The sequence below is a fragment of the Oricola indica genome, from assembly GCF_019966595.1.
GTDB classification, from domain to species: Bacteria; Pseudomonadota; Alphaproteobacteria; order Rhizobiales; family Rhizobiaceae; genus Oricola; species Oricola indica.
The window spans coordinates 115034-169375 of sequence record NZ_JAINFJ010000004.1; the positions used below are offsets into that span (position 1 = coordinate 115034).

Below are 54342 nucleotides of genomic sequence, written 5' to 3' on the forward strand. Positions count from 1 at the left end.
CACCATCTCCCCTTCTCGATTCAAGGCAACGAAACGATGATCCAGCCAGCACAGCAGCTTTACGGTCCCGATCTTCCGGACCTGAGCTACGACACGCCCGTTCTCGTGACGACGCGTCTCGTGCTGCGACCGCCGCACCGTGACGACGTCGAGGACTTGGCCGCCATCGCCAACAATCGGCAGATCGCGGAAATGACGTCGCGCATGCCCTATCCCTATCGCGAGAGCGATGCGGAAGTGTTCCTGGAGGGCTGCCTCACCGGGGAGCATGAAGGCTATATCTACGCCATCACGCTGGCCGATACCGGCCATCTCATCGGCTTTGCCGGCCTCGAGATTCGCGATCGCAGCGGCGGCTTCGAAGTCGGCTTCTGGCTTGGCGAGGCCTATTGGGGCCATGGTTACGCGACCGAGGCGGCAAATGCCCTCGTCGATCAGGCGTTCCGCTCGACCGACGCCGAACGCATCCATGCGGTGTGTCGCACGGTCAATCCGGGTTCGCGCAACGTGATCGCCAAATGCGGCTTTTCCTTCGTCGGGCTCGACGAGATCGACAGTCTCACTGCCGGCCGCGTACCGGTCGAACGCTACACGCTCGATCGCGCCGACTGGCTGGCCCGCAAACAGGCATAGGCCGGCCTTTACGCGCCGAGATGAATCCAGACGGGCATGTGGTCGGAGCCTTCCGCGCTCTGATCCACATGCGCCTTCGTCACCAAGTCGGCGAAGCCCTGGGTGGCGAAGCCGTAATCGAGGCGCTTGACCCGCTCGCGATCGTCGGGATCGACCCAGCTCCAGCCGGAATCGGTCGCCGTCACATCGACGAGTGGCCCCGTTTCGGAGAGCATGTCGCGGTATTCCGCGAGATCGGGCTCCAGGTTGAAATCGCCGAGCAGGATGAAATCCTCGGCATGCGGCAGTTCCGGAAAACCGTATTCGCCGAGCCCGGTGACGGCCATGCCGGTATGGGGAACGGCAAAGGCGATTTCCTTCAGGGCGGCGATCTGGTTCAGCCTTTCCTGCGGATCGATGTGATCGAGATGAACGGAATAGAAACGGAAGGGACCGGAAGGCGTCGCGATCAGCGCTTCCAGCGCCCCGCGCTGCAAGTTCAAGGAGGCAGTGCGCATCGAGCGCGGCAGAAGGTGGCCGCGCGCAGACAGGATCGGCCAGCGTGACAGGATCATGTTTCCGAACTGGAACCGCCGGTTCACCGCCACGCCGTCCTTTACCGCGCTGCCGAAATCGACATCGGCCGGCATGTGGTGGACGGCGAACCGGTCGGGCATGAGCGCCTCGATCTCGGCGACCATGTCGCGGCCCTCATTGCGCATGAAGCCGCGCGTCACTTCCTGCAGCGCAATGATGTCGGCGTCCTTCACGGCCTCGACGATCCGCTCCAGATCGTAGGCGCCGTCCAGTCCGATGCCGAACTGTATGTTGTAGGTGACTACCGTGAAGGCCATGCAGGAATCCCCGAATTCATTGTCGCGCGGAGCGCGTCTATGCGATAGAGCATCGCAAACTTGTACCAGGCAGATAACAAAACCATGAAATTCCTCGATCAGGCGAAAGTTTACATCCGGTCGGGCGACGGCGGCGCCGGCTCGGTCTCGTTTCGCCGCGAAAAATATATCGAGTTCGGCGGTCCCGACGGCGGCGACGGCGGACGTGGCGGCGACGTCTGGGCCGAGGCGGTCGAGGGTCTGAACACGCTGATCGACTACCGCTACCAGCAGCATTTCAAGGCGAAGACCGGCGTGCACGGCATGGGCCGCAACCGCACCGGCGCGAAAGGCGCGGATGTGACGCTGAAAGTGCCCGTCGGCACCCAGATCTACGAGGAAGACAACGAAACCCTGATCTGCGACCTGACCGAGGAGGGCCAGCGCTTCCTGCTCGCAAAGGGAGGCAATGGCGGCTTCGGCAACGCCCATTTCAAATCCTCGACCAACCAGGCGCCGCGCCGCGCCAACCCCGGTCTCGAAGGACAGGAACGCACCATCTGGCTGCGCCTGAAGCTGATCGCCGACGCCGGCCTCGTCGGGCTGCCCAATGCCGGCAAGTCCACGCTGCTGGCGAGCGTCACGGCCGCCAAGCCGAAGATCGCCGATTACCCGTTCACGACGCTGCATCCCAATCTCGGCGTTGTGCGCATCGATGCGCGCGAATTCGTGCTCGCCGATATCCCCGGCCTGATCGAGGGCGCGCATGAGGGCGTCGGTATCGGCGACCGTTTCCTCGGCCATGTCGAGCGCACCAATGTCATGCTGCATCTCGTTTCCGCGCTGGAGGAAGATCCGGCGGCGGCCTACAGGACGGTCCGCAAGGAACTCGAGGCCTATGGCCACGGATTGACGGAAAAGCCGGAAATACTCGCGCTGTCGCAGATCGACACGGTCGACGCGGCGACGATCGCCGACAAGACGAAACAGCTGAAAAAGGCCGCGAAGAAGGAGCCCCTGCCCTTCTCCTCCGTCAGCCGCGACGGCCTCGACGAGGTCCTGCGCGCCCTGATGACCCATATCGAGGAAGAGCGGAAACCCGAGGAGCCGTCGGAGCCCGATCCGCGCTGGCAGGCGTGATGCGATGCAGGGTCGTCTCGCTTCCTACCGGCGCATCGTCGTCAAGATCGGGTCCGCGCTTCTCGTCGACCGCAAGGCCGGCCTGAAACGCGCCTGGCTGAACAGCCTCGCCCGCGACATCGCGGCGCTGCGCCGTGACGGTCACGAGATTCTCGTCGTCTCCTCCGGTGCGGTCGCCATGGGCCGCACGGTTCTCGACATGCGCTCCGGTTCCCTGAAACTGGAGGAAAACCAGGCGGCGGCCGCGGTCGGGCAGATCGCGCTTGCGCGCGCATGGGACGAGGCGCTCGACAAAGAAGGCATCACGACCGGACAGGTTCTCGTCACCATCGACGACACGGAATCGCGCCGCCGCTACCTCAACGCCCGCGCCACCATCGGCGCGCTTCTGCGCATGGGCGCGGTCCCGGTCATCAACGAGAACGACACCGTCGCAACCAACGAGATCCGCTACGGCGACAATGACCGCCTCGCCGCGCGCGTCGCGACCATGATGAATGCCGATCTCCTGATCATCCTGTCCGATGTCGACGGGCTCTACACCGCTTCGCCCGCTCTCGATCCCGATGCCCGCCACCTCGCCGAGATCGAGGCGATCACGCCGGAGATCGAGGCCATGGCCGGCGAGGCCGCGTCCGAATTGTCGCGCGGCGGCATGCGCACCAAGGTCGAGGCCGGAAAGATCGCCACCCAGGCCGGGACCGCGATGATCATCACGAAAGGCGCGGTGGACAACCCGCTATCGGCGCTCGACGGCGGCGCGCCATGTTCCCTCTTCCACGCATCGACCGCACCCGTCTCCGCATGGAAAAGCTGGATCGCCGGCCAGTTGGAGCCGCAGGGCAGGCTCATCGTCGATGAAGGCGCGGCGCGCGCGCTACGCTCGGGCAAGAGCCTGCTTCCGGCCGGAGTGCGCGGTGTCGAGGGCGCGTTCCAGCGCGGCGACACGCTCGCCGTTGTGCTGGAGGGTTCCCGAGAGGAAGTCGCGCGCGGCCTCGCGGGTTACGATGCCGACGAGGCCGGCCTGATCGCTGGCCACAAGACGCCGGAAATCGAGGCCATTCTCGGCCATGCTCCCCGCGCCGCCATGATCCACCGCGACGACATGGTGGTTAAGGCCTGACCGCGGCGAACATCGCCGCGATCCACCCTCATTGCCCTTCGCTGCATTGAGCGCTAAACAATCCGCTCGCAATAACAGGAACAGGACCGATGCTCACCAGGGCCGAAATCAACTCGCAGGACATTCCCGCCCTCATGGCGGACATGGGCGCGCGCGCCCGTGCTGCGAGCCGGCCACTGGCGATTGCCAGCACCGCGCAAAAGGACGCCGCACTGGCGGCAATGGCCGACGCGATCGAGGCCGGCTGCGACGACATTCTCGCCGCCAACGCCATCGACATGGAGCGCGCGGAAACGTCCGACCTGACCGACGCGTTCCGGGATCGCCTGAAGCTGACGAAAGATCGCGTGCAGGCCATGGCCGACGGGATACGCGCCATTGCCGGCCTGGCCGATCCGGTCGGCGCGATCATCGCGGCCTGGGACCGTCCCAACGGGCTGCAGATCGAGCGCGTGCGCACGCCGCTCGGCGTCATCGGCGTCATCTATGAGAGCCGTCCCAATGTGACGGCCGATGCCGGCGCGCTGTGCCTCAAGGCCGGCAACGCCGTCATCCTGCGCGGCGGCTCCGATTCCGCCAACTCCTCGCGCGCCATCCATGCCTGCCTGGCCGAGGGGCTGGAAACGGCCGGCCTGCCCGCCGATGCCATCCAGCTCGTTCCGGTCACCGACCGCGCCGCCGTCGGCGAGTTGCTGACCGGGCTGGACGGCACGATCGACGTGATCGTCCCCCGCGGCGGCCGCAGCCTGGTCGAACGCGTCCAGTCGGATGCCCGTGTCCCGGTCTTCGCCCATCTCGAGGGGCTTTGTCACATCTATGTCGACAAATCGGCCGATCTCGACATGGCGCGCGCCATCGCCGTCAACGCCAAGATGCGCCGCACCGGCATCTGCGGCGCCGCCGAGACCCTTCTGGTCGATCGCGCGGTGGCCGAAACCCATCTCGCACCGATCCTCGACGCCCTCGATGGCGCAGGCTGCGCCATTCGCGGCGACGCGGATGTCTGTGCCATGTGGCCGAAGGCGGAGCGTGCGACGGAAGCCGACTGGCTGACCGAGTATCTCGGCCCGCTGATCTCGGTCGCGCTGGTCGACGGCATCGAGGGTGCGATCGAGCATATAGCCACCTATTCGTCGAACCATACCGAGGCGGTGATCGCCGAGGACGCCGCTGTCGTCGAGAAGTTCTTCAACGAGATCGACAGCGCCATCCTCCTGCACAACGCATCGACGCAATTTGCCGATGGCGGGGAATTCGGCATGGGCGCGGAAATCGGCATCGCGACGGGCAAGATGCATGCGCGCGGGCCCGTCGGCGTCGAGCAGTTGACATCCTTCAAATACCGGGTGCGCGGCACCGGCCAGATCCGCCCCTGAGCAGAACCATGAGCGACACCGCGGAACTTTTTCCGGGCGTCGCCCGACACCATCTGCGCATGCCGCATGTCGAACCCGGCATGACGGTCGGCCTGTTCGGCGGATCCTTCAATCCGCCGCATGAAGGTCACCTGCTCGTCACCGAAACGGCCATCCGTCGCCTCAGGCTCGATCAGCTCTGGTGGATCGTGACGCCCGGCAATCCGCTGAAGGACACGACCGAATTGCCGCCGCTCGCCGAGCGCATCGCCTGGTCCGAGAAAATCAATGGCGACCCGAGGGTCAAGGTCACCGCGTTCGAGGCGAGCCACCAGGTGCGGTTCACCGCCGACACGCTGGCGCTCGTCCGGCGGTACAATCCGCGCGTCCGTTTCATCTGGGTGATGGGCGCCGACAATCTCGCGAGCTTCCATCGCTGGCAGAACTGGCAGGACATCGCGCTCACCTTCCCGATCGCGGTGGTCGACAGGCCCGGCTCGACCCTGTCCTACCTCTCCTCGAAAATGGCGAAATCCTTCGCCTATGCCCGCATCGACGAATCCGACGCCGCGCTGCTTTCGACCCTCCCCGCGCCCGCATGGACTTTCCTGCACGGCCCGCGTTCTCCGGTGTCTTCGACCGCGATTCGCAACGGCGAGGTATCGGCCCGCAAGAAGGCTTGAACGCATCTGTCTTGAATCTGTTACCGCCTCGTGCCTATCTTTGGAGTGGGAAAGGCGAATCATCTTTCCCCTCGTTTGTTCCGAATTGAAAGGAAGCACTTGAGAACAACGACGTTGAAGAAGGCCGACCTCGCGCCTTCTACCCCCGATATCGGCGAAACCGACGCTGCGAATCGGGTTCTTGAACTGGTCATGGAAAGTCTCGACGACTCCAAGGCCGAGGACATCGTTTCCATCAACATACAGGGCAAATCCGCGATGGCCGATTACATGGTAATCGCGTCGGGCCGTTCCCATCGCCATGTCGGCGCGGTGGCGGACCATTTGCTGCGTGCATTGAAGGAAGCGGGTCATGGAACCGCGAAGGTCGAGGGCCTGTCCGCTGCGGACTGGGTTCTGATCGACGCCGGCGACGTGATCGTGCATGTCTTCCGTCCGGAAGTCCGCGACTTCTATGCGCTTGAGAAGATGTGGCAGGAGCCTGAGGAAGCGGCCGACACCCTTCATTAGGGAACCGGGCATTTCCAACAGCACCTGAGGCGCGATGCGATTGACGATTTTTGCGGTGGGCCGCATAAAACCCGGCCCCGACGCTGAGCTTGTGTCGCGTTACACCGACCGGCTTGCAAAGGCCGGAAAGGCGCTGGGCCTCGATTTTGACGGCTTGACGGAGATCCCCGAAAGCCGTGCCCGAACGGACGCGCTGCGAAAATCCGAAGAAAGCGCCAAATGCGCCGCCATGGCGCGCGAACCCTCGACAGTCCTGATCCTTCTCGACGAGCGCGGCAAATCGCTCGCGTCGCGGAAATTCGCCGACCGGCTGGCGGATTATCGCGACACCGGCATATCGCGCGCGATCTTCGCCATCGGCGGCCCCGACGGCCATGACCCCTCGCTGCGCGATCGGGCCGATCTCGTCCTCTCCTTCGGCAACCAGACCTGGCCGCACCAGCTCGCCCGCATCATGCTGGCCGAACAGCTCTATCGCGCCGTGACCATCCTGTCCGGACATCCCTATCATCGCGATTGACGCCTGCCGCCATGTTCTGGCCGAACTTGCCGGTTCCATTGCCGACGTCCCGCGATAGACTCGTGTTCACACCGCCAATGATTCGTCGAAACGACGCCTGATGCGCCTTCCGCCCCGCCTTGTTTGCCTGCTGGTCGCCGGTCTCGCCGGAACGCCGGCGGTCGCGCAGCAGCAGGATCCGGACGCCCTGGCGATGAGCCTGGAGCAAAACGCCGGCGAACTCGCCGACATTCTCCGCGAACACGCCGTCTCCGCAAAGCGTAGCGAGGAACTGGAGCAGGAGGTCGCGCGCATCCGCAAGGACCGCGCCTCGCTCAACACCGCCATCATCCAGGCGGCGAAAACAGAGAAGAAACTCGCGGCGGACGTCTTCGATCTCGAGGAACGGCTGGTCGCCACCGGACGCGAGGCCGACGCCGTCCGCGCCAGCCTGCGCGAGCGCAAGGCACTTCTCGCCGAGGTGCTCGGCGCGCTTCAGCGCATGGGGCTCAACCCGCCCCCGGCCATTCTCGTAACGCCGGAAGATGCATTGTCCTCGGTGCGCAGTTCGATCCTGCTGAGCGCGGTCGTCCCCGACATGCGCGACGAGACCCTCGTCCTCATCGCCGACCTGAAGGAACTCGGCCGCCTGACCGCGACCTTCAATGCCGAGCGCGAAGAACTGCGCAGCACCCTCGTCGAACAGAAAGAAGAGCAGGCCAGGCTTTCACTTTTGCTTGAGGAAAAGAAGGCGATCGAGGACCGCCGGGCCGAGGATCTGGCGGCGGAACGCAAGCGAGCCGCCGAACTCGCGGCGCAGGCCTCCACGCTGCAGGATCTGATCGCGTCGATCGAAAAGGAAATCCAGTCGGCCCGCGAGGCCGCCGACGCGGCGCGACAGGAGGCGCAGCGCCGCCTTGAGGAAGGCCGCGAACGCGCTGAAAACCAAGACCTTTCTGCGGCCCGAATCGCGCCCGCCTACGCATTTTCGGAACTGCGCGGCAAGCTGGCGCAGCCGGTCGGAGGCCGCACAATTACCGCATTTGGCGATAATGACGGACTTGGCGGCAAGGCGCAGGGCGACACGATCGAAGCCGAACCGGGTGCCTGGGTGACCGCTCCGTCGGACGGATGGGTCCTGTATGCGGGACCGTTTCGCTCTTACGGTCAACTCTTGATCCTGAATGTCGGAGACGACTATCATGTGGTGCTGGCCGGGATGGAGCGCATCGATGTGGATCAGGGACAATTTGTCCTCGCCGGGGAACCGGTAGGCACGATGGGCAGGGTTCATCTCGCAAGTGTTTCGGCGGCGGCTGCTGAAAACGAGAACCCGACGCTCTATGTTGAGTTCAGAAGAAAAGGCAAACCCGTCGATCCCGACCCGTGGTGGGAATCGATCGGTTCTGGAAGGACCTGAAAATGATGCGCAAGTTATCGCTGCTGTTCGCCGGAGGCCTGATGGGCGCCGCCTCGATGCTGGTCCTGTCCGGCAACGGCCTCATGATGCCCGCGAATGCGGCCGGCACAGACACCTACAAGCAGCTTTCGATCTTCGGCGACATCTTCGAGCGCGTGCGCGCCAATTATGTCGAGGAACCCGAAGACAAGGAACTGATCGAGAACGCGATCAACGGCATGCTGGCCTCGCTCGATCCGCACTCCTCCTTCATGAACGCCGAGGATGCGGCGGACATGCGCACCCAGACAAAGGGTGAATATGGCGGCCTCGGCATCGAGGTCACGATGGAGGACGAACTCGTCAAGGTGATCACGCCGATGTTCGACACGCCCGCCGAAAAGGCCGGCGTTCTGGCAGGCGACCTGATCGCCAAGATCGACGGCGAGGAAGTCCGCGGTCTGACGCTGGAACAGGCCGTCGACAAGATGCGCGGCCCGGTCAACGCCCCGATCGAGCTGACGATCCTGCGCGAAGGCGCCGACAAGCCGCTCGAAATCACGGTCATCCGCGATGTCATCAAGGTGCAGGCGGTGCGCTACCGCGCCGAGGACGACATCGGCTACCTGCGGGTGATGTCCTTCACGGAGCAGACCTTCGACAATCTCCAGAACGGCATCGAGAAGCTGACCGAGGAGATCGGCGAAGACAAGCTGAAGGGCTTCGTGCTCGATCTGCGCCTCAATCCCGGCGGCCTGCTCGACCAGGCGATCAACGTGTCCGACGCCTTCCTCGACAAGGGCCTGATCGTATCGACGCGCGGCCGCGACGACCGCGACACGCGGCGCTATTCGGCCCGGCCGGGCGACCTGACCGGCGGAAAGCCGCTCGTCGTCCTTATCAATGGCGGCTCGGCCAGCGCCTCCGAAATCGTGGCCGGCGCGCTGCAGGATCATCGCCGTGCCACCGTTCTGGGCTCGCGCTCCTTCGGCAAGGGCTCGGTGCAGACGATCATCCCGCTCGGCGAGAGCGGCGCGCTGCGCTTGACGACCGCGCTCTACTACACGCCGGCCGGCGTCTCGATCCAGGGCAAGGGCATCACGCCGGACATCTCCGTCGACCAGACGATCCCCGAGGAACTGCTCGGTCGGGACCTGTCGCGCGGCGAGTCCGATCTGCGCGGCCATATCACAGGTGACGAGGAGGACGAGGAAGGCTCGGGCTCCATCGCCTATGTCCCGCAGGATCCGGAGGAGGACGACCAGCTCGCCTTCGCCCTGTCGCTGATCCGGGGCGAAAAGACCGACCCGGCCTTCCCGCCGGATCCGGCAAAGGCCCTGCCGAACTGAGGCAGGCCGTTGCCAAAGAGACAAACAGCCATGTTACAAGAGGCCACCGTTTCCGGTGGCCTTTTGATTCGCGGCGGCAATCGATAATGAACGACCTGAACGCACCTCTCGGACAGACCGGCAGAAGAGCTGCCACGGCCAAGCGCCGGGCTGCGCGAAGCCCGAAAGCGCGCCCGGGATTTCCCCTCGTCACGGCTCTCGTCATCACCGGCGTGGCAGGCCTGAACGTCTTTTCCTTCCTGCAGCGCGACACGCTGCCGGACAGCGCGCCGATCGTCATTGCCGCGGCCGCTCCAGATGTCGCCGACGCACGCACCACCGGCTCGGTTGCGTCCGCCGACACGGCGTCGGCTAACGATACGGGCGTCGAAGTCGTTTACGGTGAACCCCGCGAAATGCCGGCCAGCGGAGGCGATACGGCCACCGCCATCCCGGAACCGCGCCCCGATATTCCCGAAGGCCGGCTGTCCGAGGGCGGCCCGAAGGTCATCGTCATCCGCGATCCCGGCGACGCGGCTGTGGGACAGCCGGTCCAGGTCGCCCACCTTCCCGATGACGGGGCGGTCGAAGACAGTGAATGGGGCGCGCTTCCCGTCCGCACGTCCGACGGCAGGCGTCCGATGGACATCTATGCGCGGCCCTGGTCTCAGGCCGGCGGCAAGCGGATCGCGATCGTCATCGGCGGGCTTGGCCTGTCGCAGACGGGCACGCTGCACGCGCTCGAAAAGCTGCCGCCGGAAATCACGCTTGCGTTTTCCCCGCAGGGCAACAGCCTCGGACGGTGGATGCGCGAAGCGCGCAGGCAGGGCCACGAGCTTCTCGTCCAGGTGCCGATGGAGCCCTTCGGATATCCGGACACCGACCCCGGTCCGCACACGCTGACCGTCAACGCCGACAGGCAGGACAACCTCGACAATCTACGCTGGGCGCTCGGACAGATCACCAACTATACCGGCATCGTGAATTATCTCGGCGGGCGGCTCGCCACGGCCGACGCGGCGATGACGCCCGTTCTGCGCGAAGTGGGCGAGCGGGGCCTTCTCTATTTCAATGATGGGACCGGCGGGGGCGAGAAACTCGGCATGCTCGCAGCCGCGCTCGACGTGCCCTATGTCGCGGCAAACGCGACGCTTGACGCCACACGCGATCCGGCGGCGATCAAGGCAAAACTGGCGGAACTCGAAAAGATCGCCGAAGTCACCGGCTACGCGATCGGCAGCGGATCGGCGCTCGAGGTTACCGTCGATACCGTGGCCAGCTGGGCCAATGCGGCGAAGAAGCGCGGCTTCGAGATCGTCGGCGTTTCCGCTCTGGCGCGATAGGCAAAGAGATGACCAGGAAAAAGATTAAAGCGGAAGACCTGCCCTACCGCCCATGCGTCGGCATCATGGTCTTGAATGCCGACGGGCTCGTCTGGGCCGGCAAGCGCGCCAAGGAAGGCAACACCGAATATTCCGGCCACGCAAAGCTCTGGCAGATGCCCCAGGGCGGGATCGACAAGAACGAGGATCCCCAATCAGCAGCATGGCGCGAACTCTACGAGGAAACCGGAATCCGGTCGGCCGAACTGATCGAGGAAGCCCCGGAATGGATCAATTACGATCTGCCCGAAGACATGATCGGAATCGGACTGAAGGGCAAATTTCGCGGCCAGACGCAGAAATGGTTCGCTTTCCGCTTCACCGGCGACGAAAGCGAAATCCAGATCGACCCGCCGCCGGACGGTCATGAGCGCGAATTCGAGGCATGGGACTGGCTGCCGATGGCCGACCTGCCCGAGCTGATCGTGCCGTTCAAGCGCGGTGTCTACGATGAGGTCGTGCGCGCCTTCGGCCATCTGGCGGGAAAGAAGGCGTCATGATGCTGATCGGCCTGCTCGGCGGGATGAGCTGGGAATCGACGGCGATCTACTACCGGGAGATGAACCTCGCCGCGAATCGCGCGCTCGGCGGGCTGCATTCGGCGCGGATCCTGATGCACTCGGTCGACTTCGAGCACATCCAGCGCCTACAGCACGAGGGGAAATGGGGGGAATCTGCCCGCATTCTCGTCGAAGCGGCGCGCTCGCTGAAGGCGGGCGGCGCGTCTTTCCTCGTCATCGCCACCAACACCATGCACAAGCTCGCCGACGAGATCGAGGAAGGCTCGGGCCTGCCGGTGTTGCATATCGCCGATCCGACGGGGGAGGCCGTGGTCAATGCGGGCCACAAGAAGGTCGGCTTGCTGGCGACCCGTTTCACCATGGAAGAGCGCTTCTATCGCTACCGGCTGGAAAACCGCTTCCATCTGGACGTCGTGATCCCCGACGACGATGAACGCGCGGACATCCATCGCATAATCTACGAGGAACTGTGCCACGGTACGGTGAACGAAGCATCCGCCGCGCGCTTTCGGCAGGTCATCGACCATATGAAGTGGGCGGGATGCGAAGCCGTCATTCTCGGCTGCACCGAGATCACCATGCTCGTGTCGGCCGCAAATACCGCGCTGCCGGTCTTCGACACGACAGCGTTGCATGCCCGCTCCGCGGTATCGCTGGCGCTGCAGGGCGAACTGATCGGATTGAAGGACTGACGACCTGAAAGCGGACAACGCAAAGCCGAAGGAGCGGACGCGCGATGATACTGCAGAAGACGAAGTTCCGAACCGGCGCGCCGGAAGACCGGATCGCCATCCTCGCGCTCCAGCGCCGCGCTTTCGGCCGGGAAGCCGAGGCCGAACTTGTGGACCAGCTTATCGAAGGGCCTGTCGAGACAATATCTATGGTGGCCGAACTCGATGGAATGATCGTCGGCCATGTCCTGCTGAGCCGTCTGAGCGGCCCCGACATGGCGCTTGCCCTTGCGCCGCTCTGCGTCGACCCGCAATGGCGGGATTTCCTGATCGGGACCGAACTGACCAATCGCGCCATCGACAGGGCGCGACAGGACGGCTGGCACGCCGTCTTCGTTCTCGGCGATCCGGTCTATTACGGACGCTTCGGCTTCAAGTCGGAACTCGCGACGCATGTGGACGCGCCATTCTCAGGCCCGGCCTTCCAGGCGCTGGAACTGGTCCCTGACGCGGTCGCGAAATATCGCGGCGCTGTCCGATACCCGCAAGAGTTCGAGGCCGTCTGAAATGAAAACGGCCCGCGATTGGCGGGCCGGTGTCAGTATTCTGAAATCAGCAACCGGATATCAGGCCGGCAGGATCGCGCCTTGCAGCGTGGTCAGCTGATCGAGATACATCATCGCCTTGGAGCGGCTGTCGTCGTCCTTGGCATCCTCGACATCTTCACGGGCATTGGAAATGCGCTGTTCGATATCAGCGGGGTCGATGTCGTTTACGTTGACGGCGGATTCGGCGAGCAGCGTGCAGGCTTCCGGCATGATATCGACAAAGCCGCCGAACACGCAGTAACGCTCCGTCTGGCCGGCCGCGGTTTTCACCTCGATGACGCCCGGCTGAAGCGTGGCCATCACCGGCGCGTGCTTCGCGAGAACCGTGAAATAGCCTTCCTGGCCGGGAACGACGACTTCCTCGACGTCCTCGGACACCATAAGCCGCTCGGGCGAGACCAGTTCAAATTTGAAAGCTTCGGCCATGGGTCAGTTCACTCGGACTGTGTTTGCGATACGGTCATGATCAGGCCGAGAACCGCGCCGATCGCGGTTCCCGTGAGTATGTTGAACGCGACGCCGTTGCGAAACGTCATGCCGAAAAACTGTTCGAGCGACTCCGGCCCGATCATGTAACCGACCAAGGCACCTGCCAGGGCGGTTTCGGCTATGGGGACCCAACGGCTCATGGCGTCCTATCAGGCCGCCTCGGCGGCCAGCTTCTGTGCCTTCTCGACGGCTTCCTCGATGGAGCCGACCATGTAGAAGGCGGCTTCCGGGAGATGGTCGTATTCGCCTTCGACGAGGCCCTTGAAGCCCTTAATCGTGTCGGCGAGATCGACCAGCTTGCCCGGCGAACCGGTGAAGACCTCGGCCACGAAGAACGGCTGCGACAGGAAGCGCTCGACCTTGCGCGCGCGCGCCACGGTCAGCTTGTCCTCTTCGGAGAGCTCGTCCATGCCCAGGATGGCGATGATGTCCTGAAGCGACTTGTAGCGCTGCAGCGTCTGCTGCACCTGACGGGCCACTTCATAGTGCTCTTCACCAACCACCTGCGGGTCGAGCATGCGCGACGAGGAATCGAGTGGATCGACGGCCGGGTAGATGCCCTTCTCGGCGATCGAGCGGTTGAGAACCGTCGTCGCATCAAGGTGGGCGAACGAGGTCGCCGGCGCCGGGTCGGTCAGGTCGTCGGCCGGCACGTAAATGGCCTGCACCGAGGTGATCGAACCCTTGGTCGTGGTGGTGATGCGTTCCTGCAGCGCGCCCATGTCGGTCGCGAGCGTCGGCTGATAACCCACGGCCGAAGGAATACGGCCGAGAAGCGCCGACACTTCCGAACCCGCCTGGGTGAAGCGGAAGATGTTATCGACGAAGAACAGAACGTCCTGGCCCTGGTCGCGGAAATACTCGGCAATGGTCAGGCCGGTCAGGCCGACGCGGGCACGCGCACCGGGCGGCTCGTTCATCTGGCCGTAGACAAGCGCGGCCTTCGAGCCCTCGCCGCCGCCTTCCTTGTTCACACCGGATTCGACGAACTCGTGGTAGAGGTCGTTGCCCTCACGGGTACGCTCGCCGACGCCAGCGAAAACCGAGTAGCCGCCGTGCGCCTTCGCGATGTTGTTGATCAGTTCCTGGATGAGAACGGTCTTGCCGACGCCCGCGCCGCCGAACAGGCCGATCTTGCCGCCCTTGGCGTAGGGAGCGAGGAGATCGAGGACCTTGATGCCCGTGACGAGAATTTCGGCTTCCGTCGACTGGTCGACATATTCCGGCGCCGGCTGGTGAATGCCGCGCATCTCTTCGCCCTCGACCGGGCCGGCTTCGTCCACCGGCTCGCCGATGACGTTGATGATGCGGCCCAGCATTTGCGGGCCGACCGGAACCTGGATCGGAGCGCCCGTATCGACAACCGTCTGTCCGCGCACGAGACCCTCGGTGGAGTCCATCGCGATGCAACGCACCGTGTGCTCGCCGAGGTGCTGCGCGACCTCGAGAACGAGGCGCATGCCATTGTTGTCGGTCTCAAGCGCGTTGAGGATCTGCGGCAGATGGTCGGTGAACTGAACGTCCACGACGGCGCCGATGACCTGTGCGACCTTGCCTTCGGGGCCCTTGGCCAACTTCACGGCGGCCGGTTTTTTCGCTGCTGCTTTTGCCATCGTGTTACCTTTCCTTAGAGCGCTTCCGCGCCAGAAATAATTTCAATCAGTTCCTTGGTGATCTGGGCCTGGCGCTGGCGGTTGTAGTCCAGCGTCAGCTTGTCGATCATTTCGCCGGCATTGCGCGTCGCGTTGTCCATGGCGGACATGCGCGCGCCCTGCTCGGACGCGGAATTCTCGAGCAACGCCCGAAACACCTGTACCGAGATGTTGCGCGGGATCAGATCCGAAAGGATCGCGGCGGCATCCGGCTCGTATTCATAGGCTGCATCGCCGCCCGTTTCGGCGTCGCTGTCGCCGTCGGCGGAGGCCGGGATCAGCTGCTGCGCGGTCGGCAATTGCGAGATCACCGACTTGAACTCGGAATAGAACAGCGTGCAGACGTCGAATTCGCCCTTTTCGAACAGGTCGATCACCTGCTTGCCGATCGCGTCCGCATCGGAGAAGCCAAGCCTCTTGACGTCGCGCAGATCGACACGGTCGATGATGTGGCTGCCGAGGTCGCGGCGAAGGATGTCGTAGCCCTTCTTGCCGACGGTGATGATCTTGACCGTCTTGCCCTGGCCGAGAAGCTTGCGGGCATGGTCACGGGCAAGCCGCGCAATCGACGAGTTGAAACCGCCGCACAGGCCGCGCTCGGCCGTGCAGACAACCAGAAGATGCGTATCGCTCGCGCCGGTACCGACCATCAGCTTCGGCGCATCGTCGGCGTCGCCAAGCGTCTGGGCGATGTTCGCGAGAACCGCGCCCATGCGCTGCGAATAGGGACGCGCCGCTTCGGCGGCTTCCTGCGCGCGCCGCAGCTTCGCCGCGGCCACCATCTGCATCGCCTGCGTGATCTTCTGGGTCGACTTGACCGAAGAAATGCGGCTTCGAAGGTCCTTGAGTGAAGGCATGCCGGATCGTTCCGTTTGCTAGTTTCGGTCCGCCCTTACGCGAAGGTCTTCGCGTATGCGTCGATCTGAGCCTTCAGCTTTTCCTCGATCTCGTCGGAGAGCTTCTGCTCGGTGCGGATCGCTTCAAGCACATCCCTGCCTTCCGAACGCATATGCGCAAGCAGGCCCTGCTCGAACTTGCCGACATCGGAAACCGCGAGGGTGTCGAGATATCCCTTCACGCCCGCATAGATCACCGCGACCTGCTCTTCCGTCTTCAGCGGCGAGAACTGCGGCTGCTTCAGAAGTTCGGTCAGGCGCGCGCCGCGGTTGAGCAGGCGCTGCGTGGCGGCGTCGAGGTCGGAGCCGAACTGCGCGAAGGCCGCCATCTCGCGGTACTGCGCGAGCTCGCCCTTGATGGAGCCGGCAACCTGCTTCATCGCCTTGATCTGCGCGGCGGAGCCGACGCGAGACACCGACAGGCCGACGTTAACGGCCGGGCGGATGCCCTGGAAGAAGAGGTCGGTCTCGAGGAAGATCTGACCGTCGGTGATCGAGATCACGTTGGTCGGAATGAACGCCGAGACGTCATTGCCCTGGGTTTCGATGATCGGCAGAGCCGTCAGCGAGCCGGCGCCATGATCCTCGTTCAGCTTCGCGGCGCGTTCCAGCAGGCGCGAGTGCAGGTAGAACACGTCGCCCGGATATGCTTCGCGGCCCGGCGGACGGCGCAGCAGCAGGGACATCTGACGGTAGGCCACGGCCTGCTTCGACAGATCGTCATAGCCGATCAGGGCGTGCATGCCGTTGTCGCGGAAATATTCGCCGATGGTGCAGCCGGCGAACGGCGCGAGATACTGCATCGGAGCCGGATCGGATGCCGTCGCGGCGATGACGACGGAATATTCCATCGCGCCGCGCTCTTCGAGCACCTTCACGAACTGGGCGACGGTGGAGCGCTTCTGGCCGACGGCGACGTAGACGCAGAAAAGCTTCTCTTTTTCCGGGCCGTTGTCGTGGATCGGCTTCTGGTTGAGGAAGGTATCGAGGATGATCGCGGTCTTGCCGGTCTGGCGGTCGCCGATGACGAGCTCGCGCTGGCCACGACCGACCGGGATCAGGGCGTCGATGGCTTTCAGGCCAGTCGACATCGGCTCGTGCACCGACTTGCGCGGCATGATGCCGGGCGCCTTGACGTCGACGCGCTTGCGCTCTTTCGACTTGATCGGACCCTTGCCGTCGATCGGGTTGCCGAGTGCATCGACGACGCGGCCGAGCAGTTCCTTGCCAACCGGCACGTCAACGATGGCGCCGGTCCGCTTGACCGTGTCGCCTTCCTTGATGTCACGGTCGGAACCGAAGATCACGACGCCGACATTGTCGGCTTCGAGGTTCAGGGCCATGCCGCGAATGCCGCCGGGGAATTCGACCATCTCACCGGCCTGGACATTGTCGAGACCGTAGACGCGGGCGATGCCGTCACCGACGGACAGCACGGACCCGACTTCGGAAACTTCAGCTTCCTGTCCGAAATTCTTGATCTGGTCCTTAAGGATTGCGGAAATTTCCGCGGCGCGAATATCCATCAGCCGACCTCTTTAAGCGCGAGCTTCATTGAAGACAATTTGGTGCGAAGCGACGTGTCGATCTGGCGCGAGCCGATCTTGACGATCAGTCCACCCAGAAGCGAAGGATCGACGGTCAGGTCGATCTCCACGTCTTTGCCGGCGACGTCCTTCAACGTCGCCTTCAGATCCTTTTCCTGCGCGGCGGTCAGCTTGAAGGCGCTGGTGACCTGCGCAGTAACGATACCCTTGTGATCGTCGACGATCGCCCGGAACGCCTTGATCATGCCCGGCAGGGCGAAGAGGCGACGGTTCGACGCGACGACTTTCAGGAAGTTTCCAAAAACCCCGTCAAGGCCGGCCTTGTCGGCGATCGCGGTGATCGCCCGGAGCTGCTCGCCGGTCGAAAAGACCGGGCTGCCGATCAGGCGCCGCAGGTCTTCGCTTTCCGCGAACAGGGATTCAAGAGCGCCCAGCTGCTCCTCGACCTTGCCCAGCGAACCAGAGTCCAAAGCGATATCGAAAAGGGATTGAGCGTATCGTGAGGCAACACCGGAAGTGAGAGATGATTTGGCCACTGGCGATCGCTTCTCTGTCTAACCTCGATGCGCACGCAAAACGGAGCCGATGGGCTGTGCGCAACGCATTGATCTTGTTGATATTTCAGAATCGCAACATGGTACGGCAGTCGCACCCCGCCTGCGAATTGCGAGCCGTCTAGCACATGCTTTTAGCGGGTGCAACACGACGGCACCCGCCTTTTGTCGCAGGAACCGCCGATTTTGGCGCGCAAGGAAGCGCCTAGCGCACGATTCCGAAGGCGTAAAGAAGCGGCGCGACGGCCAGCGCCGCCTCGATGGAAATGGAAATCCAGTTGAACGACGAGTTGCCCCGATCGAACACGATCGAGACCAGCCGTCCGAGCGCGGTGAAGGCCCAGCCCGCGCCCAGCACCATCCAAACGAAGGGCTGATTGAACGCGATCGCGACAAGCGACGTGCCGAGATAAAAGCCCGCTATCGTCGCCCGGCTCTCGGATACCGCCTCCGGAATCCCTTCCTCCGTCCTCAGCCGCATGATGCGGAAGGAAAGACGCGGCGCGAAGAAGCACAGCAGTCCGAAAAACAGCGTGACGAGGGCCGAGGCCCAGGCCAGCCACTCGCCAGGCGATTGAGGGGGGATGATGGAGATCATGACGCGATATCGGCTTTCCGGTTTCTGCCTGCGCAATATGTATCGGGGATACGCGGGGTAAAGGCCACCCGTCAGAGATAGGACAGGATTTCTTCGGGAACAGATCGCGCATCAATGTCCGATTCGCGCACGAGCTGGTCGAAATGCTGTGTCAGGGCGCGCACCTGGCGGGTCTCGCGGAACACCATGTAGAACTGCCCGACATAGACGACGGCGAGCAAGGGGCCAAAGACCGTGACAGGCGCCGAGAAAACGCGCTTGCTGTCGTAGAGATAAACCCTCAGCGACGGGTAGAGCCGAGCGCAGGTCTCCGCCATGGCCTCGATCTGCCGCCGCGCCACATCGCGCGACAGGCCCTTCCAGTAGCCCTCGCAGCGCGCCAGCGATTCCACCATGTCGCGCGCGACACAGATCTCGTAGTCGCAGCCCGGCGCGCGCAGCCACTCTACCGTGTCGCGCAAAGACTGCATCGCCTGTTCCGGCGTCTTGGCGATAAAGGCGGCGTACTCCCAGCCCAGCACCTCCTCCGTCTTCAGCATATCGGGCAGCGTCGCCGATACGTGACGGATCTTGTGTCCGGCGGCTTCCCGGTGCCAGGCGATGATCTGGTCGTCCGCCGGCGTCCGATTGGCGTCGGCGATGCGAAAGCTGGCCGACAACAGGTCGGCGGCGGTTTCGCTGCGCTCGGTCAGGCCGAGCAGCCAGTCGGCGCTGACGCCGAGCGCCGAAGCGAACTCCGCGGCAAGATGCGCGTTCGGAAGGCGCGGATCGTCACCATTCAGCAGCTGCGCGACGGTTGACCGATCGACTCCACATTCCCGCGCCAGCCCGCTGCGCGATAATCCGCTCGCCGCCATGCGTTCGCTAACGCGTTTCCGAAAAAGGTCTGCCCGTTCTTCCTTACGCATGCCAGATAATTACCGCTCATGGTGATTATTATCAACATTCAAGAAAAAAGTTTCGAAAATACCAAATTGCCGTCACTACCCCGGACGCCTAGGTCGCTGTTGCAACCCCGAACCGAAAGCAACAGCAAATGGACTCGAAAATCCGGACCATCGCCAAGGCAATCACCTGGCAAATCCTCGGCCTCATCTCGATGTGCGCACTCGGATTCTGGCAGACCGGCTCGGTCGGCGGAGCGCTCACGCTCGCCTTTTCCGCCAGCCTGATGAGCATCGGAGTCTATTTCCTGCACGAACGCGCCTGGGGCCGCATCCGGTGGGGACGCGACGCGCGGGCGTGAAGGCAAGGCGACCCGACGCGCCATCCATAACGACATCATCGCTCCGCTTTTACCGTAAGCGCCGCCGCCACCGAGTGCTCGGTCCGGCTGCTCGTTACATTACTTAGCCAATCATCGAAGTTTTCCTTGCGCGCTCGTCCGCCGGATGATAGTTAGTGATATGGCTAAGCATGATATCGATCTTTCGCCGCTCTTCCACGCACTTGCCGACCCGACCCGTCGGGCGATGCTCACCCGGCTCGCCGAAGCGCCCGCACGGGTAACGGAACTGGCAGAGCCGACGGGCCTGAAGTTGCCGACCGTGATGCGGCACCTCTCGGTGCTCGAGGAGGCGGGTCTGATCGCCACGTCCAAGGACGGCCGGGTGCGCACCTGCGCCATCGTGCCCGAGGCATTTCAACCCGTCCGCAGCTGGCTCGACGAACAGCGGGCCATCTGGGAGGCGCGGCTCGACCGCCTCGATGCCTATGTGATGACTCTGATGAAGGAACGCGAAACGTGAAACCGGACTTCGACCCAAATACCGACCTGAGCTTTACCCGCACCCTGGCGGCGCCACGGCGGCTGATCTGGGAATGCTGGACGAAGCCGGAGCATATTCCCCACTTCTTCGTCCCTCTCCCGCACAAGGTGACTGCGGTTGACATCGATCTGCGGGTCGGCGGGAAGTTCGACACGACATTCGATGTCGAAGGCCAAGTGATGGAGAACCGGGGCGTCTATCTGGAAATCGTGGACGGCGAGAAGCTCGTTTTCACCGATGCCTACACGGAGGGCTGGAAGCCCGCGCCCGATCCTTTCATGACCGCGATCCTGCTGCTGGCGGATGCGCCGAACGGCGGCACGACCTACACGGCGATCGCCCGGCATCGCAATCCCGACAGCTGCAAGACGCATGAGGACATGGGCTTTTACGACGGCTGGGGCACCGTTGCGACACAGCTCGAAGCCTACGCGAAGGAATTGATGTGACGACCCGCGACTTTGCCACCCTGACATTCGAGCGCGACATCGCCGCACCACCGACCGCTGTGTGGGAAGCATGGACGGCCCCTGCCGCGAGGGCGATCTGGGCACCGCCGTCGCCGACGGTCACCGTGGAATTCCTTGAAGCCGATACCAGAGTAGGCGGCCGGGAGATATCGCTCTGCAAGGTCGCGGGACAGCCCGATTTCCGCTGCGAAATCGGCTGGCTCGCATTGGAACCGATGGCTTTCAGCGTGAATTACGAGGTGATCTCGTGCGAAGGAGCGAAGCAGTCGGCCGCGCTGGTGACGGCCGATTTCGCCGGCGACGGCGACCGCACCCGGCTCGTCGTAACGGTCCAGCTTTCCTCGCTGGCCGGGGATATGGAAGCCGGCTACCGCGAGGGCTTCAGAGCCGGGCTGGACAATCTTGCCGGCGTGGCCGAGCGAACCATGGTGCTGCAGCGGGTCATTCAAGCGCCCCGGTCCGTGGTCTGGGGCGCATGGATGAACCCCGAAACGCTGCCGCAATGGTGGGGACCGGACGGCTTTTCCTGCCGAACGCAGCGGATCGATCTGCGCGAGGGCGGCGAATGGGTATTCGACATGATCGGCCCCGACGGCACGGTATTTCCGAACCACCACCTCTATAATGAGGTCCGGCCCGAGGAACGGTTCGGCTACGCCCTGCTGTGGGGCGAAAACGGACCGAAACATGCCGATGCCTGGGCCTCGTTCGAGGATCAGGACGGGGCGACGAAAGTCACGCTTGGCATGGTGTTCAGCTCCACGGCCGAATTCCAGCAGGCCAAGGGCTTCGGCGCCGTGGAACTGGGTTACCAGACGCTCGGCAAGCTGGAGCGCTTCGCGACATCCTGAAAAGCACACTCAAAGGAATGACTGCGGATCGATATCCACGCTGACGCGCACCGAGCCGCGCGGACGCGGAGCGCTGGCGATCAAGGCCCGCAGGAAAGCCTGCATGTTTGCGCGTTCGGGTCCGTGCACCAAGATGCGGAAACGATGCCTGCCCCGGATCAGCGCCAGCGGCGCTTCGGCCGGCCCGAGCACCATGATTTCGCCGGACGGCGCGGCGGCGCGCAGGGCCCGGCCATGATTTTCCGCCTCGGCGCGGCTGTTGGCCGAGATGATGATCGAGGCAAGCCGGCCGAACGGCGGCAGTTGACCGCGCTCCCGTTCGGCGATCTGGTTGGCGTAGAAGGCGTCGGCATCGCCCGACACGATGGCGCGCATCGCCGGATGCTCGGGCTGGAAGGTCTGGATCAGACCGAGGCTCTTCTTGCCGGTTCGCCCCGCGCGGCCGGTCACCTGGCTCAACAGTTGGAACGTCCGCTCGGCGGCACGCGGATCGCCATTCGCCAAGCCAAGGTCCGCATCGACCACGCCGACCAGCGTCATGTTCGGAAAATTGTGTCCCTTGGCGACCAATTGCGTGCCGATCACGATATCGACCTCGCCCTTCTCGATCGCCTCGAGCTCGAGCCGCAGCCGCTTCACGCCGCCCAGCATGTCCGACGAGAGGACGATGGCGCGCGCATCCGGAAAGGCTTCGACGACTTCCTCGGCGATGCGCTCGATACCCGGCCCGCAGGCGACGAGATGGTCGAGCGTGCCGCATTCCGGACACGCCTCGGGAACCGGCTCGTGATGGCCGCAATGATGGCACAGAAGCTGGCCGCGGAACCGGTGCTCGACGAGCCAGCTCGAACAGTCGGGACATTCGAAGCGATGCCCGCAAACCCGGCAAAGCGTCAGCGGCGCATAGCCGCGGCGGTTCAGGAACAGGATCGCCTGCTCGCCGCGCTCCACCGCCGCGCCGACCGCCTTCACGAGTGGCGGCGACAGGAACTTGCCGCGCGCCGGCGGCGTGCGGCGCATGTCGATGGTGGCGAGTTCCGGCAGAGCGGCCTCGGCGAATCGCCGTGACAGCTTCACGTGGCGATACCGCCCTGTCTCGGCATTGTACCGGGTTTCCACCGACGGCGTGGCGCTCGACAGGATGACGGGGAAACCACCGATATGGCCGCGCACCACGGCCATGTCGCGCGCATGATAGACGACGCGTTCCTCCTGCTTGTAGGCGGGATCGTGTTCCTCGTCGACGACGATCAGTCCGAGATCGGAGAACGGCAGGAACAATGCCGAGCGCGCACCGGCGACGACACGGACACGCCCGTCCGCCACCTGCCGCCACACCCTTTCTCGCGTCTTCGGCGCAAGATCGGAATGCCATTCGGCCGGCGGCGCGCCGAACCGGTCGTGGAAGCGCTCCAGGAAGGAATGCGTCAACGAGATTTCCGGCAGGAGAACGAGAACCTGCCTGCCCTTCTCCAGCGCAGCCGCGATTGCCTCGAAATAGACCTCCGTCTTGCCGGAGCCGGTCACGCCGTCAAGCAGCGACGCCGAGAAACCGCCTTCGCGGACGGGGGCGGCGATCGTTTCAGCCGCCGCCTGCTGATCACCGGATAGCTGCGCCGCGCCGAATGTCGGGTCCGGCCGCGCTACGACCGGCACCGGCGGCAAATCGATCTCCTCGAAGGAGCCCGCCTTGAGAAGCCCGTCGACGACGGACAGCGACACGCCGGCCGCATGCGCCAGCCCGGATCGCGTCCAGCCGAAACCGTCCGATGCGGTTTCCATCACCCGCTCTCGCGCCGTCGTCATGCGCTCGGGCAATATATTCGTGCGTCGCAGTCCCGGCGTCAGCGGCTCGGGATCAAAAGCGGCGGGAACCCGCAGCACCATGCGCGCCACCATGCCGGGCGCGGCCAACGTGTACCGCGCGAGCCAGTCCACGAACCGGCGCGTCTCCTCGCTCAGCGGCGGGCAATCGAAGACATGTTCGACCGCGCGCAGTTTCTTCGCATCGACGTCGTCCTTGTGGTCCGCGTCCCAGACGACACCCGGCACCAGCCGCGGACCAAGAGGCACCGCGACGATCGAACCCGGCTCGACGTGCATCCCCTGCGGAACCGCATAGGTATAGGGTCGCTCCGACGGGGTCGGGACGAGTACGGGAACGGTATCGGGAGCGAGCAGCGAATCTTGCTTCATTTGCCCGTGACCTTGCCCACTCTTTGGTCTAAACGGAAGCCCGATCGCAAAACCCTCAAGACGGGATCATAAAAGGGCGCAATCCATGAAATTTTTTGTCGACACCGCCGATGTGAAGGAAATCCGCGAGCTGAACGAGATCGGACTGCTCGACGGCGTGACCACCAATCCGTCCCTGATCATGAAATCGGGACGCAGCATCAAGGAGGTCACGAAAGAAATCTGCGATATCGTCGAAGGACCGGTCTCTGCCGAGGTCACGGCGCTCGATTTCGAAGGCATGATGAAGGAAGCCGACATCCTGTCGAAGATCGCCGACAATATCTGCATCAAGGTTCCGTTGACCTTCGACGGCCTTAAGGCCTGCAAGGCGATCACGGGCGACGGCCGCAAGGTCAATGTGACGCTGTGCTTCTCGGCCAACCAGGCGCTTCTCGCCGCCAAGGCCGGCGCGACCTTCATTTCGCCCTTCATCGGGCGTCTCGACGACCTCGCCATCGACGGCATGGAACTGATCGCCGATATCCGCACGATCTACAACAATTACGGGTTCCAGACCGAGATCCTCGCAGCGTCGATCCGCACCGTGAACCATGTCAGGGAAGCGGCCCTGATCGGCGCGGATGTGGCGACGGTTCCGCCCGCGACGCTGAAGGCGCTGGTCAAGCACACCCTGACGGACAAGGGCATCGAAGCCTTCATGGCCGACTGGGCCAAGACCGGCCAGTCCATCGCCTGACCCGCGGAGGCTTCGGCCTCCGCCTTTCCTCAGACCTCGAGACGCGCGACCAGCGTTCGCAACAGCTGCTCGCGATGCGCCGACGTGCCCGTCGCCGGGTCGATGACCGTCTCAGCGATCGCCAGAAGCTGTCCGCGTTCGGCGGGCGTCAGCGTTTGCCTGAGATAGGGCGCTACGTGACGCAATGCGGTGCTGGCTTCGGCGCATTGGCCGGCCGCCCACTTGCCATAGATCACCGCCTCTTCGACCAGGGCGGGACTGCCGGCGACCGGCAACAGCGCCTCGCGCAATCGATGCTCGGCCTTGTCGTCAAACACGCCCTGGTCCTGCGCCATCGCGATAATCACGGTCGCCGCGCCCACAACGGGATCGTCAATGGCCGCGAAAGGGCTTTCCGCGGCGCGATTGCGGAATCTGCGTCTCTTCGCCGCGCCATGGGCGCGACCCGCCGCGTCGGCGATATTGCGAACAGCAACCCCCGCCGCCCTGAGGCGATACCACCAGAAAAGGCCTGCGCCGAGCAGACCGAGAAGTGTAATGACGACGTGCATCCGGTTTTCCTCCGGCTGAGAACGGGATTTGCGCCCAGCCTTGCGTGGAAAACGGGAACGGGTCTGTGCGCGAGCGCACATGCGGACCCGGCGGCTATCGGTCTGAAATGATGGAAGCGCCCGCCGAGACGGACGGTATCAGCCGGCGAATTCCGCGTCGGCGTCGTCGCGCAGAACGAACTCGCAATGGTTTTGCATGCGAACGGTCAGGTCCTGAACGTCGCCTTCCAGCATGTCGGGTTCGATCGGCTTGCCGATCGTCATGCGGAAGTTCTGGCCCTTCTTGTTGAGCAGCTCGTGGAACACCGTCATGTCCCGCAATTCGGGCGTGCGATGCGACAGCAGGTAGAAGAGCTTCGAATTGCGCGAACTCATATGCATCGGGATCACCGGCACATTGTAGCGCTTGGCCATGTGCACGCCGGTCGCCTGCCACGGGCGCTCATGCAGCCCGCCCTTCGCCCAATAGGCGATGCGGCCCGAGGGAAACAGGATGATCGCCCGGCCGTCCGAGAAGGCCCGGCTGGTGCGCACGAGCGTCTCGCGGCTTTTCGCATGCGATTTCTCGGTGGTCCGCCATTCGACCGGGATGATGATTTCCGACAGACGCTGGTTGACCCGGATCGCGTCGCGATTGGCGAAGAAGACGAGATCGGGACGCGTGTCCTTGATCATGTCGTAAACGGCGACGCCGTCGGCAATGCCTGTCGGATGGTTCGAGACAAGGATGAACGCGCCTTCGGAGGGAAGGTTTTCCTTGCCCTCGACGGTGACATCGAGCTCCAGCATTCGGCTGACATATTCGAAACACTCGATGCCGCTGAGCTCCGCAACCTCGTCGGCCATGCGAACGGCCTGATCGTAATAGAGGACCTTGTAGAGCGCCGGCCGGATCAGCGGCCACATCGGATGCTTGATTAGCGTCTGGCCACGCTCCTCGATCAGCTGATCGACGACGTGGCGGTCTTTCAGCGCGCGGGAATCCGCCCGACCCGTCACGATGTCGGAGAAAGTCGAAGATGCGCTCTGGAATTCCATGGCCATGTGTCCGGTGGGCGTCGTCGCCGTCCTCTCACCGATTTGTATATCGATAGTATGACACATCCGCCAATACAGTGAAGCGTCACGCTGCGACATATTATGCCACAGCGTGAATTTCAAAGAAATAATAGTGCGTTAACGACGGTAACGTCAGCTGCCGACTTTTTCGACCCCGCGAAAGGCCTGCGCGCCCCACAGCTCTCTCACTCGCGCATCACGGCCACATCCCTTGCGGTAACCCTTGTAGGCCTTGGCGCGGGTGACGATTCCGAATCGGCTCAGCACCCTCTCCTGGCTGAGATAATAGTCCTGATGGTAATCCTCGGCCTTCCAGAAGGTCGCTGGCCCCTCGACCGGCGTCACGACCGGCTTCCCAAGCGTCTCCTGCGCGTCGGCGATCGCTTCGCGGGCCGCTTCCGCCTCCTCGCTGGTGCCCGCATGGATCGCGGTCGTGTAGCTGTGGCCGCGGTCGCAGAACTGCCCGCCGGCATCGGTCGGGTCGATGGTGCGAAGGAAATTCGTCACCAGCGTGCGATAATCCGTTCTGGTGTCGTCGTAATCGACCTTGACGACCTCGCGATGTTTGCCGTGATCGCGGTAGGTCGGATTGTCCATCTCGCCGCCCGCATAGCCCGACGTCGTCGCGACGACACCCTCCATGTGATCGAAATCGCTTTCAACGCACCAGAAGCAGCCTCCGGCGACAACCAGGGATTTGGTTTCGGCGGAAGCAGGCATGGCGGTCAGGGCCGTTGCAGCCAGCGACAGCGCAGCAATCGTCTTTTTGAGCAAGGTCATCGGATGTCCTCCGTTCGTGTTCCTGCATCCTCACATGGAACACCCATTTCACAATGCCGACCCCGCGCCCAATCAGATTTGAACACGCTTGCGTGAGCAATATTTTTGATCGCGACTTGAACCGAAGGCCGGGTACAGCAGTTAGACTCCCGAATTCACAAAAGGAGACCAACATGAAACGCCATGCTTCAGCCGTCTGGGAAGGCAATCTTCAGGAGGGCAAAGGTCGCCTGACGACGCAGAGCGGCGCGCTCAACGACAAGCGCTACGACTTCCGCACCCGTTTCGAGGACGAGGACGGCACAGCCGGCACCAATCCGGAAGAACTGATCGCCGCGGCACATGCCGGCTGCTTCGCCATGCAGCTTTCGCATTTCCTTGCGGAAAACGGTACGCCGGCAGACAAGCTCGAGGCGAAGGCAACCGTGGAAGTGGTGCCCGGCGAGGGTATCAAGGGCAGCGCGCTGGTGCTCGAAGCCTCCGTCCCGGGGATAGAGGACGAGACCTTCCAGGAACTTGCGACCAAGGCCAAGGAAGGCTGCCCCGTTTCCGGTGCGCTGGCGGCGATCACCATCACGCTGGACGCGAAGCTGGTCTGAGCGTTACTCACCCATGGCGTCGAAGGCGGACAACGCCTCGGCGCCATAAATCATCGACGGGCCACCGCCCATATAGAGCGCCACGGCGATCGTCTCGATCACCTCTTCGCGGGACGCGCCGTGTTTTTTCGCGGCCTTGGCGTGGAACGCGAGACAGCCGTCGCAACGCGCCGTGATGCCGATGGCGAGCGCGATGAGCTCCTTGGTTTTCGAATCGAGTGCGCCCGGCTTGATCGCCGCCTGCGCCAGAGCGCTGAAGCCCTTCGCGGGCTCCGGCATCGCCTTGCGCAGTTCCGCCATGCGCTGGTTGGTCTGATCGGTGAATGCAACCCAGTCTGTCTCGGCCATATGCCATTCCTTTCATTTTTCCGGACGTCCTATCGCGGAAAAGGCGATGACGAGTTGATGCGGGTCAAGGAGATGAGTCGCACCATCCTCGTCCCCTGTCGCTAGCCAGAGCTGTTCGGGAGCGGCGACTCCAGAGTAGTGCCAAAGCCGGTCAGCCGGCGCATCGACCAATTCTGAAATCCTCAGACCAGTCGACGGCCAGGCGCGTAGGGCGGGACGGCGGCGAGGATGTCAGCAGCAGCGGCGCGGGCGCGCGCTTCCTGCAACCCGGACGGCGCCGCATGACCGCCCAGCAGGGAAACGAGCATGTCGGATCCGACGAGCCGGTCGAGGAAGGCGGTGGCGAGGCGGCTTCGCTTCTCCGCGCCAAGGCTCCGCGTCTCCTCCCGAAATGCGAGGAAGGCGGCCACCGCATCGCGATGCGTGCCGATCAGGGCGTGCCATGTCCTGTCCGCGAGATCGGGAAAGCGGTCCGCCTCGACTGTGACGGCGCGAAGAAGAGCGACAGTCTCCCTGTCGCCCAGCAGCGCCTGGAACCGCATGGCGCGGGCCTGCAGCGCCTCGCCGAGCGGCTGCGTCAACCCGGCGCCCGGGTCGATCCACCCCGCCTCGACGGCTCGATCGCAGGCCTGCACAACGACCGCGCGGAACAAATCGTCCTTGTCGTCGGCGTGACGATAGAGCGTCATGATCGACACTTTTGCATCCGCCGCGACGGCCTCCATCGTGGTCCCGTCGAAGCCATGCGCCATGAATTGCCGATGCGCAGCGTCAAGAATCGCGGCGCGCTTTCGCGCCATCAGCTTCGCCTTCGGGTGACCCTCAAGCCACTGTTTCATATGGGTTTTCGCTTACCGTTATATGAGAACCTATCGAATCATCTTGGCCATACGAGACGATAGGCTTCATTCTCATAAGCGGTGCGAGAAGCGATCTGCAACCACCGCGTTGCGAGAGGCAGCCCTCTCGAATCGAAAAGCGGGGGAAAACGGCCGCGGCCGCGGCCGCGAAAACCCGGTGTCGAAAAATTTCGGGCGCCGCGATGAAAAAAGAGCGGTCGAAGAATCGTTCGATTGGTCAGCGCGAGAAAACGCGCCGAGCCGCAAAATGGCTCGGCGGGAAAACCCGTCACGATAAAATCGTCACATCACGAAATCGCCGTCGCGCAAAATCCGTTTCCGTGCTCGCGTAAAAACCGGGGAGATCGCTCGCCGCATTTCCGCCCGGTTGAGTGCCGAAACCCCCTCCGGAGAGAATTGCCCTCGATCATCGAAAAAATGGAAAAGGTCCGCAGATGAAACGTCTCGTCAAAATCGTCGCTGTCGTGGTGCTGGCAATCGTCGTCGCCGGGCTTGCCTATGGCGGCAAGGGCTATCTCGACGCGCTGGCCGACGCCGACCAGTTGCGCGTACGCGCCGACGCGCTGATCGCCGACGGGCGCGGCGGCAACGATCTGGGCGAGGGCCGGCTCGACGATCTTCTCAAGGTGCAGGACCCGGCCTTCCGCGACCATGGCGGCATCGACATGAGCACGCCCGGCGCCGGGGTCACCACCGTTACACAGTCGCTTGCCAAGCGGCTCGCGTTTGAGAATTTCCGTCCCGGCATCGGCAAAATCCGCCAGACCGGCTACGCACTCGGCCTCGAGGCGCGGCTTTCGAAGGGCGAAATCATGGCGCTCTGGCTCGATACGCTGGAGATGGGCCGCGGACCGGATGGCTGGATGACCGGGTTTTTCGACGCATCGCAGACGATTTTCGGCGCGCCGCCGGCCGAGATCGGCCGCACGGAATTTCTCAAGCTCGTTGCCGTGATGATCGCGCCGGGAAAATACGACTTGCAGGGCACGGACGCCGAATTGGTGGAAAGGACGGCACGGATCGCACGCCTGACGAAAGGCGAATGCGCGCCGCTCGACAACGGCGATGTCTGGCTCGAAGGCTGCCGGTAGAACCGGCCGGGATCACACAGGCCGGCTCACGCGCCGGCAGCATCGAGGCGCGCTTTCAGTGCGGCGACTTCCTCTTCGAGGGTCTGCACGCGTTGCTCCAGTTCCGTCATCCGGGACGGCGCCGCTTCCCGCGCAGGACTCGCAGGCGAGATATCGGCAATGTCGACGTCGCCGGACAGAAGATGCGCGAAGCGGATCTCCCGCTGACCGGGCGCACGGCCGATCTCCTTCACCAACGCCGGACGGCGGCCGATGAGCATGTCCAGCTCCTCCCGGACACCATCGGCGGAACCAAAACCCGTCATGCGTTCGCTGCGGGTCAGCAGTTCGTTGACCGTCTGCGGCCCGCGCAGCAGCAACAGCGCCAGCAGCACCGATTGCGGAATCGTCAGAACGAACACGGCGCTCGCCGCCTGCTCGAACCGTTCCGTGCGCGAACCGGAGGCCCGCCGGACAAGCTTTTGCTGTTCAAGCGACTGAAGCGCCCGCTGGATGTCGGCAGGCTCGAGCGCCATGACCGGCTCGCGCGACGATTTCTGGTTGGCCGCCGCCTGCAAGGCATTGAAGGTCAGCGGATAGACATCAGGCGTCAGCCGCTGCTTTTCGATCAAACAGCCAAGGACGCGCGCTTCGACGGGATTCAAATGGGGAAGAGGTTCCTGGCTCATCCAATGATGATTAGCCGATTTATGCACTCTGCGGCTAGGCGATTCACGCCGTTATTCCCAGGCAGGCAAAGCACAATATTCAAAGCCCGATCGCCTCGCCCTACACCCGTCGCTCGACCATCATCTTCTTGATTTCCGCGATGGCTTTCGCCGGGTTCAGACCCTTGGGGCAGGCCTGGGTGCAGTTCATGATAGTGTGGCAGCGATAGAGCCGGAACGGATCTTCCAGATTGTCGAGCCGCTCGCCGGTTGCCTCGTCCCGGCTGTCGATCAGCCAGCGATAGGCCTGCAGCAGCGCGGCCGGGCCGAGATAACGGTCGCCGTTCCACCAATAGGACGGGCAGGATGTCGAGCAGCAGGCGCAAAGAATGCACTCATAGAGGCCGTCGAGCTTAGCGCGGTCCTCGTGGGACTGGCGCCATTCCTTTTCCGGCGCCGGCGTCTTCGTTTCGAGCCAGGGCTCGATGGAAGCGTGCTGGGCGTAGAAATTCGTCAGGTCGGGCACGAGATCCTTGACCACCGGCATGTGCGGCAGCGGATAGACCTTCACGACGCCGTCGACTTCCTCGACGCCCTTGGTGCAGGCCAGCGTGTTGGTGCCGTCGATATTCATCGCGCAGGAACCGCAAATGCCCTCGCGGCAGGAACGGCGCAGCGTCAGCGTCGGGTCGATCTTGTTCTTGATGTAGAGGAGACCGTCGAGAACCATCGGGCCGCAATCGTCCATGTCGACATAATAGGTGTCGATGGACGGGTTCTTCCCGTCATCCGGGCTCCAGCGATAGATCTTGTATTCCCGCAGATTGGTCGCGCCTTCCGGCTTCGGCCAGGTCTTGCCCTGCGTGATCTTGGAGTTCTTGGGGAGTGCGAGTTCAACCATTTCTATCGGCTCCGCATCAGTGCGTTCTCAATTCCTTGCGGACGACCAGCTTCAGACCGCTCCAGACATCGGAAACGGCGCAAACCTTGACGTCGACAAGGCCGGACGGCAGCAGCGCATCGCGCACGCCATCCTCTGTAATATCGGTCGCGACCTTCGAGGCCTTCTTCGGCCAGGAAACCCACACCATGCCATCCGGCATGATGCGGTCGCGCAAGGTCTCGGCGTTTTCTGCCAGATCGGACTTCTCGACCGTAAAGGCATGCACGAAATCGTAGTGTCCTTCGCCCGGAAGCGCGTCCCAGCCGATCTTTTCGACAGAGGCGAATTCGCGCGCCCCGGCCAGTTCGGCAACCTCGCCCGGCAGCTCGACGAACAGCGCGGCATGGCCGTCCTTCATGCCGAGCTTGTCCGGCAGGGGCTTTCCAGAATATCCGGCCGCCGCGAGTGCCATCGTCAGTACACCCGCGCCTTCGGTTCGATCTTCTTCGGGTCGATGCCGTCTGCGAGCAGCTCCGTATGAACGGGACGATAGTCGAGCGTGACTTTGCCGGCTTCGTTGACCCAAGCCAGCGTGTGCTTGCGCCAGTTTTCGTCGTCACGCCCGGCGAACTTGCCTTCCGCGTAGTCCTCGCGGGCGTGGCTGCCGCGGCTCTCCTTGCGGGCCTCGGCGCCGTAAACGGTGGTGATGGCGCAGGCCATCAGGTTCTCCAGCTCCAGCGTCTCGACGAGGTCGGAGTTCCAGATCATCGAGCGGTCGGTGACCTTGAGATCGGAGAGTTCGCCCCAGATTTCCGAGATGCGCTTGCACCCGGTTTCGAGCGATTCCTGCGTGCGGAAGACGGCGGCGTCCTCCTGCATGGCGCGCTGCATCTTCTCGCGCAGCACGGCCGTCGGCGTGCCGCCGTCGGCATGGCGCAGCTTGTCGAAGCGGGCCATGATCTTGTCGCAGGCCGCCTCGTTGACCTCGGGGATCGACGCCTCGCGGTCGATCACCTCGCCGGCGCGGATCGCCGCGGCGCGGCCGAAGACGACGAGGTCGATCAGCGAGTTCGAGCCAAGCCGGTTGGCGCCATGAACCGACGCGCAGCCCGCCTCGCCGACGGCCATCAGGCCCGGCGCGACCGCGTCCGGACCGCCATTGGCCGGATTGAGCACCTCACCCCAGAAATTCGTCGGGATGCCGCCCATATTGTAGTGGACGGTCGGCAAAACCGGGATCGGCTCCTTGGTCACGTCGACGCCGGCGAAAATCTTGGCGGATTCCGAAATGCCCGGCAAGCGCTCATGCAGCACGGCGGGATCGAGGTGGTCGAGATGCAGGAAGATGTGGTCCTTGTCCTTGCCAACGCCACGGCCTTCGCGGATTTCCATCGTCATGCAGCGCGAGACGACGTCGCGGGATGCGAGATCCTTGGCCGACGGGGCATAGCGCTCCATGAAGCGCTCGCCCTCGGAATTGACGAGATAGCCGCCCTCGCCGCGCGCGCCCTCGGTAATCAGGCAGCCGGCGCCGTAGATGCCGGTCGGGTGGAACTGCACGAACTCCATGTCCTGCAGCGGCAGGCCCGCCCGTGCGATCATGCCGTTGCCGTCGCCCGTGCAGGTATGCGCGGAGGTCGCCGAGAAATAGGCGCGCCCATAGCCGCCGGTCGCAAGCACGACCATCTTGGCGGAGAAGCGGTGGATGGTGCCGTCATCGAGGTTCCAGGCAACGACGCCGGTGCAGACACCGTCGTCGGACATGATCAGATCGAGCGCGAAATACTCGACGAAGAACTGCGCCTTGTTCTTGACCGACTGGCCGTAGAGCGTGTGCAGGATGGCGTGACCGGTCCGGTCCGCGGCGGCGCAGGTGCGCTGCACGGGCGGGCCGTCGCCGTAATTCTGCATGTGGCCGCCAAACGGGCGCTGATAGATCTTGCCGTCCTCGGTGCGGCTGAACGGCACGCCGTAATGTTCAAGCTCGTAGACCGCCTTCGGCGCTTCCATGGCGAGATACTGCATGGCGTCGACGTCGCCGAGCCAGTCGGAGCCCTTGACGGTGTCGTACATGTGCCACTGCCAGCAGTCCGGCGTCATGTTTGTCAGCGAGGCGGCGATGCCGCCCTGCGCCGCAACCGTGTGAGAACGCGTGGGAAACACCTTGGTGATGCAGGCCGTTCTAAGCCCCTGTTCGGCCATGCCGAGCGTGGCGCGCAGACCCGCGCCACCCGCGCCGACCACGACCACATCGAATTTGTGGTCTTCGGTGCGATAGGCCGAGCCGTTCTTGGAAGCGTCAGTATTCATCCGTATCGTTCCCTGGAGCCGCTATCCGGGTTCGCCGGGGCAATCAGCCCGCGAAACCCAGTTTCAGGATGGCGAAGACGCAGAGTGCGCCGATCGCGAAAGTGAAGAAGACATTGAGGAGAAGTGCCGCGAATTTCGCGCCTTCGCCGTGCACGTAATCCTCGATGACGACCTGCATGCCGAGCTTGGCATGGTAGAGGCCGCTGACGACGACGAGCAGCAGGATGACCGCGACGAGCGGGTGACCGAGCGTCGCGCGGACCTCCTCGTAGGATCCGCCGACGCAGGATGCGACGATCCACACGAAGGCGATCATCAGCGGCACATTGGCGACCGCGGTAACGCGCTGGCGCCAAAAATGGCTGGTGCCGTCCTTTGCCGAACCGAGACCGGCGGCACGCTTGTAGGGTGTCAGGATGGACATGGCGTTTCTCCCCTCAGCCCGCGATCGCGGCGATGATCCAGATGACGAAGGTCAGCGCCACGGATGCGGTGATCGTCGCATAGGCAAGCTTCGTCGAGGTGCTTTTCCCGAACAGGTATCCGAGATCCCAAGCGAAGTGGCGCAGCCCGCCCAGCATGTGGTGTATCAGCGCCCATGTGTAGCCGAACAGGATCAGCACGCCGAGCCACGAGCCGAAGAAACCGTTGACGAGCGCGAAATAATCGGGACCCGACGCCGCGGCGATCAGCCACCACGCGACAAGGATGGTGCCGACATAGAGCGCCATGCCGGTGATGCGATGGGCGATCGACATCATCATTGTCGGAATCGGCTTGTAGATTTGAAGATGCGGCGAAAGCGGACGCTCGCTCTTGGCAGGACTGGAAGCGCTCACGACTGGCTGCTCCTCATATGTGACTCGGGCCGGTGCACGTTGGAGTGCACCCGTTAATAGGGCGGCAATCGCGCCGCGTCAAAGGAACGCGGCATCATAGGTTTCATCCCTTAGTGGGATTGTGCTGCATTGCAACAGCATCGCCGCATTTCAATCGATTGGATTTGGAGCGCGGGCGGAAAGGTCTCCGAGGGCTGCATTCAAGGCGCTGTTTCGTAACGCGAAAAGCCATCACCGGGTGCATACCATAGGCTTTTGGCCGGAAACGAACCAGGTCGCGCTGCGCCCTTCCAGGATCAGCGCATGGATACCTTCCGCGTAGCGGACTTTCTGGCCCGCCGGGCTCGCCGGCATGGTAGCCGAATAGCCGCGGCTGTCAGAAGCCGTCACGGTCGCGCCGGCGCGCTCGAGGGTCAGCGTCACGTTGTCCGAACAGCGATAGCGTGCATCGCCGCCTTGCGAGGACGGAAATCCGTCGAAACCGATGGACTGACATCCGGCTAGGACAATCGGAAGGATGAGAGGAAGGAAGGAACGGGAAAGCGTCATGTCGCCGTCATAGTCCCGGCATTTGTGACGGGCAAGCCGTTATGCGGCGGCGATCTTGCCCTTCATAATTCGCGTGTTCTGTTCATGGACGGTCACTCGGTTGCGCCCGTTCCGCTTGGCCCGGTAGAGGGCCTTGTCGGCCATATGGACGGCTTCCGGGAACGGCGCGCCGGCAGGCCAGCAGGCGATACCGAAACTCGCCGTCACGGTCGCGCCGTCGACACAATCCTGATTCAGCGCCTCAAGCGCGCACCGGGCGGATTCGGCATAAAGACGGGCCAGAGCGGGGTCCGCTGCCGCGAACACGACCATGAACTCCTCTCCGCCCCAGCGCACGACGAGATCGTCCTCGCGGGCGGAACAATCGAGAATCCGGGCGAAATTCGTTATCACCCTGTCGCCAGCCTCGTGTCCGTAACGGTCGTTGATCGATTTGAAGCGATCGATATCGGCCATGATCACCATGCGGTCCTGACCGGCGGCGAAGCCGGTGACGCGCGACTCCAGCCCGCGCCTGTTCAGGACCCCCGTCATCGGATCTGTCTCGCTGGTTTCGGTCAGCCCGGCGACGATTTCCATTCCGAACATGACGAACAGGTTCACGGCAATTGCCAGCGCCGCGAAGGAGACCGAGAGCTGAAATGTCAGCGCGGCCGCCGACTGCGGATAATTGGCCTGAGTGAGCGTTCCGCCCTCGAACCAGATCACAACAAGCGTGCGCACCAGCAACTGAAGACCGTTCAAAAACACCAGGGCCTGCAGGACGCGGTCGACCTTTCGGCGCATCTCCCGCCTCAAGGCGATGGCGGGATAGGCGAACAGCACGAACCCGCCGGCGTTCATCAGCAATGTTCGCGCCGCGATCATGTCATGGCCGAACCGGAACCAGGTCAGAAGGGCGAGCATGCAGACGGAAACGCCGACCAGCGCACGCACGGGTACGCGTCCGCGATAAAAGACGAACATGGCCGCGCTGAAGGTCGCGGCTGTGGCCGCATAGACCGGGTTGATGACAAATATCGCAACGTCCGGCGACAGCAGCGGCCGTATGAAATCGCCCAGCAAGCCGATAGCCCCGAGGAGGTAGGAAAAGGCGAAGACCTTCAATGCGCGGACCTCGCGCGCAAAATGCCACAAAACGGCGAACCCGCAGGAAAACACCAGGAAGATCATCGGGCTGATCAACTGAAAGTAGGACTGTTCCTGCACGACCCCTGACCTCACTACGCCACGGGCGGCGCAGCCCGGGCGCGGACAGCCTATGCCGTCAAATTTGATAGGGAGTTAATAAGGGGCTGCGACCAAAGCGCCCCGCAGCCTGCCCGCATGGCACCAAGCCACTTCCGATTCGCCCGGTTCCGCTCTAAAGCGGTATCATGCTCACCATTCTCGCCACCGTCGCGCCGGTTTTCCTCCTCATTGCCTTTGGGTGGATTTCGGTCAGAACGGGGTATCTGCCGGGCGGCATTGCCGAATCGCTGAACGCCTTCGCCGTAAAACTTGCCGTTCCCGTGCTTCTCTTCCGCGCGCTCGAACGGCTTGACCTTGCCGCCGCCTTCTCGCCGCCTCTGCTGATCAGCTATTATGCCGGCGCGTTTACCTGTTTCACGCTCGGCATCATCCTGGCGCGCAAATTCTTCAATCGCCGCCCTGGCGAGGCCGTCGCCGTCGGCTTTGCCGCCACTTTCTCCAACTCCGTCCTGCTCGGCATCGCTATCGTCGAGCGCTCGCATGGCCAAGCGTCCCTGACGGCCGCCTTGGGCATAGTCGCCCTGCATGCGCCATCGATCTACGCCGTCGGCATGGTGACGATGGAACTGATGCGCCGCAACGGGCGAACGCTGGTCGAGACCTTCTCTGTCGCTGGACGCTCCATCATCGCCAATCCGCTCATGATCGGGATCCTGCTGGGTATCATTGTCAACGTGACCGGACACTGGGTTCCGGCCCCGGTCATGGCGGCCGTGGACATGATGGCGGTGGCTGCCATTCCCGTCGCCCTTGTCGGGGTCGGCACGGCGATGACGCGCTACCAGATGAAGGCGAACCTGCCTGAAGCCGGCATGGTCGCCGCGCTATCGCTCCTCTTGCATCCGGCGATCGCATTCGTGCTGTCGCACTTTGTCTTCGACCTCCCGCCAGACACCGTGCGCGCCGCCGTGACGGTCGCCGCAATGCCGCCCGGCCTGAACATCTACCTCTTCGCGGTGATGTACGACCGCGCGGTCAACCTCGCCGCCTCCGCCTTCCTGCTGGCGACGACGCTCTCCGTGATCACCGTGACGTTCTGGATTTACGTCCTCAACCACGTCGTTCTGGGATGATGGCAGGTGACCTGCGGTCAGGCGACGGCGGATGCCTGTCCTGCCGGGTCCAGGCCGTCGACACAGACGCGGTTTCGGCCCTCGCGCTTGGCGCGGTAAAGCGCCACGTCCGCACGGCGCCCGATGACCCGGACATCGCGGTTGTTCTCGCAGGCGGCCACACCGAAACTCGCCGTGACCGTACGGCCGCCGAGACAGTCATGCGCGAACGCTTCCCATCGGGTCCGCACGCCCTCGGCGAATAGCCGCGCCGCCGCGGCGTCGGCATGGGAAAGGATAACCAGAAACTCCTCGCCGCCCCAGCGGACGACGAAATCGCCTTCGCGCGCGGCATCGCACAGGAGACGCGCAAACGCGCTGATGACCAGATCGCCAGCCTCGTGACCATAGCGGTCGTTGACGGCCTTGAACCAGTCGATATCAGCCATGACGACAGCCCGGGAAGAACCGCCCGCCTGTCCGTCGCGGACAAATGAATCGATGCGCGCCTCGAAACCCCGCCGGTTGAGCGTGCCGGTCAGCGGATCGGTTTCGCTGCTTTCGGTCAGCCTCCGCAGAATTTCGGTGCCGTACATTGTGAACAAAGCGCCGGCGACGGCCAGTGAGACGACGGCGAGCAGCATCTGCAGCGTCACCGACGCCAGAGACCCCGCATAATCGGTATCCGCCATTGTCGCGCCGACGAACCAGAAGATCACACCCGTGCGAAGAAGAAGCAAAACGACGCTGGCCACGATCACCGTTTGCAGGATTCGGTGGATCCCATCCCGCATCTCGTGGCGCAGTGCATGGATCGCGTGGAGATAGATCAAGGCGAGGCCGGTATTGATGGCCCATGCGCTGGGGACGACATTGGAGAGGCCGTATCGCAGCGCCGCATAACAAACCATCACTGCCGCTGCGGATATCGTCAGTGTTTTCCACGGTACCCGGTTCCGGTAACGCGCATGGAGGCCCGCGCAGAAGAAGACGGTTGTCGCAAGGTATAGCGTGCTGAGAACCGCAGAGGCGACACCCGGATAAAACGCGGACTGCAGAAAATCCACGATCATCGCGCAGGAAGCGGCGAAATAGGAAACCGCGAAGAAGCGCAACGAACTGATATCGCGCGCAGTTCGCCACAGCAGGAGAAACCCGCCCGAAAAGGTGAGCGAGATCAAAGGTGTCAGGAGCTGAAAGTAAGACTGCTCGAACATCCGTCTATCCGGTTGGCTGCACGCGGCGGCCATCGTGTCGGGCAAAATGACTAGCAGGCCCCGCTTGCCATCCCGTTAATCGTGGGCTGCGCGGCGTTCGAATTGAATACGGCGCCCGCAGGCGCCGTTTTGCTATTTGCGGTCGGTCCGGCCAAGCGATCCCGCCTTGTCGGCGAGTGCCCTGCAGACTTCCGGCCACGCCGTGTCCTCGGGATAAAGCGCGCTACGCAGCCAGGCCCAGACCATGCGGCGGGTCAGCTCCAGCCGGTCGGGATCCTCGTCGTCGGTCTCCCTGGCGTCATGGCCTGCGACGCCGCCGAGCCCGTGCTTGCCGCCGGCAAGGCTGAGAAGATCCTTCGCGCCGGGGCCGTATGTGAAGGGGTCGAGATGCCATTCGGCGCCGCGGGTCGTCAGGTGCGGATTGTCGTCGGCGTCGCCGGCGACCACGAGCGTCGGCGTCGTCATGGTGGAGAAGTCCGGATTGAGGACATGATAGTTCTCGCGCGCGAAGTCGCTGAGGCTGTCGCCGCCATTCCCGGGTGCGGCCAGAAGCACCCCGGCCTTGTAACGGTCGTCGCGCATAACGACGGCCGGGCCGCCATTCTCGACATCGATCAGCCCGGCACCGAGGATCATGCCGACGGTCTGACCGCCCATGGAATGCCCGACGGCGGCAATGCGCTCATGGTCGACCCGACCGGCGACCGCCGGGACCTGCGCCTCGATCTCGTCGAGGCGGTCCACAATCAGCGACATATCCTCGACACGAGAGCGCCAGAACAACGGCGCGCCCGGCGCATCGGCGCCAAGCGCATAGATTTTGGCATTCAGGTGGGTCGGCTGGATCACGACGAAACCGCGCGCCGCCCAGTATTGGGCGACCGGCCCATATCCGTCCAGCGACGGGATATAGAGCGACGGGCCGTGGCCGTGCGACAGGACAATGACCGGCAATCGGTCTCCGGTCACCGGCGCGGACACCCGCAGTTCCAGGTCGATCCCGCGGCCGGGCGCGGCCAGCGTGACGGGCGCGATGGAGACAACAGGGACGGCGTCCGCGACCGGGATGTTCGCGGCCTTGTCGATGAGCTCGTTCATGACGATTTCCTTCGCGGTTCGTTCGGTGTGGCCATGGCCGCCGGGCCGTGTTATCTGGCAGAAACGGAACCATGTTCCGCACCATATACGGAACAATGTTCCGTTTATCAAGTGGAATCATGTTCCGCTTTTAAGAGGCATGCCGTGAGCGAAGGCGAAAACAGACAGAACGAAGCGCTGGAGCGGCGCGTTCGCGCCGATGCGCGGCGAAATCTCGACGGCCTATTGAAGGCGGCGATGGAGGTGTTCGCGACGTCGGGCGTGGATGCGCCGGTGCGTGAAATCGCCGGCAAGGCCGGCGTCGGTGTCGGCACGCTCTACCGCCATTTCCCGCAGCGCTCGGACCTGATCGTGGCGGTGTTCAGGCGCGAGATCGACGCTTGCGCGGACGACGCGCCAGTGCTGGCGGCGCAATATCCGCCCGGCGAGGCGCTGTCGCGCTGGATGCAGCGTTTCGTGGACTTCGTTTCGGCCAAGCGCGGCCTGTCGGCGGCGCTGCATTCCGGCGACCCGGCCTACGAACCGCTACCGGCCTATTTCGACCAACGGCTCCGGCCTGCGCTGGAAAATCTGTTGCAGGCGGCGGAAAAGCCCGGCGAAATCCGCCCCGGCATGGACGCGATCGAATTGCTGCACGCCGTCTCGCGGCTGGCCAGCGCGGGAGGCGATGACGCGAGGCGCATGGTCGCCCTGCTGGTGGACGGGCTGCGTTATCGCGCTGGCGATACGCAGGGCTGAAAAGAAAACGGCGCCCGCAGGCGCCGTTTAAAACCCGAATTTCCCTCGGTCAGAGCGTGCGCACGTCGACGAAATGTCCGGCGATCGCCGCCGCCGCCGCCATGGCCGGCGAGACGAGATGGGTGCGGCCCTTGAAGCCTTGGCGGCCCTCGAAATTGCGGTTCGAGGTCGAGGCGCAGCGCTCGCCCGGTGCCAATCGGTCGTCATTCATTGCGAGGCACATGGAACAGCCCGGCTCGCGCCACTCGAAACCGGCGGCAAGGAAGATCTTGTCGAGACCCTCGGCTTCCGCCTGTTCCTTCACCAGGCCGGAGCCCGGCACGATCATCGCGTTGACCGTGGAGGCGACCGTCTTGCCCTCGACAACCTTCGCCACTTCGCGCAGATCCTCGATGCGGCCGTTTGTGCAAGAACCGATGAAGACGCGGTCGATGGAAATGTCGGTCATCTTCGTGCCCGGCACGAGACCCATATATTCGAGCGCGCGCTTCTTGGAGGCGCGCTTGTTGGCATCCTCGATATCGTCGGGGTTCGGCACCGCGCCCTCGATGGACACGACGTCCTCCGGCGAGGACCCCCAGGAAACGATCGGCGGCAGATCGGCCGCGTCGAGCTTGACCACCTTGTCGAAATGCGCGCCCTCGTCGGTGTTCAGTGACTTCCAGTATTCGAGCGCCATGTCCCAGGCTTCGCCCTTCGGCGCGCGCGGCTTGTCCTTGATATAGGCGAATGTCTTTTCGTCGGGCGCGATCAACCCGGCGCGCGCACCGCCCTCGATGGTCATGTTGCAGACCGTCATGCGGCCTTCCATCGACAGGGCGCGGATGGCTTCACCGGCGAATTCGATGACATGCCCGGTGCCCCCGGCCGTGCCGATCTCGCCGATGATGGCGAGGATGATGTCCTTGGCCGTGACACCTTCGGGAATCTCGCCGTCCACCTGGACCAGCATGTTCTTCGCCTTCTTCTGGATCAGCGTCTGGGTGGCGAGCACATGCTCCACTTCCGACGTGCCGATGCCATGCGCCAGCGCGCCGAAAGCGCCATGCGTCGAGGTGTGGCTGTCGCCGCAGACGATCGTCATGCCCGGCAGGGTAAAGCCCTGTTCCGGTCCGACGATATGCACGATGCCCTGGCGCTTGTCCTTTTCGGAGTAATATTCGACGCCGAAATCGGCGGCGTTCTTTGCCAGCGCCTCGACCTGGATGCGGCTTTCCTCGTTCTTGATGCCTTCAACCCGGTCCGGCGTGGTTGGCACGTTGTGATCGACGACGGCCAGCGTCTTCGTCGGCGCGTGTACCTGGCGATGCGCCATGCGCAGACCCTCGAAGGCCTGCGGGCTGGTGACTTCGTGGACGAGGTGACGGTCGATATAGAGAAGCGACGTGCCGTTCTCGTCGGTATCGACGACGTGGTCGTCCCAGATCTTGTCGTAGAGAGTGCGCGGTGCGGTCATGGTATTTTCCATTCAGGGCTATGAAATTCGTAAGGAAACCGGCCTCGGCCGGGAGCGGCGGACGCTTAGCCGAGCCGCGAAAGCTGCGTCAGCGCAACACGCGCGAAAAAGCGCGACGGCAGGCGCTTGCGGTCCTGCAGCGTAAAGCTCTTGAAGCCCGGATGTCCGAACAGCTGTTCCATGGCGGCGCTCATACCAAGTTTCGTCATGGACGGCAATCTGGGATCCCTCACGGTCGATGCAAGGGACGCGCCCTCAAGCCCCGTCCCCCGAACCGCTGTGCTCTTTCCGCCGGCGGCGACTCTTTTCCTTCAAATCGAACCAGAACTCGAAGCGGCGGATCAGCGTCAGCGTAAGAATACCGAGGAAAGTCGCGAGCGCCGCAATGGAGAACAGGCCAAGGCCGGCCGCGAGTCCGATCGCCGCAGCCAGCCACATGCCGGCGCCCGTCGTCACGCCGTGAACCTCGCCCTTGAAGAAAACGATGAAACCTGCGGCCAGGAAGGCGACGCCGCCGGTGATCGCCTCGACCAGCCGGAGCGGGTCGGTGCGAAGCGCGTCGGAAGAGAATTCCGGCTGGTTGACGAGTTCGATGGCGATCAGCGCGAAAGTCGCCGAGGCGACGCTGACGAGGATATGCGTACGCAATCCCGCTGGTCGTTCCCGCCACTCGCGCTCGAGGCCGAGCACCGCGCCGAGCAGCAACGCCGCCACGAGGCGAAGCGCGATGACGGAGAACGGCAACACGGTTGCGAAATGAGCGGTCAGGGTCTCCTGCATGGCTGAAGCATAACACGCGAGGCGACGAGGCGTTGCATGGCTCAGTTCCGCTCCTGCGCGCGCCGCATCCGCTTTTCCAGCCGCCTCAGCAGGAGAGACAGGCCGATGGTGAGGATCAGATAGATATAGGCGACGATGGAATAGGTCTCGAAGAACCGGAAAGAGCCCGCCGCATAGACCTTGCCCATCTGCGTGATATCGGCGACGCCAAGCACCGAGACCAGCGACGAATCCTTGACCATGGCGACGAAATCATTGCCAAGCGGCGGCAGGATCGTGCGGATCGCCTGCGGAAAGACGATCAGCCGGAAACGTTGCCAGCGATTGAGCCCAAGCGCTTCCGCCGCCTCGACCTGGCCATCGTCGACGGCGAGGATGCCGGCGCGAAACACCTCGGCGATGAAAGCCGAATAGCCGATCATCAGCGCCAGGATCGCCCGCCAGAGAAGCGAGATATCGCGCACCAGAACCGGATCCATGATCCCCGCCGCCTGCAGCGGCTGGGTGACGAGATTGATCAGCCAGACCAGGGCCGGCGCGCCGACAAAGGCGATGTAGAACAGCAGCACCAGAATTGGGATGCCGCGGATCACCTCGACATAGAAGCGCGCTACCTGCCGCAAAATCAGCGAGCCGGACAGGCCCATCAGCGCCAGACCGAGACCGAGAAGCGTGGCGAGCGCGAAGCCGACCAGCGTGACGAAAATGGTAATGCGCACGCCGCGCGCCACGGTGGAAAAGACCTGCGCGTAGAGATCGCTGGAGGCGATCACCAATGCCAGCGTCGCGCCGATGGCGCAGATCGCCAGCAGCCACCACGGAAAGTCCTTCTCGCCGGAATTCTCGCGACGCACCACGCTGTTACCGCCGCCCCGCCCCTGCCCGTAACTTCACGGCGCGGCTACTGGCCGAGCTTGTAGTCGAGGAACCACTTCTTGTTCAGCGCATCGAACGTGCCGTCCGCCTTCAGTGCGGCGATCGCCGCATTGATCGGCGCGACGAGGTCGGAGCCCTTCGGGAAAATGAAGCCAAAATCCTCGGTTCCGAGCGGCTCGCCGATCATCTTGAGAGCACCACCGGAGGATTCGACATAGCCCTGGCCCGCTGTGCCGTCTGTCAGGACAAGATCGACATCGCCGGTGCGTAGCGCCTGCACCGAGGCGCCGAAGGTTTCGAACAGCTTGATGCGCGCATTGCCCTCGTCGCCGTCGAGCACGTCATAAACCGCGACATAGAAAGGCGTGGTGCCGGCCTGCGCGCCGACCAGCCCGTCTTCAAACGCGTTGAACGACGCCGCGTCGGTGAAACGCTCCTCGTCGGCACGCACCAGCATGTGCATTTCGGACCGCATATAGGGATCGGAGAAATCGACCTTCTCACCGCGTTCCTCGGTGATGGTGATGCCGGTCATGCCCATGTCGTACTGTCCGTCCGAAACCGCCTGGATCATCGCGTCCCAGGACGTGTTCTGGTATTCGGCCGTGAAATTCAGACGCTTCGCGATTTCGGCGACCGCGTCATATTCCCAGCCGATCGCATCGCCGGTCTTCGGGTCGACGAATTGCAGCGGCGGATAGGCGTTCTCCGTAACAATGACAACGGTGCGCCCGCCCAGATCGGGAAGGTCCTGCGCCGATGCGGCGACCGGCAAAAGGGTGAGGACGGCGCCAAGGCCGAGGAGAAGACGACGGGAAATCATGGATGGCTCCATTTGTGGCTAAGCTGGAACCGCAGAGACTATCCACTGGAGAGCAGGACGCAAGCCGGCGCCGCGTAAACCGCGTTCAGTTGGCCGGCGGCGGCAAGAAAGCAGCGAGCTCGGACGGCTCCATCTCTTTCAATCGCCCAAGCGCCTGCTTGTAGGTCGATCCGACGACCTGATCGTATTTTTTCCAGTCGAGCATCGAGACGCCGCGCACATTCGGCTGGAACAGCATGTCGACCTCGTCGCGCATCGCCTTCTGTCGCGCCATCGCCGTCACGATGGACGCGGTCAGCAGCGTGTCGGGCAGGCTCGGCAGGCGATAGCGGCGTTTCCTGCGCGGCAGGAGCGCATCCATCAGGATGGCGCGCGGCGAAGGCACGTCCTCCAGATTGTAGCGTTTCTCGACATTGGGCAACAGATCGACGCCGATGATCTTGCCGGCGCCCAGCTTCCCGCGCATCACATCGACCGGAAAATTGTTGAAGCTGCCGCCGTCGAACAATACCTCGCCCTCTTTCAGAACGGGCGGAAAGAGACCCGGTATCGAGAAACTCGCCACCAGATTGCGGGCGAAGTCGCCATGCATCAACACCTGCTCGCGGTGTTTCGTGAAATTCGAGGCGACGACGAAAAAGGTCTTCCACGTATCCTCGAGATCGAGCTCCTGTCCGCCGGTGCGCTCGGCAACGAGCATATCGGTGATCTGGCGCGCGCGCTGTCCCTTGATCAGCGAAACAAGCGGCGCATAACTGTAGTCGCCGGTCAGGTTGCCGAAGCGCGAGGTGACGAACACCCGCCGGGCCATGTCGATGAAATCATCGCCCTCGACCTCCATGGACAGAAACGCGCCCATGATGGCGCCCGCCGACGTACCGCCGACATAGTCGAACTCGACGCCCATCTCGGTCAGGGCGCATGCGACGCCGATATGGGCGAAACCGCGCGCGCCGCCCCCGGCGAAAACGATCCCGATCGCATTGCCGGTCAGGATGCGTCCGAGCCGACGCATGTCCCGGTCGAGCGTCGGGCGAATGTGGAAATGGCGGTCGACCTTGCGGGCTGCCAGCCAGCGCGACGTGCCGCGCGGCGCGACCGCGCCCGCGGGATGCAAGAGGACGAGGGCCACGCGCCCCTGAACCGAATGGTCGCCCTCCAGCATCTGCTTTTCGAAGCGGCCGGGCGCGGGATCGTCATCCGCATTGGCGACAAGCAGGATCTCGTCCGCGTGGTGGATCGCGGTCGTGGACCAGACGGAATCCTGCGGATCGCCGATGAGGAAGATCGCGTCGTGCTCGCCTTCCATGGCGCCGATCTCGGTGGAGATCTCACCGCGCGGACGCAGGATATCGGGTCGCGACAGGTGCCCGAAACGCTCGTGCACCGTATCGGAATCGAGGATGGCGATCCTCTCGCGCCATGGTTTCTGCGCATCGGCCAGCCGCCGGACGAAACTCTGGATATCGATATTTTCGCCGACGGGCAGGATCGTGACGATGACCGGCGGCGCAGGCGCGCGGGTCTTCTGCTGCTGGCGGCGAAACCGCGAGATCACGTGGCGGGTTATCACCAGCGCAAGTTCGGGTTGGCGGCCGATCGCCTGCTCGACCACCTTGCGCGAAACCCTGGCGACGAGCGAATTGCGGATCGCCGCGACTTCCGCACTGCGCGCCTCGTCGGTGAACATCGCGAGTTCGCCGACAGGCTCGCCCCGGCCAATATCGCCGAGAACCCGCCGGCTGCCATCCGCCTCGATCAGGATTGCTCTCAACCGGCCCGAAAGGACGAAGAACACGTCATCGTCGCGGGCGCCTTGCTCGATCAGGACGTCACCGGAATAGAGTTCGAGGAAGGTCGAATTTTCTTCCATGAAACGGATAAAGTCGTCGTCATCGACGGCGAAATAGTCGCGCAGGCACGCATGCAGTTGCGAGAGGTGGCCATCCACGGCACCGCTCTCGCGTCCGGATCTTTCTTCATCGTCCTGTGCGTCGGCGTCGTGAGATGCCTCGCCGGACGCGCGCTCCTCCGTGCGGTCCATCAACTATCCTCTTGTTACAGCTGATAGTTGCAGTTCATTTTCATTTTGACAATAAAAGGACGAAACGAAATTTCACGCACCCGTCTATGATCGTCTCGACGCGGCGAAACGGGTCGCTGAACGGCGTATCGGTGTCGAATATCGGCCGCCGGACGATCTCTATGGCGATCAGGGCGAATGCCGCTGAAACAAAGCAGCGGTCCGGTGCCGCCCTCGCGACGCGGCCTTGATCGCAAACAAAAAAGGCGGGCCAAAGCCCGCCTTTGAAGGACCTGCCGGAGCAGGGAATATCTTATGCGTTGTTGTCTTCTGCCGGTGCTTCGGCTGCCGCGGCTTCCGCCTCGGCTGCCTTTGCCGCTTCCGCTGCTTCCTGGGCTGCCTTCTCGGCGGCAAGCGCCTCGGCTGCGGCGACCTTCTCGGCCTCAATGCGCGCCTTCTCGTCGAGCATCTTCTGGCGTTCGGCGTCGTTCAGCTTGCGGGAACGGGCATTCGTGTTCTCGGAGATACGGGCCTTTTTGCCGGTCAGGCCGCGCATGTAATAGAGCTTGGCGCGACGCACCTTGCCTCGGCGAACGATTTCGACGGCCTCGACCATCGGCGAAAACATCGGGAACACACGTTCCACGCCTTCGCCGTAGGAGATCTTGCGAACGGTGAAGTTCTCGTTGAAGCCGGCACCGCTGCGGGCGATGCAGACGCCTTCATAGGCCTGCAGACGGGTGCGCTTGCCTTCCGTCACACGGACCTGCACGCGAACCGTGTCACCCGGGGAAAAATCCGGGAAGGTGCGCTTGTCGAGAATTTTCTGGGCCTGTTCGGCCTCGAGCTGGCGGATGATGTCCGTCATGATTTCATTCCTCTTGTTCTTTTGAACCGCCAGAGCGCTCGACAAGGGCAGAAAGTGCGTTGACCGTCATGCCTGGCCCGAAGACCGGAGCGTATTCACGAGATCGTATTTGCTGTTGAGTTAGGGCAATCCGCCCGAATTCCGCGCGTCCATACAGGAGAAAGGGACATTTGTCACGCCTTTTCACCGTAAATCGGGCGACCGGCGAGGCGGACAACATGACACCCATTGCACGCCGGCCATGGCGTCGGCTAGGCAAAGACGGGCATTCGGCCCGACCGGGTGGAGCGCCATGACATTGTTCAGTATTTTGATGCTGTTTGCGGCGGGATTTCTCGCCAGCGCGGTCAATGCGATCGCCGGCGGCGGCACCTTCCTCACCTTTGGGGCGATGACGCTGATCGGCATACCGCCGATCGTCGCTAATGCGACCTCTTCGGTGACGCAATTTCCGGGCTATGTGACGTCTGCGCTGGCCTATTACACCGAGATCCGCAAGGATCTGCGCGAAGCGCTGAAGCTCGGCGCGATCTCGGTGGTCGGCGGCCTCGCGGGCGCGCTGACGCTGCTCGCGCTCTCCAATCCAACCTTCCAGCAGATCGTGCCATGGCTGCTGATCGGCGCGACCGCGCTGTTCGCCGCAGGGCCATGGCTGCGGCCGAGATCGCTCAGCCCCGACCATCCGATGGGGGCCATCGGCCTGTTCGCGCAATTCGTCACCTCCATCTATGGCGGCTTCTTCGGCGCCGGCCTGGGCATCATGACGCTGGCCGTCCTCGGCATCGCGAAGGGCGGCGACTACCACCGGCTCAACGCGATGAAGAACTTCATCGCCGTGCTGATCGCGGCGGTGGCGATCGTCGTCTTCGTCGGCGGCGGCGTGATCGCCTGGCTTCCGGCGGCGATCATGATCCCGGCAGGCGCGCTCGGCGGCTACGCCGGCGTCTGGATGGCCAAGCGCGTGCCGCAATGGGTTGTCCGCGCGCTCGTGATCGCGGTTGGCCTGTTGCTGAGCTGGTATTACTTCACGAAGTGACGAGGCGCGCGGCGCGTTACTTGCCCAGCAGATCCGGCCTTCTTTCAGCCGTCAGCTTCTCCGCTTCCTCGCGCCGCCACGCATCGATCTTCGCGTGATTGCCGGAGGTCAGCACTTCCGGAATGACGCGCCCCTCCCATTCCGGCGGCCGCGTGTAATGCGGATGTTCCAGCAGATTGCCCTCGAAGCTCTCGGTCTCGCCGGAAGCGGCATTGCCCATGACGCCCGGCAGGAGGCGGATGACCGCGTCGAGCAGCACCTGCGCCGCGACCTCGCCGCCCGACAAGACATAATCGCCGACCGAAACCTCCTCGAGATCGCGTGCATCGATCACGCGCTGATCGACCCCTTCGAAACGGCCGCAGACGATCACCGCGCCCGGACCTGCCGCGAGATCGCGCACACGGGCCTGCGTCAGCGGCTTGCCGCGCGGGCTCATCAGAAACCGCGGACGCGGATCGTCATCGCCGGCATTGACATCGAGTGCCGCCGCGACAATGTCGGCGCGCATCACCATGCCAGCACCGCCGCCGGCCGGCGTATCATCGACACTGCGATGTTTGTCGGTGGCGTAATCGCGGATCTGCACGGTTTCGAGCGACCAGTCGCCGCGCCCCAGCGCCTTGCCGGCCAACGCCTGGCCGAGCGTCCCCGGGAACATTTCAGGATAGAGCGTCAGAACCGTGGCACGGAAGCTCATGCCTCCTCGCCTTCCTCGCCGCGCACCTCTATCTCGTCAGGCCGCACCAGCACCAGCGTGCCGGCATCGAAATCGATCTCCGGCACCGTCGCGCGCGAGAATTCCATGAGGAAGGTCCGCTTGCGCGCCAGACCGCCGCCCGGCGTGACGGGTGCGATCTCCAGAAGATCGCCGGCCCCGAAATTGTGAACGGCGATCACTTCCCCCGTCCTGTTGCCGTCTTCAAGCACCGACAGGCCCACGAGGTCCGCGATGAAAAATTCATCATCCTCGAGGTCCTCGTCCGGCAACCGGGTCCGATCCACGAACAGTTCAACGCCGTTCAGCGCTTCCGCCGCACTGCGGTCGCGCACCTGTTCGAAACGCACGACGACGACCGTCTTTTGCGGCCGGATATCGACCACGTCGAAGGCGCGGCCCTGCATGTCGTAGAGCGTGCCGTAATCCGCGAGCGCCAGCGGGTCGCCCGTATAGGGTCTCACGCGCAATTCCCCGCGCACACCATGCGGCGCGCCGATCACACCCATCAGGACCGGATTGTCGGGTTTTGCCATGTCTTGCTCCGTTTCGGTGCGCGCCGATTACAGGCTTTTGCGGGTTTCGCCAAGCATTCGGGAAATCACCCGGTAACCATTGCAAGGCAATATGTCCGCATGTCCGATGACAGCGCCCTTCTCGTCAATGCGAAACCCGATCTCGCCGCCGCGCGGCGCGCCTGGCTCGAACAGCTGAAAGGCGAACGCCGTCTCGCGTCGAAAACGCTGGAGGCCTATGAGCGCGACACGCGCCAGTTCCTGCAATTCCTGACCGGCCATCTCGGCGGCCCGCCCGGCCTTGCCGATATCGCGGAACTGAAAACCCTCGACTACCGCGCCTTCCTCACCAGGCGCCGCGCGGGCGGTGCGGGCGCTCGAACGCTGGGACGCGGCCTCGCCGGCATTCGCTCCTTCATGCGCTATCTCGAACGGCAAGGGCTGGCCAATGCCGCGGCGGCCACGGGCCTGCGCGCCCCACGACAGCCAAAATCGCTTCCCAAGCCCCTGACCGCCGCAGATGCGCGCAAGGCGGTCGATGCATCCGAGCAGCTGCACGCCGAGCCCTGGATCGCGGCGCGAAACGCGGCTGTCCTGACGCTGCTCTATGGCTGCGGGCTGCGCATCGGCGAAGCGCTCGATCTAACCGGAGAAGCCTTGCGCGACCGGCGCGAAAAGGCGATCGCGATCACCGGCAAAGGCTCGAAAACCCGCATGGTGCCACTCCTGCCCGTAGTCTTCGATGCGGTCGATCTCTACCGCCGGCTTTGCCCCTGGGATCTCGAACTCGACCAGCCGCTGTTTCGCGGCGCGCGCGGCGGAGCATTGCAGCCCGGTGTCCTTCAGCGCGACATGCGGGCGCTTCGCGGCGCCCTCGGCCTGCCCGAGACGGCAACGCCGCACGCGCTGCGCCATTCCTTCGCAACCCACCTGCTGGGCAGCGGCGGCGACCTGCGGACAATCCAGGAATTGCTGGGCCACGCCAGCCTCTCGACCACACAGGTCTACACTGGAGTCGATACCGCCCGGTTGCTCGACGTCTATCGCAACGCGCATCCGCGCGCGCGTGGCGGATAAAGACGGATTTTACGCCGATATTAACGGAATCATTGCCCTTGGCTGCCAGATTGCCCGTATGAACGCCATGACAGACCGTTTCGACCGGATGACCGGTCCGCTTCTCGCCGCGCTCGGCGCCGTCAACGCGCTCTTCGCGTTGATTTTCCTCGCCGTGCTGCTTGTCGCCATGCATGCAATGCCGGCAGCGGCCGACGACTGCCGAGGCGAGAATATCCTTGCCGCGATGCGCGACGACGACCCGGAGGCCTACAAGCGCCTGCGCGCGGAGGCGGAGGCAACGCGCAACGGCGACACGCTCCTTTTCCGCATCGACAAGCCGGGCGTCGAGCCCTCCTGGCTCTTCGGCACCATGCACCTGACCGACGAGCGGGTGATCGACCTGCCGGAGAACGCCCGCAAGGCTTTCGAGACCTCGGCCACGGTGGCGATCGAATCGACGGAAATCCTCGATCCGGCCAAGGCGCAGCTTGCTCTTTTCTCCAAGCCCGAGCTTACAATGTTCACCGGGAGCGACGATCTCTCGGACTATCTGACCGACGAACAGCGCGAGATCCTCAAGACGGGACTTGCCGCGCGCGGCGTCCAGCTCGCGCTTGTCGAGCGTATGAAGCCCTGGCTGATCACCGGCATGATCGCTCTGCCGCCCTGCGAACTCGACCGCAAGAAGGCGGGCCAGTCCTTTCTCGACCTGAAACTGGCGCAGGACGCCGACAAGGCGGGCAAGGACCTCGCGGGGCTGGAAACGATCATGGAACAGTTCGAGGCGATGGCCTCGCTGCCGATGGAATTCCATGTCGCCGGTCTCGTCGAGACCATCGCGCTCGGCGACCGCATCGACGACATTATCGAGACCATGATTCAACTCTACGTCGCGGGCGATACCGGCGCGATCTGGCCGATGCTGCGCGCTGTCAGCCCCGAGATGAATACCGACGCCGAACTCGCCGACAGCTATGCCGAGTTCGAAGAAACCATGGTTCATGTCCGAAACGAGACCATGGTCGAGCGCTCCCTGCCGCTGCTCGACAAGGGAAGCGCCTTCATCGCCGTCGGCGCCCTGCACCTGCCGGGCGACAAAGGCCTCGCGGCACTGTTCGAGAAAGCGGGCTACAAGGTCACGCCGGTCTACGAATAAACCGCTCCCGGTCTTGTGATCGGCGTGAAACTTGGCGATTTGCCCTTTCTGCGCTAGCCTTTCCCTGCCCGGACTTGTCCGGGTCAGCAATAGGAGCAGCGCATGACACCGAAAGCACTGGCCCTCGGCCTTGCAGCGGCGCTCTTCGTATCCGGCAGCGCAATCGCCTGCCCGATGCATGACGTGGTTGCAGAAAACCAGACGCCCGTCGACTATTCCAAACTCGAAAAGATGGAAGTGGCGAAGGTGCCTGTTGACGCATGGCTCATCAAGTATCTCGACGCCTGGGAACAGGCCTGAGAAAAGACTGATCTCCAATCGACTGAGACCGGCGTCCGAGTGGCGCCGGTTTTTTTGTCAGCCGCGTCGATGGAACGGTTTGCGCATGTCGTCGTTGTCATCCCAATCGCACAAAGGAGACGATTATGACGACTCAGGACCGTGAAACTCGTATCGTTTACACGAATGGCGGCGCCGGCTGGCTCATCGCCGCCCTGCTGCTCGTGGTTATCGGCATGGGTGGATTTTACCTCTACCAGTCCGGCGCGTTGACAGGCTCGAACGATGTCAGCGTTACGATCGACGTTCCCGAGGAGGTCGTTCCGGCCCCGCCAGCGGAATAACCGCCTCGATACGAAAACGGGCCCGCGAGGGCCCGTTTTTTTGTGCGGCATTTCAACCGCGATCACATGTGGATCGGCTTGCCAAAGGCAGTCGCCAGCGCGGCCTCCCGTACGGTCTCCGACATGGTCGGATGCGCGTGGCATGTCCGCGCCAGATCCTCAGACGACCCGCCGAACTCCATCAGCACCGCCGCCTCGTGGATCATTTCGCCCACGCCATGGCCGACCATGTGCACGCCGAGCACGCGGTCGGTTTTCTTGTCGGCGAGAATCTTGACGAACCCGTCGGTCGCCAGCATCGCCCGCGCACGCCCGTTCGCCGCGAAGGGGAATTTGCCGGACGTGTACTCGATCCCGGCTTTCTTCAGTTCTTCCTCGGTCTTGCCGACGGACGCGACCTCCGGCTCGGTATAGACCACGCTCGGAATGACGTCGTAATTCACGTGCCCGTGCTGTCCGGCGATGATCTCGGCGACGGCCATGCCCTCGTCCTCGGCCTTGTGCGCCAGCATCGGCCCCTCGACCACGTCGCCGAGTGCATAGATGCCGGTGACCGAAGTCTGCCAGTGATCATTGATCTGGACGCGGCCGCGTTCGTCGAGCACGACGCCGGCTTTTTCCAGTCCGAGACCGTCGGTGAAGGGTTTGCGGCCGGTGGAGACCAGCACGATGTCGGCCGAAACGGTTTCCGCGTCTCCGCCCTTGACCGGCTCGAACGTCACATCCGCGCCCTTGCCGGATTTCTCGACGCCGGTCACCTTCGCGCCGAGGTTGAACTTGATGCCCTGCTTCTCCAGCATCCGCTGGAACTGCTTCGACACCTCGCCATCCATGCCGCCGAGGATCTTGTCGAGATACTCGATGACCGTAACCTCCGCGCCGAGGCGTTTCCACACCGAGCCGAGCTCCAGGCCGATGACGCCGCCGCCGACCACGATCATGTGACCGGGAACCTTGGAAAGGTCCAGCGCACCGGTTGACGAGACGATCGTTTTCTCGTCGAACTCGACCTCAACACCCGGGATGCCGGCGACGTCGGAGCCGGTGGCGATGACGATGTTCTTCGCCTCGATCTCCTGCTCCTTGCCGTCTTCGCCGGTCACCGAGACCTTGCCCTCACCGAGGATTTTGCCGGTTCCCGTGATCCAGTCGATCTTGTTCTTCTTCATCAGGAAGGCGACGCCATCGACATTCGATTTCACGGTCGCGTCCTTGTGCGCCATCATCGCCTTGAGATCGAGCTTGGGCTTGTTCACCTTCACGCCCATCTTCGGAAGCGTGTGCTCGGCTTCCTGAAAAGCCTCGGACGCCTGCAGAAGCGCCTTCGAGGGAATGCAGCCGATATTCAGGCAGGTGCCACCAAGCGTTTCGCGTTTTTCCACGATCGCGGTCTTGAGGCCGAGTTGCGCGCATTTGACAGCGCACACATACCCGCCCGGTCCCGATCCGATTACGACGACGTCATAGCTGCTCATGAGATTTCCTGACTTTCATGAATGGTTTCGCTTTGAGGTTCGGCCGCTCCGCGCGGCATGCGGTTTCGCGTTCCATCGACGGATGCAAGGGATATGACGAGGACTATCATACCTTCAACCAGCAACGATATGCCAATGCCGAAAATGGTCGAAATGCCGATCAGATCGTGCTGCAACTCGATATCCGCCGTCGACCGGCCGCACCACGCTCATCCTGATCGCGACGCTCGCCATGGTCGCCCTAGCGCCCGCCCGTCACGTCGAGCGTGGCGCCCGTCGAATAGGAGGCGTCCTCCGACAGGAGGTACACGATCGCCTGCGCGACTTCGTCCGCGGTTCCCCCGCGCTGCATGGGGACCTGTTCCCGCATCTGCGCCACGCGTTCCGGCTCGCCGCCCGAGGCATGGATTTCAGTGTCGATGATGCCGGGCCTCACCGCGTTGACGCGAATACCCTCGGTCGCGACCTCCCGCGCCAGGCCGATCGTCAGCGTGTCGATCGCGCCCTTCGACGCCGCATAATCGACATACTGGTTGGCCGCGCCGATCCTGGCCGCCGCCGAGGTCAGGTTGACGATGGCGCCGCCATCGCCGCCATGTCGCGTCGACATGCGCCTTACCGCCTCCCGCGCACAAAG

At 63.6% G+C, this 54342-nt stretch carries 64 protein-coding genes (1 of these 64 running past the window's edge); 27 read left to right on the forward strand and 37 right to left on the reverse strand.

The window, feature by feature from the left end; translation table 11 throughout:
* Positions 1-36: 36 nt before the first annotated feature.
* The gene (locus tag LC343_RS12115) at positions 37-633 is read left to right on the forward strand and encodes a GNAT family N-acetyltransferase (RefSeq protein WP_223477398.1); all 597 of its coding nucleotides are present in this window, start codon (positions 37-39) and stop codon (positions 631-633) included.
* An 8-nt stretch (positions 634-641) separates the two neighbouring features.
* Here LC343_RS12115 and LC343_RS12120 read toward each other — a convergent pair whose 3' ends face one another.
* Positions 642-1466, reverse strand: a complete 825-nt coding sequence (locus LC343_RS12120) for an endonuclease/exonuclease/phosphatase family protein (RefSeq protein ID WP_223477399.1) — start codon at positions 1464-1466, stop codon at positions 642-644.
* A gap of 84 nt (positions 1467-1550) precedes the next feature.
* On the opposite strand from LC343_RS12120, the gene obgE reads away from it, so the two are divergent.
* From obgE to LC343_RS12180, 12 genes are all read left to right on the forward strand, one after another.
* Complete coding sequence (obgE, locus tag LC343_RS12125; RefSeq protein WP_223477400.1) at positions 1551-2585, forward strand: GTPase ObgE; 1035 nt, start codon at positions 1551-1553, stop codon at positions 2583-2585.
* Between the two features lie 4 nt (positions 2586-2589).
* Positions 2590-3708 carry a glutamate 5-kinase gene (proB, locus tag LC343_RS12130; RefSeq protein ID WP_223477401.1) on the forward strand — a complete coding sequence of 373 codons (1119 nt, stop codon included), beginning with the start codon at positions 2590-2592 and terminating at the stop codon, positions 3706-3708.
* Positions 3709-3797: 89 nt separating this feature from the next.
* On the forward strand, positions 3798-5084 hold the full coding sequence (locus tag LC343_RS12135) for a glutamate-5-semialdehyde dehydrogenase (protein WP_223477402.1): 1287 nt from the start codon (positions 3798-3800) through the stop codon (positions 5082-5084).
* A gap of 8 nt (positions 5085-5092) precedes the next feature.
* A complete protein-coding gene (locus LC343_RS12140; RefSeq protein ID WP_223477403.1) occupies positions 5093-5746 on the forward strand; it encodes a nicotinate-nucleotide adenylyltransferase in 654 nt (217 codons plus the stop codon).
* A 99-nt stretch (positions 5747-5845) separates the two neighbouring features.
* Positions 5846-6256: a ribosome silencing factor gene (gene rsfS / locus LC343_RS12145; RefSeq protein ID WP_487345355.1), complete on the forward strand. Its 411-nt coding sequence runs from the start codon at positions 5846-5848 to the stop codon at positions 6254-6256.
* A 34-nt stretch (positions 6257-6290) separates the two neighbouring features.
* Positions 6291-6776, forward strand: a complete 486-nt coding sequence (rlmH, locus tag LC343_RS12150) for a 23S rRNA (pseudouridine(1915)-N(3))-methyltransferase RlmH (protein WP_223477404.1) — start codon at positions 6291-6293, stop codon at positions 6774-6776.
* Positions 6777-6876: 100 nt separating this feature from the next.
* The gene (locus LC343_RS12155; protein ID WP_223477405.1) at positions 6877-8175 is read left to right on the forward strand and encodes a murein hydrolase activator EnvC family protein; all 1299 of its coding nucleotides are present in this window, start codon (positions 6877-6879) and stop codon (positions 8173-8175) included.
* Positions 8176-8177: 2 nt separating this feature from the next.
* A complete protein-coding gene (locus tag LC343_RS12160; protein WP_223477406.1) occupies positions 8178-9503 on the forward strand; it encodes a S41 family peptidase in 1326 nt (441 codons plus the stop codon).
* An 86-nt stretch (positions 9504-9589) separates the two neighbouring features.
* Positions 9590-10825 (forward strand): divergent polysaccharide deacetylase family protein, encoded by a 1236-nt coding sequence (locus tag LC343_RS12165; protein ID WP_223477407.1) that lies wholly within the window; start codon positions 9590-9592, stop codon positions 10823-10825.
* Between the two features lie 8 nt (positions 10826-10833).
* Positions 10834-11364 carry an RNA pyrophosphohydrolase gene (locus LC343_RS12170; protein WP_223477408.1) on the forward strand — a complete coding sequence of 177 codons (531 nt, stop codon included), beginning with the start codon at positions 10834-10836 and terminating at the stop codon, positions 11362-11364.
* Entirely contained in the window at positions 11361-12077 is a 717-nt protein-coding gene (locus LC343_RS12175) for an aspartate/glutamate racemase family protein (protein WP_223477409.1), read from the forward strand. Before LC343_RS12170 ends, LC343_RS12175 begins: the two co-directional genes overlap by 4 nt.
* 44 nt (positions 12078-12121) lie before the next feature.
* A complete protein-coding gene (locus LC343_RS12180) occupies positions 12122-12622 on the forward strand; it encodes a GNAT family N-acetyltransferase (RefSeq protein WP_223477410.1) in 501 nt (166 codons plus the stop codon).
* Positions 12623-12682: 60 nt separating this feature from the next.
* On the opposite strand, the gene LC343_RS12185 is transcribed toward LC343_RS12180, so the two are convergent.
* From LC343_RS12185 to LC343_RS12220, 8 genes are all read right to left on the reverse strand, one after another.
* On the reverse strand, positions 12683-13090 hold the full coding sequence (locus tag LC343_RS12185; RefSeq protein ID WP_223477411.1) for a F0F1 ATP synthase subunit epsilon: 408 nt from the start codon (positions 13088-13090) through the stop codon (positions 12683-12685).
* Positions 13091-13098: 8 nt separating this feature from the next.
* Positions 13099-13293, reverse strand: coding sequence for a hypothetical protein (locus tag LC343_RS12190; RefSeq protein WP_223477412.1), 195 nt, complete (start codon positions 13291-13293; stop codon positions 13099-13101).
* A gap of 9 nt (positions 13294-13302) precedes the next feature.
* The gene (gene atpD, locus LC343_RS12195) at positions 13303-14766 is read right to left on the reverse strand and encodes a F0F1 ATP synthase subunit beta (RefSeq protein WP_223477413.1); all 1464 of its coding nucleotides are present in this window, start codon (positions 14764-14766) and stop codon (positions 13303-13305) included.
* Positions 14767-14780: 14 nt separating this feature from the next.
* Positions 14781-15662, reverse strand: coding sequence for a F0F1 ATP synthase subunit gamma (locus LC343_RS12200; protein ID WP_223477414.1), 882 nt, complete (start codon positions 15660-15662; stop codon positions 14781-14783).
* Positions 15663-15697: 35 nt separating this feature from the next.
* A complete protein-coding gene (gene atpA, locus LC343_RS12205) occupies positions 15698-17227 on the reverse strand; it encodes a F0F1 ATP synthase subunit alpha (RefSeq protein WP_223477415.1) in 1530 nt (509 codons plus the stop codon).
* Positions 17227-17784, reverse strand: a complete 558-nt coding sequence (locus tag LC343_RS12210) for a F0F1 ATP synthase subunit delta (protein WP_223477416.1) — start codon at positions 17782-17784, stop codon at positions 17227-17229. Before LC343_RS12210 ends, atpA begins: the two co-directional genes overlap by 1 nt.
* 223 nt (positions 17785-18007) lie before the next feature.
* Positions 18008-18400 carry an AGROH133_08824 family phage infection protein gene (locus LC343_RS12215; protein ID WP_223477417.1) on the reverse strand — a complete coding sequence of 131 codons (393 nt, stop codon included), beginning with the start codon at positions 18398-18400 and terminating at the stop codon, positions 18008-18010.
* A gap of 71 nt (positions 18401-18471) precedes the next feature.
* On the reverse strand, positions 18472-19308 hold the full coding sequence (locus tag LC343_RS12220; protein WP_223477418.1) for a helix-turn-helix domain-containing protein: 837 nt from the start codon (positions 19306-19308) through the stop codon (positions 18472-18474).
* Between the two features lie 128 nt (positions 19309-19436).
* Here LC343_RS12220 and LC343_RS12225 point away from each other — a divergent pair, with 128 nt between their 5' ends.
* From LC343_RS12225 to LC343_RS12240, 4 genes are all read left to right on the forward strand, one after another.
* Positions 19437-19646, forward strand: coding sequence for a DUF2061 domain-containing protein (locus LC343_RS12225; protein WP_223477419.1), 210 nt, complete (start codon positions 19437-19439; stop codon positions 19644-19646).
* Between the two features lie 160 nt (positions 19647-19806).
* Entirely contained in the window at positions 19807-20148 is a 342-nt protein-coding gene (locus tag LC343_RS12230) for an ArsR/SmtB family transcription factor (protein ID WP_223477420.1), read from the forward strand.
* Positions 20145-20618 carry an SRPBCC family protein gene (locus tag LC343_RS12235; RefSeq protein WP_223477421.1) on the forward strand — a complete coding sequence of 158 codons (474 nt, stop codon included), beginning with the start codon at positions 20145-20147 and terminating at the stop codon, positions 20616-20618. The genes LC343_RS12230 and LC343_RS12235 overlap by 4 nt, the downstream gene beginning before the upstream one ends.
* Positions 20615-21490 carry an SRPBCC family protein gene (locus LC343_RS12240; RefSeq protein WP_223477422.1) on the forward strand — a complete coding sequence of 292 codons (876 nt, stop codon included), beginning with the start codon at positions 20615-20617 and terminating at the stop codon, positions 21488-21490. The genes LC343_RS12235 and LC343_RS12240 overlap by 4 nt, the downstream gene beginning before the upstream one ends.
* Positions 21491-21499: 9 nt before the next feature.
* Here LC343_RS12240 and LC343_RS12245 read toward each other — a convergent pair whose 3' ends face one another.
* Positions 21500-23686, reverse strand: a complete 2187-nt coding sequence (locus tag LC343_RS12245; RefSeq protein WP_223477423.1) for a primosomal protein N' — start codon at positions 23684-23686, stop codon at positions 21500-21502.
* An 85-nt stretch (positions 23687-23771) separates the two neighbouring features.
* On the opposite strand from LC343_RS12245, the gene fsa reads away from it, so the two are divergent.
* Positions 23772-24425 (forward strand): fructose-6-phosphate aldolase, encoded by a 654-nt coding sequence (fsa, locus tag LC343_RS12250; RefSeq protein WP_223477424.1) that lies wholly within the window; start codon positions 23772-23774, stop codon positions 24423-24425.
* Positions 24426-24454: 29 nt separating this feature from the next.
* Here fsa and LC343_RS12255 read toward each other — a convergent pair whose 3' ends face one another.
* The 3 genes from LC343_RS12255 to msrA form a co-directional block, all read right to left on the reverse strand.
* Positions 24455-24976, reverse strand: coding sequence for a hypothetical protein (locus LC343_RS12255; RefSeq protein ID WP_223477425.1), 522 nt, complete (start codon positions 24974-24976; stop codon positions 24455-24457).
* A gap of 138 nt (positions 24977-25114) precedes the next feature.
* Complete coding sequence (locus LC343_RS12260; protein WP_223477426.1) at positions 25115-26014, reverse strand: 1-acyl-sn-glycerol-3-phosphate acyltransferase; 900 nt, start codon at positions 26012-26014, stop codon at positions 25115-25117.
* Positions 26015-26167: 153 nt separating this feature from the next.
* Positions 26168-26815, reverse strand: coding sequence for a peptide-methionine (S)-S-oxide reductase MsrA (msrA, locus tag LC343_RS12265; RefSeq protein ID WP_223477427.1), 648 nt, complete (start codon positions 26813-26815; stop codon positions 26168-26170).
* Positions 26816-26988: 173 nt separating this feature from the next.
* Here msrA and LC343_RS12270 point away from each other — a divergent pair, with 173 nt between their 5' ends.
* Positions 26989-27414 (forward strand): OsmC family protein, encoded by a 426-nt coding sequence (locus LC343_RS12270; RefSeq protein WP_223477428.1) that lies wholly within the window; start codon positions 26989-26991, stop codon positions 27412-27414.
* Positions 27415-27417: 3 nt separating this feature from the next.
* Here the strand turns inward: LC343_RS12270 and LC343_RS12275 are convergent, their stop codons facing one another.
* Both LC343_RS12275 and LC343_RS12280 read right to left on the reverse strand, forming a co-directional pair.
* Positions 27418-27762, reverse strand: a complete 345-nt coding sequence (locus LC343_RS12275) for a carboxymuconolactone decarboxylase family protein (RefSeq protein ID WP_223477429.1) — start codon at positions 27760-27762, stop codon at positions 27418-27420.
* Positions 27763-27944: 182 nt separating this feature from the next.
* Positions 27945-28601: a TetR/AcrR family transcriptional regulator gene (locus LC343_RS12280; RefSeq protein ID WP_223477430.1), complete on the reverse strand. Its 657-nt coding sequence runs from the start codon at positions 28599-28601 to the stop codon at positions 27945-27947.
* Positions 28602-29056: 455 nt separating this feature from the next.
* On the opposite strand from LC343_RS12280, the gene LC343_RS12285 reads away from it, so the two are divergent.
* The gene (locus LC343_RS12285) at positions 29057-29713 is read left to right on the forward strand and encodes a transglycosylase domain-containing protein (RefSeq protein WP_223477431.1); all 657 of its coding nucleotides are present in this window, start codon (positions 29057-29059) and stop codon (positions 29711-29713) included.
* Positions 29714-29739: 26 nt separating this feature from the next.
* On the opposite strand, the gene LC343_RS12290 is transcribed toward LC343_RS12285, so the two are convergent.
* The 8 genes from LC343_RS12290 to LC343_RS25260 all read right to left on the reverse strand — a co-directional run bounded on the left by LC343_RS12290 (position 29740) and on the right by LC343_RS25260 (position 36150).
* Positions 29740-30381: a YceH family protein gene (locus LC343_RS12290; RefSeq protein ID WP_223477432.1), complete on the reverse strand. Its 642-nt coding sequence runs from the start codon at positions 30379-30381 to the stop codon at positions 29740-29742.
* Between the two features lie 100 nt (positions 30382-30481).
* Positions 30482-31261, reverse strand: a complete 780-nt coding sequence (locus LC343_RS12295) for a succinate dehydrogenase iron-sulfur subunit (protein WP_223477433.1) — start codon at positions 31259-31261, stop codon at positions 30482-30484.
* A 16-nt stretch (positions 31262-31277) separates the two neighbouring features.
* On the reverse strand, positions 31278-31715 hold the full coding sequence (locus LC343_RS12300) for a DUF3052 domain-containing protein (protein ID WP_223477434.1): 438 nt from the start codon (positions 31713-31715) through the stop codon (positions 31278-31280).
* A gap of 2 nt (positions 31716-31717) precedes the next feature.
* Positions 31718-33553 carry a succinate dehydrogenase flavoprotein subunit gene (sdhA, locus tag LC343_RS12305; protein WP_223477435.1) on the reverse strand — a complete coding sequence of 612 codons (1836 nt, stop codon included), beginning with the start codon at positions 33551-33553 and terminating at the stop codon, positions 31718-31720.
* 43 nt (positions 33554-33596) lie between these two features.
* A complete protein-coding gene (gene sdhD, locus LC343_RS12310; RefSeq protein ID WP_223477436.1) occupies positions 33597-33977 on the reverse strand; it encodes a succinate dehydrogenase, hydrophobic membrane anchor protein in 381 nt (126 codons plus the stop codon).
* A 13-nt stretch (positions 33978-33990) separates the two neighbouring features.
* Positions 33991-34392, reverse strand: coding sequence for a succinate dehydrogenase, cytochrome b556 subunit (gene sdhC / locus LC343_RS12315; protein WP_223477437.1), 402 nt, complete (start codon positions 34390-34392; stop codon positions 33991-33993).
* Positions 34393-34623: 231 nt separating this feature from the next.
* A complete protein-coding gene (locus LC343_RS12320; protein ID WP_223477438.1) occupies positions 34624-34941 on the reverse strand; it encodes an MliC family protein in 318 nt (105 codons plus the stop codon).
* Between the two features lie 39 nt (positions 34942-34980).
* Positions 34981-36150 carry a GGDEF domain-containing protein gene (locus tag LC343_RS25260; protein ID WP_223477439.1) on the reverse strand — a complete coding sequence of 390 codons (1170 nt, stop codon included), beginning with the start codon at positions 36148-36150 and terminating at the stop codon, positions 34981-34983.
* A 167-nt stretch (positions 36151-36317) separates the two neighbouring features.
* Between LC343_RS25260 and LC343_RS12330 the strand changes: the two genes are divergently transcribed.
* A complete protein-coding gene (locus LC343_RS12330; RefSeq protein ID WP_223477440.1) occupies positions 36318-37265 on the forward strand; it encodes an AEC family transporter in 948 nt (315 codons plus the stop codon).
* Positions 37266-37282: 17 nt separating this feature from the next.
* Here LC343_RS12330 and LC343_RS12335 read toward each other — a convergent pair whose 3' ends face one another.
* Positions 37283-38461 (reverse strand): GGDEF domain-containing protein, encoded by a 1179-nt coding sequence (locus LC343_RS12335; RefSeq protein ID WP_223477441.1) that lies wholly within the window; start codon positions 38459-38461, stop codon positions 37283-37285.
* Positions 38462-38593: 132 nt separating this feature from the next.
* Positions 38594-39559 carry an alpha/beta hydrolase family protein gene (locus tag LC343_RS12340; RefSeq protein ID WP_223477442.1) on the reverse strand — a complete coding sequence of 322 codons (966 nt, stop codon included), beginning with the start codon at positions 39557-39559 and terminating at the stop codon, positions 38594-38596.
* A gap of 144 nt (positions 39560-39703) precedes the next feature.
* On the opposite strand from LC343_RS12340, the gene LC343_RS12345 reads away from it, so the two are divergent.
* Entirely contained in the window at positions 39704-40297 is a 594-nt protein-coding gene (locus tag LC343_RS12345) for a TetR/AcrR family transcriptional regulator (RefSeq protein WP_223477443.1), read from the forward strand.
* Positions 40298-40346: 49 nt separating this feature from the next.
* Here the strand turns inward: LC343_RS12345 and leuC are convergent, their stop codons facing one another.
* The 7 genes from leuC to rplS form a co-directional block, all read right to left on the reverse strand.
* On the reverse strand, positions 40347-41753 hold the full coding sequence (gene leuC / locus LC343_RS12350; protein ID WP_223477444.1) for a 3-isopropylmalate dehydratase large subunit: 1407 nt from the start codon (positions 41751-41753) through the stop codon (positions 40347-40349).
* A gap of 65 nt (positions 41754-41818) precedes the next feature.
* On the reverse strand, positions 41819-41962 hold the full coding sequence (locus LC343_RS12355) for a hypothetical protein (RefSeq protein WP_223477722.1): 144 nt from the start codon (positions 41960-41962) through the stop codon (positions 41819-41821).
* A gap of 46 nt (positions 41963-42008) precedes the next feature.
* Positions 42009-42533: an MgtC/SapB family protein gene (locus tag LC343_RS12360; RefSeq protein ID WP_223477445.1), complete on the reverse strand. Its 525-nt coding sequence runs from the start codon at positions 42531-42533 to the stop codon at positions 42009-42011.
* A gap of 41 nt (positions 42534-42574) precedes the next feature.
* On the reverse strand, positions 42575-43390 hold the full coding sequence (locus tag LC343_RS12365) for an amino acid ABC transporter permease (RefSeq protein ID WP_223477446.1): 816 nt from the start codon (positions 43388-43390) through the stop codon (positions 42575-42577).
* Positions 43391-43434: 44 nt separating this feature from the next.
* A complete protein-coding gene (locus tag LC343_RS12370; protein WP_223477447.1) occupies positions 43435-44232 on the reverse strand; it encodes a transporter substrate-binding domain-containing protein in 798 nt (265 codons plus the stop codon).
* A gap of 85 nt (positions 44233-44317) precedes the next feature.
* Positions 44318-46276 carry a patatin-like phospholipase family protein gene (locus LC343_RS12375; RefSeq protein ID WP_223477448.1) on the reverse strand — a complete coding sequence of 653 codons (1959 nt, stop codon included), beginning with the start codon at positions 46274-46276 and terminating at the stop codon, positions 44318-44320.
* A gap of 292 nt (positions 46277-46568) precedes the next feature.
* Positions 46569-47123 carry a 50S ribosomal protein L19 gene (gene rplS, locus LC343_RS12380; protein WP_223477449.1) on the reverse strand — a complete coding sequence of 185 codons (555 nt, stop codon included), beginning with the start codon at positions 47121-47123 and terminating at the stop codon, positions 46569-46571.
* A gap of 292 nt (positions 47124-47415) precedes the next feature.
* On the opposite strand from rplS, the gene LC343_RS12385 reads away from it, so the two are divergent.
* The gene (locus LC343_RS12385; RefSeq protein WP_223477450.1) at positions 47416-48159 is read left to right on the forward strand and encodes a sulfite exporter TauE/SafE family protein; all 744 of its coding nucleotides are present in this window, start codon (positions 47416-47418) and stop codon (positions 48157-48159) included.
* 16 nt (positions 48160-48175) lie between these two features.
* On the opposite strand, the gene trmD is transcribed toward LC343_RS12385, so the two are convergent.
* Positions 48176-48859 (reverse strand): tRNA (guanosine(37)-N1)-methyltransferase TrmD, encoded by a 684-nt coding sequence (trmD, locus tag LC343_RS12390; RefSeq protein ID WP_223477451.1) that lies wholly within the window; start codon positions 48857-48859, stop codon positions 48176-48178.
* The gene (rimM, locus tag LC343_RS12395; protein WP_223477452.1) at positions 48856-49413 is read right to left on the reverse strand and encodes a ribosome maturation factor RimM; all 558 of its coding nucleotides are present in this window, start codon (positions 49411-49413) and stop codon (positions 48856-48858) included. Before rimM ends, trmD begins: the two co-directional genes overlap by 4 nt.
* A gap of 99 nt (positions 49414-49512) precedes the next feature.
* Between rimM and LC343_RS12400 the strand changes: the two genes are divergently transcribed.
* The 4 genes from LC343_RS12400 (at position 49513) to LC343_RS12415 (ending at position 52230) form a co-directional block, all read left to right on the forward strand.
* On the forward strand, positions 49513-50469 hold the full coding sequence (locus tag LC343_RS12400) for a tyrosine recombinase XerC (protein ID WP_223477453.1): 957 nt from the start codon (positions 49513-49515) through the stop codon (positions 50467-50469).
* 58 nt (positions 50470-50527) lie between these two features.
* On the forward strand, positions 50528-51607 hold the full coding sequence (locus LC343_RS12405; RefSeq protein ID WP_223477454.1) for a TraB/GumN family protein: 1080 nt from the start codon (positions 50528-50530) through the stop codon (positions 51605-51607).
* 102 nt (positions 51608-51709) lie between these two features.
* Positions 51710-51907: a hypothetical protein gene (locus LC343_RS12410; RefSeq protein WP_223477455.1), complete on the forward strand. Its 198-nt coding sequence runs from the start codon at positions 51710-51712 to the stop codon at positions 51905-51907.
* Between the two features lie 125 nt (positions 51908-52032).
* Positions 52033-52230, forward strand: coding sequence for a hypothetical protein (locus tag LC343_RS12415; RefSeq protein WP_223477456.1), 198 nt, complete (start codon positions 52033-52035; stop codon positions 52228-52230).
* A gap of 62 nt (positions 52231-52292) precedes the next feature.
* On the opposite strand, the gene lpdA is transcribed toward LC343_RS12415, so the two are convergent.
* From lpdA to LC343_RS12430, 3 genes are all read right to left on the reverse strand, one after another.
* Positions 52293-53705, reverse strand: coding sequence for a dihydrolipoyl dehydrogenase (lpdA, locus tag LC343_RS12420; protein WP_223477457.1), 1413 nt, complete (start codon positions 53703-53705; stop codon positions 52293-52295).
* Positions 53702-53881, reverse strand: a complete 180-nt coding sequence (locus LC343_RS12425; RefSeq protein ID WP_223477458.1) for a hypothetical protein — start codon at positions 53879-53881, stop codon at positions 53702-53704. Before LC343_RS12425 ends, lpdA begins: the two co-directional genes overlap by 4 nt.
* Positions 53882-53946: 65 nt before the next feature.
* A protein-coding gene (locus LC343_RS12430; protein WP_223477459.1) for an SDR family oxidoreductase crosses the window boundary here: on the reverse strand, positions 53947-54342 show its 3' portion. It continues 360 nt past the right edge of the window; only the last 396 of its 756 coding nucleotides appear in the window; its start codon lies beyond the right edge, outside the window — the gene reads right to left on this strand; the stop codon is at positions 53947-53949.

Bases quoted from the DNA above. Each gene is read 5' to 3' on its own strand.
- obgE (WP_223477400.1), top strand. From the start codon at position 1,551: ATGAAATTCCTCGATCAGGCGAAAGTTTACATCCGGTCGGGCGACGGC.
- msrA (WP_223477427.1), bottom strand. From the start codon at position 26,815: ATGACCTTGCTCAAAAAGACGATTGCTGCGCTGTCGCTGGCTGCAACG.
- LC343_RS12335 (WP_223477441.1), bottom strand. From the start codon at position 38,461: ATGTTCGAGCAGTCTTACTTTCAGCTCCTGACACCTTTGATCTCGCTC.
- LC343_RS12175 (WP_223477409.1), top strand. From the start codon at position 11,361: ATGATGCTGATCGGCCTGCTCGGCGGGATGAGCTGGGAATCGACGGCG.
- LC343_RS12290 (WP_223477432.1), bottom strand. From the start codon at position 30,381: ATGAGCCAGGAACCTCTTCCCCATTTGAATCCCGTCGAAGCGCGCGTC.
- LC343_RS12245 (WP_223477423.1), bottom strand. From the start codon at position 23,686: ATGAAGCAAGATTCGCTGCTCGCTCCCGATACCGTTCCCGTACTCGTC.
- LC343_RS12255 (WP_223477425.1), bottom strand. From the start codon at position 24,976: ATGCACGTCGTCATTACACTTCTCGGTCTGCTCGGCGCAGGCCTTTTC.
- LC343_RS12120 (WP_223477399.1), bottom strand. From the start codon at position 1,466: ATGGCCTTCACGGTAGTCACCTACAACATACAGTTCGGCATCGGACTG.
- LC343_RS12155 (WP_223477405.1), top strand. From the start codon at position 6,877: ATGCGCCTTCCGCCCCGCCTTGTTTGCCTGCTGGTCGCCGGTCTCGCC.
- LC343_RS12270 (WP_223477428.1), top strand. From the start codon at position 26,989: ATGAAACGCCATGCTTCAGCCGTCTGGGAAGGCAATCTTCAGGAGGGC.
- LC343_RS12275 (WP_223477429.1), bottom strand. From the start codon at position 27,762: ATGGCCGAGACAGACTGGGTTGCATTCACCGATCAGACCAACCAGCGC.
- LC343_RS12230 (WP_223477420.1), top strand. From the start codon at position 19,807: ATGGCTAAGCATGATATCGATCTTTCGCCGCTCTTCCACGCACTTGCC.
- LC343_RS12190 (WP_223477412.1), bottom strand. From the start codon at position 13,293: ATGAGCCGTTGGGTCCCCATAGCCGAAACCGCCCTGGCAGGTGCCTTG.
- LC343_RS12330 (WP_223477440.1), top strand. From the start codon at position 36,318: ATGCTCACCATTCTCGCCACCGTCGCGCCGGTTTTCCTCCTCATTGCC.
- LC343_RS12360 (WP_223477445.1), bottom strand. From the start codon at position 42,533: ATGCAGGAGACCCTGACCGCTCATTTCGCAACCGTGTTGCCGTTCTCC.
- LC343_RS12115 (WP_223477398.1), top strand. From the start codon at position 37: ATGATCCAGCCAGCACAGCAGCTTTACGGTCCCGATCTTCCGGACCTG.
- sdhA (WP_223477435.1), bottom strand. From the start codon at position 33,553: ATGAATACTGACGCTTCCAAGAACGGCTCGGCCTATCGCACCGAAGAC.
- LC343_RS12220 (WP_223477418.1), bottom strand. From the start codon at position 19,308: ATGCGTAAGGAAGAACGGGCAGACCTTTTTCGGAAACGCGTTAGCGAA.
- LC343_RS12370 (WP_223477447.1), bottom strand. From the start codon at position 44,232: ATGATTTCCCGTCGTCTTCTCCTCGGCCTTGGCGCCGTCCTCACCCTT.
- sdhD (WP_223477436.1), bottom strand. From the start codon at position 33,977: ATGTCCATCCTGACACCCTACAAGCGTGCCGCCGGTCTCGGTTCGGCA.
- LC343_RS12185 (WP_223477411.1), bottom strand. From the start codon at position 13,090: ATGGCCGAAGCTTTCAAATTTGAACTGGTCTCGCCCGAGCGGCTTATG.
- atpA (WP_223477415.1), bottom strand. From the start codon at position 17,227: ATGGATATTCGCGCCGCGGAAATTTCCGCAATCCTTAAGGACCAGATC.
- LC343_RS12260 (WP_223477426.1), bottom strand. From the start codon at position 26,014: ATGGAATTCCAGAGCGCATCTTCGACTTTCTCCGACATCGTGACGGGT.
- proB (WP_223477401.1), top strand. From the start codon at position 2,590: ATGCAGGGTCGTCTCGCTTCCTACCGGCGCATCGTCGTCAAGATCGGG.
- LC343_RS12140 (WP_223477403.1), top strand. From the start codon at position 5,093: ATGAGCGACACCGCGGAACTTTTTCCGGGCGTCGCCCGACACCATCTG.
- rplS (WP_223477449.1), bottom strand. From the start codon at position 47,123: ATGACGGACATCATCCGCCAGCTCGAGGCCGAACAGGCCCAGAAAATT.
- rimM (WP_223477452.1), bottom strand. From the start codon at position 49,413: ATGGCAAAACCCGACAATCCGGTCCTGATGGGTGTGATCGGCGCGCCG.
- LC343_RS12280 (WP_223477430.1), bottom strand. From the start codon at position 28,601: ATGAAACAGTGGCTTGAGGGTCACCCGAAGGCGAAGCTGATGGCGCGA.
- LC343_RS12385 (WP_223477450.1), top strand. From the start codon at position 47,416: ATGACATTGTTCAGTATTTTGATGCTGTTTGCGGCGGGATTTCTCGCC.
- LC343_RS12410 (WP_223477455.1), top strand. From the start codon at position 51,710: ATGACACCGAAAGCACTGGCCCTCGGCCTTGCAGCGGCGCTCTTCGTA.
- LC343_RS12405 (WP_223477454.1), top strand. From the start codon at position 50,528: ATGAACGCCATGACAGACCGTTTCGACCGGATGACCGGTCCGCTTCTC.
- LC343_RS12375 (WP_223477448.1), bottom strand. From the start codon at position 46,276: ATGGACCGCACGGAGGAGCGCGCGTCCGGCGAGGCATCTCACGACGCC.
- LC343_RS12215 (WP_223477417.1), bottom strand. From the start codon at position 18,400: ATGATCTCCATCATCCCCCCTCAATCGCCTGGCGAGTGGCTGGCCTGG.
- LC343_RS12170 (WP_223477408.1), top strand. From the start codon at position 10,834: ATGACCAGGAAAAAGATTAAAGCGGAAGACCTGCCCTACCGCCCATGC.
- LC343_RS12320 (WP_223477438.1), bottom strand. From the start codon at position 34,941: ATGACGCTTTCCCGTTCCTTCCTTCCTCTCATCCTTCCGATTGTCCTA.
- LC343_RS12165 (WP_223477407.1), top strand. From the start codon at position 9,590: ATGAACGACCTGAACGCACCTCTCGGACAGACCGGCAGAAGAGCTGCC.
- LC343_RS12200 (WP_223477414.1), bottom strand. From the start codon at position 15,662: ATGCCTTCACTCAAGGACCTTCGAAGCCGCATTTCTTCGGTCAAGTCG.
- LC343_RS12355 (WP_223477722.1), bottom strand. From the start codon at position 41,962: ATGACGAAACTTGGTATGAGCGCCGCCATGGAACAGCTGTTCGGACAT.
- lpdA (WP_223477457.1), bottom strand. From the start codon at position 53,705: ATGAGCAGCTATGACGTCGTCGTAATCGGATCGGGACCGGGCGGGTAT.
- LC343_RS12135 (WP_223477402.1), top strand. From the start codon at position 3,798: ATGCTCACCAGGGCCGAAATCAACTCGCAGGACATTCCCGCCCTCATG.
- trmD (WP_223477451.1), bottom strand. From the start codon at position 48,859: ATGAGCTTCCGTGCCACGGTTCTGACGCTCTATCCTGAAATGTTCCCG.
- leuC (WP_223477444.1), bottom strand. From the start codon at position 41,753: ATGACCGCACCGCGCACTCTCTACGACAAGATCTGGGACGACCACGTC.
- LC343_RS12340 (WP_223477442.1), bottom strand. From the start codon at position 39,559: ATGAACGAGCTCATCGACAAGGCCGCGAACATCCCGGTCGCGGACGCC.
- LC343_RS12415 (WP_223477456.1), top strand. From the start codon at position 52,033: ATGACGACTCAGGACCGTGAAACTCGTATCGTTTACACGAATGGCGGC.
- LC343_RS12400 (WP_223477453.1), top strand. From the start codon at position 49,513: ATGTCCGATGACAGCGCCCTTCTCGTCAATGCGAAACCCGATCTCGCC.
- LC343_RS12300 (WP_223477434.1), bottom strand. From the start codon at position 31,715: ATGGCACTCGCGGCGGCCGGATATTCTGGAAAGCCCCTGCCGGACAAG.
- LC343_RS12180 (WP_223477410.1), top strand. From the start codon at position 12,122: ATGATACTGCAGAAGACGAAGTTCCGAACCGGCGCGCCGGAAGACCGG.
- rlmH (WP_223477404.1), top strand. From the start codon at position 6,291: ATGCGATTGACGATTTTTGCGGTGGGCCGCATAAAACCCGGCCCCGAC.
- LC343_RS12285 (WP_223477431.1), top strand. From the start codon at position 29,057: ATGAAACGTCTCGTCAAAATCGTCGCTGTCGTGGTGCTGGCAATCGTC.
- fsa (WP_223477424.1), top strand. From the start codon at position 23,772: ATGAAATTTTTTGTCGACACCGCCGATGTGAAGGAAATCCGCGAGCTG.
- LC343_RS12160 (WP_223477406.1), top strand. From the start codon at position 8,178: ATGATGCGCAAGTTATCGCTGCTGTTCGCCGGAGGCCTGATGGGCGCC.
- LC343_RS12225 (WP_223477419.1), top strand. From the start codon at position 19,437: ATGGACTCGAAAATCCGGACCATCGCCAAGGCAATCACCTGGCAAATC.
- LC343_RS12295 (WP_223477433.1), bottom strand. From the start codon at position 31,261: ATGGTTGAACTCGCACTCCCCAAGAACTCCAAGATCACGCAGGGCAAG.
- atpD (WP_223477413.1), bottom strand. From the start codon at position 14,766: ATGGCAAAAGCAGCAGCGAAAAAACCGGCCGCCGTGAAGTTGGCCAAG.